The sequence below is a fragment of the Acinetobacter sp. 1124_18A genome (assembly GCF_052824995.1).
Map to the genome: position 1 here is coordinate 1 of NZ_VTDF01000007.1, position 57671 is coordinate 57671.

Annotated in this window: 55 protein-coding genes (1 of these 55 running past the window's edge); 29 read left to right on the forward strand and 26 right to left on the reverse strand. The window is 38.2% G+C overall.

All coding sequences use genetic code 11. The annotated features are described in order from the left end of the window. Positions 1 to 126: 126 nt before the first annotated feature. Positions 127 to 438: an ankyrin repeat domain-containing protein gene (locus FY048_RS14175; protein ID WP_446091559.1), complete on the forward strand. Its 312-nt coding sequence runs from the start codon at positions 127 to 129 to the stop codon at positions 436 to 438. Positions 439 to 482: 44 nt separating this feature from the next. Here FY048_RS14175 and FY048_RS14180 read toward each other — a convergent pair whose 3' ends face one another. From FY048_RS14180 to ribF, 5 genes are all read right to left on the reverse strand, one after another. Beyond that, positions 483 to 1025 carry an NADPH-dependent FMN reductase gene (locus tag FY048_RS14180; protein ID WP_446091560.1) on the reverse strand — a complete coding sequence of 181 codons (543 nt, stop codon included), beginning with the start codon at positions 1023 to 1025 and terminating at the stop codon, positions 483 to 485. 136 nt (positions 1026 to 1161) lie between these two features. Further along, positions 1162 to 1644 carry an FKBP-type peptidyl-prolyl cis-trans isomerase gene (locus FY048_RS14185; RefSeq protein WP_446091561.1) on the reverse strand — a complete coding sequence of 161 codons (483 nt, stop codon included), beginning with the start codon at positions 1642 to 1644 and terminating at the stop codon, positions 1162 to 1164. Position 1645: 1 nt separating this feature from the next. Beyond that, a complete protein-coding gene (lspA, locus tag FY048_RS14190; RefSeq protein WP_446091562.1) occupies positions 1646 to 2176 on the reverse strand; it encodes a signal peptidase II in 531 nt (176 codons plus the stop codon). After that, the gene (gene ileS, locus FY048_RS14195) at positions 2169 to 5006 is read right to left on the reverse strand and encodes an isoleucine--tRNA ligase (RefSeq protein ID WP_446091563.1); all 2838 of its coding nucleotides are present in this window, start codon (positions 5004 to 5006) and stop codon (positions 2169 to 2171) included. Before ileS ends, lspA begins: the two co-directional genes overlap by 8 nt. Positions 5007 to 5067: 61 nt before the next feature. Next, positions 5068 to 6069 (reverse strand): bifunctional riboflavin kinase/FAD synthetase, encoded by a 1002-nt coding sequence (gene ribF / locus FY048_RS14200; RefSeq protein WP_446091564.1) that lies wholly within the window; start codon positions 6067 to 6069, stop codon positions 5068 to 5070. A 207-nt stretch (positions 6070 to 6276) separates the two neighbouring features. Here ribF and FY048_RS14205 point away from each other — a divergent pair, with 207 nt between their 5' ends. Continuing rightward, positions 6277 to 7410 carry a TDT family transporter gene (locus FY048_RS14205; RefSeq protein WP_446091565.1) on the forward strand — a complete coding sequence of 378 codons (1134 nt, stop codon included), beginning with the start codon at positions 6277 to 6279 and terminating at the stop codon, positions 7408 to 7410. Between the two features lie 80 nt (positions 7411 to 7490). Beyond that, complete coding sequence (locus FY048_RS14210; RefSeq protein WP_446091566.1) at positions 7491 to 8057, forward strand: 5'-methylthioadenosine/S-adenosylhomocysteine nucleosidase family protein; 567 nt, start codon at positions 7491 to 7493, stop codon at positions 8055 to 8057. Positions 8058 to 8093: 36 nt separating this feature from the next. On the opposite strand, the gene FY048_RS14215 is transcribed toward FY048_RS14210, so the two are convergent. From FY048_RS14215 to ubiG, 12 genes are all read right to left on the reverse strand, one after another. Continuing rightward, positions 8094 to 8714, reverse strand: coding sequence for a TetR family transcriptional regulator C-terminal domain-containing protein (locus FY048_RS14215; RefSeq protein WP_016139695.1), 621 nt, complete (start codon positions 8712 to 8714; stop codon positions 8094 to 8096). A 259-nt stretch (positions 8715 to 8973) separates the two neighbouring features. Beyond that, positions 8974 to 9774, reverse strand: coding sequence for an ABC transporter ATP-binding protein (locus FY048_RS14220; RefSeq protein ID WP_016139694.1), 801 nt, complete (start codon positions 9772 to 9774; stop codon positions 8974 to 8976). Positions 9775 to 9787: 13 nt separating this feature from the next. Further along, complete coding sequence (ssuC, locus tag FY048_RS14225; protein WP_016139693.1) at positions 9788 to 10585, reverse strand: aliphatic sulfonate ABC transporter permease SsuC; 798 nt, start codon at positions 10583 to 10585, stop codon at positions 9788 to 9790. Continuing rightward, positions 10582 to 11757: an FMNH2-dependent alkanesulfonate monooxygenase gene (ssuD, locus tag FY048_RS14230; RefSeq protein WP_446091567.1), complete on the reverse strand. Its 1176-nt coding sequence runs from the start codon at positions 11755 to 11757 to the stop codon at positions 10582 to 10584. The genes ssuC and ssuD overlap by 4 nt, the downstream gene beginning before the upstream one ends. 26 nt (positions 11758 to 11783) lie before the next feature. Then, positions 11784 to 12767, reverse strand: a complete 984-nt coding sequence (locus tag FY048_RS14235; RefSeq protein ID WP_446091568.1) for a sulfonate ABC transporter substrate-binding protein — start codon at positions 12765 to 12767, stop codon at positions 11784 to 11786. 72 nt (positions 12768 to 12839) lie between these two features. Then, positions 12840 to 13808 (reverse strand): sulfonate ABC transporter substrate-binding protein, encoded by a 969-nt coding sequence (locus FY048_RS14240; protein WP_446091569.1) that lies wholly within the window; start codon positions 13806 to 13808, stop codon positions 12840 to 12842. A 334-nt stretch (positions 13809 to 14142) separates the two neighbouring features. Further along, positions 14143 to 15498 carry an amino-acid N-acetyltransferase gene (gene argA / locus FY048_RS14245; RefSeq protein WP_446091570.1) on the reverse strand — a complete coding sequence of 452 codons (1356 nt, stop codon included), beginning with the start codon at positions 15496 to 15498 and terminating at the stop codon, positions 14143 to 14145. Between the two features lie 120 nt (positions 15499 to 15618). Further along, entirely contained in the window at positions 15619 to 15948 is a 330-nt protein-coding gene (locus FY048_RS14250) for an RcnB family protein (RefSeq protein WP_446091571.1), read from the reverse strand. Between the two features lie 240 nt (positions 15949 to 16188). Beyond that, on the reverse strand, positions 16189 to 16602 hold the full coding sequence (locus tag FY048_RS14255) for an RcnB family protein (RefSeq protein ID WP_004795500.1): 414 nt from the start codon (positions 16600 to 16602) through the stop codon (positions 16189 to 16191). Positions 16603 to 16819: 217 nt separating this feature from the next. After that, the gene (locus FY048_RS14260; RefSeq protein WP_004795498.1) at positions 16820 to 17566 is read right to left on the reverse strand and encodes a YciK family oxidoreductase; all 747 of its coding nucleotides are present in this window, start codon (positions 17564 to 17566) and stop codon (positions 16820 to 16822) included. A 68-nt stretch (positions 17567 to 17634) separates the two neighbouring features. Further along, a complete protein-coding gene (locus tag FY048_RS14265; RefSeq protein ID WP_446091572.1) occupies positions 17635 to 18336 on the reverse strand; it encodes an HAD family hydrolase in 702 nt (233 codons plus the stop codon). Next, the gene (gene ubiG / locus FY048_RS14270) at positions 18333 to 19046 is read right to left on the reverse strand and encodes a bifunctional 2-polyprenyl-6-hydroxyphenol methylase/3-demethylubiquinol 3-O-methyltransferase UbiG (protein ID WP_003655787.1); all 714 of its coding nucleotides are present in this window, start codon (positions 19044 to 19046) and stop codon (positions 18333 to 18335) included. Before ubiG ends, FY048_RS14265 begins: the two co-directional genes overlap by 4 nt. Positions 19047 to 19226: 180 nt before the next feature. On the opposite strand from ubiG, the gene FY048_RS14275 reads away from it, so the two are divergent. Further along, a complete protein-coding gene (locus tag FY048_RS14275; RefSeq protein ID WP_016139684.1) occupies positions 19227 to 19844 on the forward strand; it encodes a thiol:disulfide interchange protein DsbA/DsbL in 618 nt (205 codons plus the stop codon). Between the two features lie 108 nt (positions 19845 to 19952). On the opposite strand, the gene FY048_RS14280 is transcribed toward FY048_RS14275, so the two are convergent. Together FY048_RS14280 and FY048_RS14285 are read right to left on the reverse strand one after the other, a co-directional pair. Continuing rightward, positions 19953 to 20600: a TetR/AcrR family transcriptional regulator gene (locus FY048_RS14280; protein WP_016139683.1), complete on the reverse strand. Its 648-nt coding sequence runs from the start codon at positions 20598 to 20600 to the stop codon at positions 19953 to 19955. 137 nt (positions 20601 to 20737) lie between these two features. Beyond that, positions 20738 to 21376: a TetR family transcriptional regulator gene (locus FY048_RS14285; RefSeq protein ID WP_003655781.1), complete on the reverse strand. Its 639-nt coding sequence runs from the start codon at positions 21374 to 21376 to the stop codon at positions 20738 to 20740. Between the two features lie 173 nt (positions 21377 to 21549). On the opposite strand from FY048_RS14285, the gene FY048_RS14290 reads away from it, so the two are divergent. From FY048_RS14290 to FY048_RS14315, 6 genes are all read left to right on the forward strand, one after another. Beyond that, positions 21550 to 22575, forward strand: coding sequence for a ferredoxin reductase (locus FY048_RS14290; RefSeq protein ID WP_446091573.1), 1026 nt, complete (start codon positions 21550 to 21552; stop codon positions 22573 to 22575). 33 nt (positions 22576 to 22608) lie between these two features. After that, a complete protein-coding gene (locus FY048_RS14295; RefSeq protein ID WP_446091574.1) occupies positions 22609 to 23772 on the forward strand; it encodes a fatty acid desaturase family protein in 1164 nt (387 codons plus the stop codon). Between the two features lie 174 nt (positions 23773 to 23946). Further along, positions 23947 to 24663: a ribonuclease PH gene (rph, locus tag FY048_RS14300; RefSeq protein ID WP_005037670.1), complete on the forward strand. Its 717-nt coding sequence runs from the start codon at positions 23947 to 23949 to the stop codon at positions 24661 to 24663. A gap of 134 nt (positions 24664 to 24797) precedes the next feature. Then, positions 24798 to 24932: a hypothetical protein gene (locus tag FY048_RS14305; RefSeq protein ID WP_262409250.1), complete on the forward strand. Its 135-nt coding sequence runs from the start codon at positions 24798 to 24800 to the stop codon at positions 24930 to 24932. Between the two features lie 21 nt (positions 24933 to 24953). After that, positions 24954 to 27122, forward strand: coding sequence for a phosphocholine-specific phospholipase C (locus FY048_RS14310; RefSeq protein ID WP_446091575.1), 2169 nt, complete (start codon positions 24954 to 24956; stop codon positions 27120 to 27122). A 446-nt stretch (positions 27123 to 27568) separates the two neighbouring features. Then, positions 27569 to 27736, forward strand: a complete 168-nt coding sequence (locus FY048_RS14315; protein WP_000938939.1) for an ABZJ_00068 family colistin stress protein — start codon at positions 27569 to 27571, stop codon at positions 27734 to 27736. Here FY048_RS14315 and nadC read toward each other — a convergent pair. Then, positions 27733 to 28578, reverse strand: coding sequence for a carboxylating nicotinate-nucleotide diphosphorylase (gene nadC, locus FY048_RS14320; protein ID WP_016139677.1), 846 nt, complete (start codon positions 28576 to 28578; stop codon positions 27733 to 27735). The two genes, FY048_RS14315 and nadC, sit on opposite strands and share 4 nt — an antisense overlap. A gap of 171 nt (positions 28579 to 28749) precedes the next feature. Here nadC and ampD point away from each other — a divergent pair, with 171 nt between their 5' ends. Beyond that, a complete protein-coding gene (gene ampD / locus FY048_RS14325; protein ID WP_446091576.1) occupies positions 28750 to 29319 on the forward strand; it encodes a 1,6-anhydro-N-acetylmuramyl-L-alanine amidase AmpD in 570 nt (189 codons plus the stop codon). Positions 29320 to 29391: 72 nt separating this feature from the next. Further along, positions 29392 to 30942 (forward strand): murein biosynthesis integral membrane protein MurJ, encoded by a 1551-nt coding sequence (murJ, locus tag FY048_RS14330; protein WP_446091577.1) that lies wholly within the window; start codon positions 29392 to 29394, stop codon positions 30940 to 30942. Between the two features lie 48 nt (positions 30943 to 30990). Here the strand turns inward: murJ and FY048_RS14335 are convergent, their stop codons facing one another. The 5 genes from FY048_RS14335 to FY048_RS14355 all read right to left on the reverse strand — a co-directional run bounded on the left by FY048_RS14335 (position 30991) and on the right by FY048_RS14355 (position 36387). Beyond that, positions 30991 to 31686, reverse strand: coding sequence for an FKBP-type peptidyl-prolyl cis-trans isomerase (locus FY048_RS14335; RefSeq protein WP_016139674.1), 696 nt, complete (start codon positions 31684 to 31686; stop codon positions 30991 to 30993). 49 nt (positions 31687 to 31735) lie between these two features. Further along, entirely contained in the window at positions 31736 to 32461 is a 726-nt protein-coding gene (locus FY048_RS14340; protein ID WP_049838324.1) for an FKBP-type peptidyl-prolyl cis-trans isomerase, read from the reverse strand. Between the two features lie 190 nt (positions 32462 to 32651). Further along, the gene (locus FY048_RS14345) at positions 32652 to 34835 is read right to left on the reverse strand and encodes a polysaccharide biosynthesis tyrosine autokinase (RefSeq protein ID WP_446091578.1); all 2184 of its coding nucleotides are present in this window, start codon (positions 34833 to 34835) and stop codon (positions 32652 to 32654) included. 18 nt (positions 34836 to 34853) lie between these two features. Then, a complete protein-coding gene (locus FY048_RS14350; RefSeq protein WP_446091579.1) occupies positions 34854 to 35282 on the reverse strand; it encodes a low molecular weight protein-tyrosine-phosphatase in 429 nt (142 codons plus the stop codon). A gap of 4 nt (positions 35283 to 35286) precedes the next feature. Continuing rightward, positions 35287 to 36387 (reverse strand): polysaccharide biosynthesis/export family protein, encoded by a 1101-nt coding sequence (locus FY048_RS14355; protein ID WP_446091580.1) that lies wholly within the window; start codon positions 36385 to 36387, stop codon positions 35287 to 35289. 360 nt (positions 36388 to 36747) lie between these two features. Here FY048_RS14355 and tviB point away from each other — a divergent pair, with 360 nt between their 5' ends. The 14 genes from tviB to galE all read left to right on the forward strand — a co-directional run bounded on the left by tviB (position 36748) and on the right by galE (position 53059). After that, positions 36748 to 38022, forward strand: a complete 1275-nt coding sequence (gene tviB / locus FY048_RS14360; RefSeq protein WP_446091581.1) for a Vi polysaccharide biosynthesis UDP-N-acetylglucosamine C-6 dehydrogenase TviB — start codon at positions 36748 to 36750, stop codon at positions 38020 to 38022. Between the two features lie 18 nt (positions 38023 to 38040). Continuing rightward, positions 38041 to 39063: an NAD-dependent epimerase/dehydratase family protein gene (locus tag FY048_RS14365; RefSeq protein ID WP_446091582.1), complete on the forward strand. Its 1023-nt coding sequence runs from the start codon at positions 38041 to 38043 to the stop codon at positions 39061 to 39063. A 5-nt stretch (positions 39064 to 39068) separates the two neighbouring features. Further along, the gene (locus FY048_RS14370; protein WP_446091583.1) at positions 39069 to 40289 is read left to right on the forward strand and encodes a polysaccharide biosynthesis C-terminal domain-containing protein; all 1221 of its coding nucleotides are present in this window, start codon (positions 39069 to 39071) and stop codon (positions 40287 to 40289) included. After that, entirely contained in the window at positions 40282 to 41370 is a 1089-nt protein-coding gene (locus tag FY048_RS14375; protein ID WP_446091584.1) for a glycosyltransferase, read from the forward strand. The genes FY048_RS14370 and FY048_RS14375 overlap by 8 nt, the downstream gene beginning before the upstream one ends. Positions 41371 to 41547: 177 nt before the next feature. Beyond that, positions 41548 to 42474 carry an acyltransferase family protein gene (locus FY048_RS14380; RefSeq protein ID WP_446091585.1) on the forward strand — a complete coding sequence of 309 codons (927 nt, stop codon included), beginning with the start codon at positions 41548 to 41550 and terminating at the stop codon, positions 42472 to 42474. 17 nt (positions 42475 to 42491) lie between these two features. Continuing rightward, positions 42492 to 43634 carry a glycosyltransferase family 4 protein gene (locus tag FY048_RS14385; protein WP_446091662.1) on the forward strand — a complete coding sequence of 381 codons (1143 nt, stop codon included), beginning with the start codon at positions 42492 to 42494 and terminating at the stop codon, positions 43632 to 43634. Continuing rightward, a complete protein-coding gene (locus FY048_RS14390) occupies positions 43635 to 44243 on the forward strand; it encodes a sugar transferase (protein ID WP_446091586.1) in 609 nt (202 codons plus the stop codon). Further along, positions 44240 to 44899 (forward strand): acetyltransferase, encoded by a 660-nt coding sequence (locus FY048_RS14395; RefSeq protein ID WP_446091587.1) that lies wholly within the window; start codon positions 44240 to 44242, stop codon positions 44897 to 44899. Before FY048_RS14390 ends, FY048_RS14395 begins: the two co-directional genes overlap by 4 nt. A gap of 26 nt (positions 44900 to 44925) precedes the next feature. Next, the gene (locus FY048_RS14400; RefSeq protein ID WP_446091588.1) at positions 44926 to 46101 is read left to right on the forward strand and encodes a DegT/DnrJ/EryC1/StrS family aminotransferase; all 1176 of its coding nucleotides are present in this window, start codon (positions 44926 to 44928) and stop codon (positions 46099 to 46101) included. 141 nt (positions 46102 to 46242) lie between these two features. Further along, the gene (locus FY048_RS14405) at positions 46243 to 48117 is read left to right on the forward strand and encodes a polysaccharide biosynthesis protein (protein WP_446091589.1); all 1875 of its coding nucleotides are present in this window, start codon (positions 46243 to 46245) and stop codon (positions 48115 to 48117) included. A gap of 11 nt (positions 48118 to 48128) precedes the next feature. Beyond that, on the forward strand, positions 48129 to 49004 hold the full coding sequence (galU, locus tag FY048_RS14410; protein WP_111856301.1) for a UTP--glucose-1-phosphate uridylyltransferase GalU: 876 nt from the start codon (positions 48129 to 48131) through the stop codon (positions 49002 to 49004). 116 nt (positions 49005 to 49120) lie between these two features. Then, entirely contained in the window at positions 49121 to 50383 is a 1263-nt protein-coding gene (locus FY048_RS14415) for a nucleotide sugar dehydrogenase (protein ID WP_004795442.1), read from the forward strand. Beyond that, positions 50380 to 52050, forward strand: coding sequence for a glucose-6-phosphate isomerase (gene pgi, locus FY048_RS14420; RefSeq protein WP_446091590.1), 1671 nt, complete (start codon positions 50380 to 50382; stop codon positions 52048 to 52050). The genes FY048_RS14415 and pgi overlap by 4 nt, the downstream gene beginning before the upstream one ends. Continuing rightward, complete coding sequence (gene galE / locus FY048_RS14425; protein ID WP_446091591.1) at positions 52043 to 53059, forward strand: UDP-glucose 4-epimerase GalE; 1017 nt, start codon at positions 52043 to 52045, stop codon at positions 53057 to 53059. Before pgi ends, galE begins: the two co-directional genes overlap by 8 nt. 43 nt (positions 53060 to 53102) lie before the next feature. Here galE and FY048_RS14430 read toward each other — a convergent pair whose 3' ends face one another. Then, entirely contained in the window at positions 53103 to 54473 is a 1371-nt protein-coding gene (locus tag FY048_RS14430; RefSeq protein WP_446091592.1) for a phosphomannomutase CpsG, read from the reverse strand. 376 nt (positions 54474 to 54849) lie between these two features. Here FY048_RS14430 and lldP point away from each other — a divergent pair, with 376 nt between their 5' ends. The 3 genes in view from lldP to lldD are tightly spaced (at most 19 nt apart) and all read left to right on the forward strand, a layout consistent with a single transcriptional unit that may run on beyond the window. Further along, positions 54850 to 56517: an L-lactate permease gene (lldP, locus tag FY048_RS14435; RefSeq protein WP_446091593.1), complete on the forward strand. Its 1668-nt coding sequence runs from the start codon at positions 54850 to 54852 to the stop codon at positions 56515 to 56517. A gap of 19 nt (positions 56518 to 56536) precedes the next feature. After that, the gene (gene lldR / locus FY048_RS14440) at positions 56537 to 57289 is read left to right on the forward strand and encodes a transcriptional regulator LldR (RefSeq protein WP_446091594.1); all 753 of its coding nucleotides are present in this window, start codon (positions 56537 to 56539) and stop codon (positions 57287 to 57289) included. Beyond that, positions 57286 to 57671, forward strand: partial view of an FMN-dependent L-lactate dehydrogenase LldD gene (lldD, locus tag FY048_RS14445; protein WP_446091595.1) — the start only. The gene runs 760 nt beyond the window's last position; only the first 386 of its 1146 coding nucleotides appear in the window; it begins with the start codon at positions 57286 to 57288; its stop codon lies beyond the right edge, outside the window. Before lldR ends, lldD begins: the two co-directional genes overlap by 4 nt.

Here is a 57671-nt window from a genome sequence, read left to right on the forward strand (position 1 = left end):
GGCCCAAGACCTAAATAAGCAACAGCGACAACAGAAGACAATGAAATTATAGGTCCAAAATCAGATTTGCATACTAGCCGTGTTCTATGAATATAATGATGAAGCTTCTTATTTTTAGGTGTTTACGTGAAAATTAATTCCTTCTCTTCAATACCAGAAGATGATGAAGAACTCTTTCTTCCTGAATTGGTTTATTGGGCTTCTTTAGGTGATCTAAATAAAGTAGAGCAATTACTTTTAGAAGGACAAGATCCTAATGAGGCAGATGATGAAGGTTATAGTGCTTTGCAAGCAGCCGCTGAAAATGATTATTTAGAGATAGTTAAACTCTTGGTAGGAAAAGGTGCTCAAGTCGCTTATAAAAGCGAATATACAGCGCTACAGCTTGCAGAAATGGCTGGTAATATAGACGTAGTAAATTATTTAAAAAGTTTATAAAAATAAAAGGCCTCTTATTTTGTTTATAGAGGCCCTTTTAAAGTTTAAGGTAAATAATATTTCTGTAGTTTCTCAACAATTGATTGAAGCCCTTTTACTTCAAATTCATTAGCTTCGAATTTTTCCTCTTTATTGCGTTTAAAGATATCTCTTATTTCTATTACAGCATTGGGATCAATGATACTTAAACTTGAGGTGACTTGACGTATTTGGCTAATAGAGCGAGAACCATTCGTTGAACCATAACCAATAAATGCAGCGGGTTTATTGCTCCATTCTTTACCAACATAGTCTAGAGCATTTTTTAAGGCTGGACTGTAACCATGGTTGTATTCTGGGCTAATAAAGATAAAAGCATCTGCTTGAGCAATTTTGTCTGCCCATTCTTGTTGTTTAGGTTGATCATAAATTCCGGTAGCGGGTGGGTGAGAGCCTGAAAATAGAGGTAAATCCCATTCTTTTAAATCGACTACTTCGGTTTGGAAATCATTTAGACCCAATGTTGGAATTGTTGATTCTAGCCAATTGGCAATTTTAATTGCTGTACGTCCTTCACGAACACTTCCTACGACAATATAGACCAGCATGTATTTTTCCTAAGGATTTTTATACTTATAACTTAATTCATTATATGGGTAGCTGAGAATATAGAATTTGTAAGGATTCTTATGTTATCAATAAAAAATTCAATAAAAAAAAGCCCTCATTCAGAGGGCTTTTTATTTACATGAGTTTAACGCCTTGTTGGCCTTCGGGAGTTACCTTGAATATTTCTACTTCAAAGGTAATGTTCTTCCCAGCTAAAGGGTGATTAAAATCAATCTCTGTAATGTCATCATTAACCGACTTCACTACACCAAATAACGTAGTTTTTGCCTTATCTTCAAATTCGATCATGTGACCAGGAATCGGGCGTTGTTCAAACTTAACTGTATCGAAAGTTTGAATATTTTCCGGATTCCATGGACCAAATGCATCTTCTGGCGGAAGATGTACTGTACGACGGTCACCAGCACGTAAACCAAATAATGCTTTTTCAAAGCCTGGTAAAAGATTTCCGTCACCAATAGTCAAGGTAACAGGTTCTTCACGGTTACGTGTATTATCGATTTCTACACCATTTTCAATAGCGACGGAAAAGTGTAGATCGACTTTAGAGCCGTCTGTAATACGAATTTCTTCGTTAGGTTGGATAATTTCGGTCATATTATGCATCCGAATTTTGGTTGCGTTGCTTCTCAAGGAAGAATGTATCAATGAGTAGCAAGATGGTACCTAAGGTAATAGCACTGTCCGCAATATTAAAAGCTGGAAAGTGATGATTTTGATAATAAACATGAATAAAATCGACCACATAACCTAGGGTAATACGGTCAATTAAATTGCCTAAAGCTCCACCTAAAATTAAAGCGATGGCTACAGGTAGCACCACCATCTTTTTAGGCATACGAAGCAACCAAAATACAAAAAGGATTGAAACTAAGCCTGCTAAAGATGTGAAGAAATAGCGTTGCCATCCTCCCGCATCAGATAAAAAGCTAAAGGCTGCACCATAGTTATGTAATAGTGTCCAGTTTAAAAATGGAAGCACAGGCACCGGATCTGCGTAGTTCAGATGTGTACTTGCAATCCATTTTGTCCATTGATCCAACACAATGGCAAGGATAGAAAGTCCAAGCCAAATTAAGTTGTGTGGATAAAACTGGAATAAGCCTTTTTTAGCTTGTGAATTAGGCATATTTTCTCACTTCGCCACGACCAGTGACGTTCACAATACAACGACCACATAAACCTGGATGATCGGCATGTGTATTTACATCTGGAAGGACATGCCAGCAACGTGCGCATTTTTCACCTTCAGCTGCAGATATTTGTACACGTAAGCCTTCCATTTCAGTTGCTTCACCTTGCTCAGCAAATGCATGTACTATTACTTCTGAAGTAATAAGAACAAAACGGAGTTCATCAGCCAGTTGGTTTAAAACTGTTTGTAATGATTCATTTGCCCAAAGTTCAACTTTGGCTGAAAGATTACTGCCGACAAGTTTAGCGTTACGAGCTGCTTCAATCTGTTTATTTACTGCAGATTTTACGCTAATCAATGTTTGCCAATCTTCTTCAGAAAGCAGGTTTGCTTTTGATGAAACAGGTAAGTCATACCATTCTGAAGTAAATACATACTTTTCAGTTTGTTCTGGAATGAGTGGCCAAGCTTCTTGAGCGGTAAAGCTTAAGATTGGGCTCATCCAACGGATAAACGCTTGAACAATATGGTAAAGCGCTGTTTGTGCAGAACGACGTGCCTGAGAGTCCGCTTTAGTGGTGTACTGACGGTCTTTGATAATGTCTAGGTAGAAACCACCTAAGTCATTAATACAGAAGCTTGTTAACGCACTACATACCACATGGAAGTTCATTTCTTCATAGGCAGTGATAATCGTTTGTTGTACTTCATTTGCACGCTGCAAGATGTATTGATCTAGAGCAATTAAGTCATCGATAGCTAAAGCATCTGTGCTCGGTTTGAAACCATTTAGGTTAGCAAGCAAGAAACGTAATGTATTACGAATACGACGGTAGCTATCACTTACACGGCTAAAGATTTCTTTAGATGCTGCAATTTCATAGCGATAGTCACTAGAAGCTACATATAAACGTAAACCATCAGCACCAAGCTGTTTGATGATTTCTTCAAGCGGAATGTAGTTGCCTAAAGATTTCGATAACTTACGACCATTTTCATCCACTGTAAAACCATGGGTTAACAAGGCTTTATATGGTGCACGATTGTGAATCGCCATAGACGTTAATAAAGAAGACTGGAACCAACCACGATGTTGGTCTGAACCTTCTAAATATAAATCTGCAGGACTTTCTAATTCTTCACGTTGCTCAAGTACAGCATAATGCGTTGTACCAGAGTCGAACCATACATCAAGCGTATCGCGGATAGCGTTATATTGTGCAGCATCTTCACCAATGAAGTCTTTTGCTTCACGTTTGAACCATGCTTCGATACCTTCTAGTTCGATCAGTTGAGCAACTTCTTCGATAAGTTCAGGTGTACGAGGGTGTAATTCGTTCGTATCTTTATGAACAAAGAAAGGAATTGGAACACCCCAAGTACGTTGACGTGAGATACACCAGTCCGGACGACCTTCAATCATTGACTCAATACGGTTTTTACCCCAGTTCGGTACAAACTCGATATCATTTTCAATCGCGTTAAGCGCACCTTCACGTAAACCTTTTTGATCCATGTTAATGAACCATTGTGGGGTTGCACGGAAGATAATAGGAGTTTTGTGACGCCAGCAGTGTGGGTAGCTGTGTTTGATTGGTTGATGCGCCCATAAACGGCCTACAGCGCCCAAAGCTTCGATAATCTTTGGATTGGCTTTATAGATGTGCTCACCAGCATAGATTGGAGCAGTTGGTAAATAAACACCGTTACCACCCACTGGATTATCTACTGTAAGGTTGTATTGAAGACCTACTTTATAGTCGTCTGCACCATGGCCAGGCGCTGTATGTACTGCACCTGTACCGCTTGTTGCGATAACGTGTTCACCTAAAATCACTGGAACTTGTCGATCAGTGAGTAGTGGGTGTTGTAATGTAAGGTTTTCAAGTTTGTTACCAGTAAAGTCTGCTAAAACTACTGGATTTTCAAGTTTATAACGTTCAATTGCTGAAGCGACTAAGTCTTTAGCAAGAATGAAGTTTTGCTTACCGCGCTCAGTAGTTACTTGTACCAATTGATATTCAATTTCGGCATGCAATGCAACCGCTTGGTTAGCTGGTAATGTCCACGGTGTAGTCGTCCAGATCACGATATCTGTTGGGTCTTGAACTTCTACGTTTAAACGGGCACTTAAATCTTTTAGATCTACAACACCAAAACCAACGTCAATTGCGTCAGATTTTTTATCTTCGTATTCAACTTCAGCTTCAGCAAGTGCTGAACCACAGTCCATACACCAGTTCACTGGCTTTAAGCCCGGCTGGATATGACCATTTTTCTGGATTAAACCTAAAGTACGAACAATATCGGCTTCTTGTTTATAGTTCATGGTGAGATAAGGATTATCCCAATCACCTAAAATACCAAGACGTTTAAAGTCAGTACGCTGTAAATCAATTTGTTTTAGAGCATATTCACGGCAGAGTTTACGGAAAGTCGCTGCGTCAACTTTTTCGCCAACTTTACCTACTTTTTCTTCAACTTTTAGCTCGATTGGTAAGCCATGACAGTCCCAACCTGGAACATAAGGTGCATCGAAACCAGCCAAAGTACGGCTTTTTACAATCACGTCTTTGAGTACTTTATTGACTGCGTGACCTAAATGAATTGTACCGTTCGCATATGGAGGGCCATCGTGCAAAATATATTTTTTCTTGCCAATACGCGATGCACGAATCTGCTGATAAATGTTGTCGGTATACCACTCTTCTAACCATTTCACTTCACGTACTGCCAAATTTGCTTTCATTGCAAATTGAGTATCTGGCAGGTTTAGCGTGGCTTTGTAGTCCACTGCATTCTCAGGAGTTTGCTTATCGCTCATGCAAGTTTTCATCCAGTTTAATCAGCTTGGGAGCCGACATGTTTTACAATCAAAATTCGAATTAAAAAGGAAATTGTGTCGTGTCGTTACGGTATTGTCGTAACTGCTGCACGTCATTATCAATTCCTGCCTTAAGTGCTTCAAGCGAAGGGTAGTTCAATTCACCATGAAGATAGTGAAGGAAAGTCACCCGCATAAATAAGCCATACAGATTAGCAGAAACATCAGGGAAATGTACTTCTAATCTCCACTCTGGATGTTCTTGCTGAATGGCTGGACGTGTACCGACATGCCCCGCGCCATATAGGCTATTTTCATAATATCCGGCAATTCCCGGTTTTTCAGGTGTATCTTGACGCACTTTTTGAGTGAGTGAAGTTGTTTCACAAATGACTTCAACACCATAAATCCCATTTAAACAGGGCTTGTGGCGGTTGAGACGAACGTTAATGGTTGGAAAATCGAGAGTTCGGCCAATCTGGTCGCCATATTGGACACGTCCGGTAATACTGTAAGGACGACCTAATAATTTAGCAGCTAAGGCAAGATTTCCTACCTGAAGCACTTGGCGGATACGAGTTGAACTTACGCGTTCACCTTCAAGTTCAATCGTATGTAGATTTGTGACCCCAAATCCGTAATCTTTTAAAAACTCGCTGTTGCCTTGACGGTCTTTACCGAAATGAAAGTCATCTCCTAAAACCAAAGTTTGCGCGTTTAATTTATCTTTTAATAAGTTTGCAAAGGCTGACGCGCTCAGGCTACGGAAATGCTCATCAAATTTAGCAACTGCAATGTAATCAACCCCAAGCTCAGCTAGGTATTCAACTTTTTCTCGTAGTGAATTAATACGAGGAGGGGCATCGTAGCCTTTAAAGAATTCAAGAGGTTGTGGCTCAAAAATCATAACCAATGTTTTTAAGCCTTGTGCTGCAGCAATTTTTTTGAGTTGAGCAATCATCGCTTGGTGACCTAAATGGACACCATCAAAATTACCAATAGTTACCGCTGTTTGAGGTAACTGAAAATTGGGCGATAACGCATTAAGACGAAGCAGTTTCATGAACTTAAAATATGGCTATTTTTGCAAGGGCTATATATTGCCATAATCTCACAGATTCGTCTTGTTGTTGTGTTTTTACTCAGTTATTTTTCAATATGAATATTTACATATCTAAAATATTGATGAATTAAATAAAAATAAATCAATTTTTCTTATTAATGGTTTGCTCTACTATATCTTTATCCACTCTTTGATTAGAGAACTAAGATGAAAAAACCTTTTTACCAATTAAATCATAGCAAAGATGTTATACGACATTTTACTCCAAATTGGTTTACAGCGACTATGGGTACTGGTGTGGTCAGTATGATTTTAATTCAGCTTCCATTCGCTCAATCATTTTTATTCACGCTAGCAACTTTGTTATGGCAATTTAATATTGTTTTATTCAGCGTTTTTTCTGCTCTCTATTTATTGCGGTGGTTTCTTTTCTCCCATGAAGCGAAGCAAATATTTAACCATCCCAATATGAGCTTGTTTTTAGGGGCTATTCCGATGGGATTGGCTACAATATTGAATGGCTTTTTAAGCTTCGGTGTCGGGCTTTACGGTGAAGTTGCGATACATATTGCTCAAGCTTTATGGTACGTCGATGTCTTTTTAGCACTATCAATTGCGTGGATCGTGCCGTTTTGTATGTTTAGCCGTCAGAATCATCAGCTACATACCATGACCGCAATCTGGCTATTACCTGTGGTTGCCTGTGAAGTAGCAGCAAGTTCTGCTGGCATGTTAGTCGCTCATTTACCAGCAGATTTACATAGCTTTCATTTATTAATGGCTGGCTACGTACTTTGGGGAATTTCTGTTTTACCAGCGTTTGCTATTTTGACAATTCTAATGTTGCGTATGGCTTTGCATCAATTACCTGAAAAGGAAGTCGCAATTTCTAGCTGGCTTTCTTTAGGCCCGATTGGTACTGGTGCATTAGGTTTATTGTTACTAGGTGAGCAAGCCCAAAGAGTGGCGCCAAATGTAGGATTTCACCAATTTGCGAATGTCTTTCAAGCTTTAGGAATTGTGGGCAGTCTCGTGCTTTTAGGCTTCGGGTTATGGTGGTTGGGTCTTGCGATTTTAACAACGCTTCGCCATGCAAAGACAGGTATTCCATTTAACTTAGGTTGGTGGGGCTTAACCTTTCCATTAGGCGTATTTATTTTGGCGCTATTTAATTTAGGGCATCAGGTCGAAATTGTCTTTTTACAATACGTTGCGGTGGCATTGAGTCTTTTATTATTGACGATGTGGGGTGTGGTAATGAAGAAAACGCTAGCAGGCGCATATAGTGGCCAACTGTTCTTTTCTCCGTGTTTAATCGCCTTACAACAAAAAATGCAGTAGTGGTGAAAAGGTGCAAAAAGCTTTTGCACCTGATTTATACTTATTTGCTAATTTATTTAATTTTGATTTGAGCTTTTTGAATGAACACTGATATTGCTTTAATTATGGCACTTCCTAATGAATCTAAAGGTTTGTTTGAACAAGCAGGTGTTGAAGTCCATTACAGTGGTATTGGTAAGATTAATGCTGCCTTTAAAGCATTTGAGGTTATTCAAAAAACTGGATGTAAAACTTTAATTAATCTAGGTACAGCTGGAAGCTCTGCATTTAATCGACATGATTTAGTCGAAGTAAAGACTTTTGTCCAACGTGATATGGATGTTTCACCTTTAGGGTTTGAAGTTGGTGTAACGCCATTAGATGATCACTTGGCGGCAGAGATTCATCTTCCCCCCCATTTTGTTGATTTGCCAAAAGCAGTTTGCGGAACTGGCGATTCATTTGAAACGGGACAGCCAAAAGTAGCTTGTGATGTGGTGGATATGGAAGGCTATGCCTTAGCCAAAGTCTGCCATAAGCTAGGCGTACGCCTGATTTCGGTGAAGTATATTACTGATGGGGCGGATGACACTGCACATGTGGATTGGGAAGAAAATTTATTATTAGGTGCCCAAAAACTTTTGGCGCTTTATCAAAATCATTTCTAAAAAAAGATCGGCAAATTTGCCGATCTTTTTTTTGTTTTAGCGAGGCAATACGCCGTAGAGCATCAGGTGGACTGTATGCTCAATTGAGCGTTGGAACATGCTTCGGTTACGAAGTGTTTTTCCAGTCACCATTTCCATTTGGGTTGCAAAATCTGCATAGTTTTGCGTAAGGCCCCAAATGTTTAAGATTAATAATTCTGGGTCGATATCTGGTGAAATCTTCCCTTCTTCTTGCCAAGTCTGAATGACTTTAGCTTTGCGCTTAAATAGTTTTTTTAATGGCCCTTTGAGTATAGGTAAAATATGCGGAGCGCCTTGAATTATTTCTAATGCAAACAATCTAGATGCTTTCGGTTGGCTACGAGACAGTTCGATTTTTTGTATTAAATAGTGAGTTAAGGCTTCGGCTGGTTCTAATTCAGACTCTAAAGTTTGTAAGGGAGCCAACCATTTTTGTAAAACAGTTGTGAGCACTTCTACGTATAAAGACTCTTTATTTTCGTAGTAATAGAAAATATTCGACTTATGCATGTCGGCGAGTTGGGCAATTTCATCCAGACTTGCGCCAGTGAACCCATAGACTGAAAATACGTCAAGGGCGGCAGCAAGAAGCTGATTGCGCTTTTGGGTACTCTTTTTTTGTTCCATCTGCTGCATAATTAAAAAAATAGTATTCCCATTGTAAGGTAAATTGTTTGATTTGTGCACAGGTGTCTTGCTTTTTTAATCAAAAAACGGCTAGTTAATTGCGTAATAGATATACTATTGTGCAAAAAATAGAGAGATTCACTAGTTTATTGTTATTCTTAAAAATATTTTTTAAATTTTGCTCTAAAAAAGAGCAATAAAACAGCAGTTTTATTGCTCGTAAATTGGGCATTTTTCGGTTGAACAGTTCTCATTCTTTATCGCAACCTTAAGTTGCCAGAACTGCATCGAGTACTTGTTGCTCAAGTTGGGAAAAACTAATACTTTTTTTACGGGGACGTGGCAAATTAACGTGGAAACTTTGAGCGATTTGACCCTTATCTAATAAGATAATACGGTCGGCCAATTGCACTGCTTCACTTACATCGTGTGTCACTAGAATGGCAGTAAAACCTTGTTCTTTCCACAAGCGCTCAATCAAGCTTTGCATCTCAAGCCGAGTTAGAGCATCTAATGCACCTAAAGGCTCATCAAGCAATAAAATGCGTGGCGTATGCGATAGTGCACGTGCTAAGGCTGTACGCTGACGTTGGCCACCTGAGAGTTGAGAAGGCCATTGTCCAGATTTCTCTTTTAAACCCACTTTTTCTAGTAATTCTTCTGCTAAAGCATGTTGAGCTTTAGGCAAACCCAGTTGAACGTTTTGAAGAATATTTCTCCAAGGAAGCAAGCGTGGGTCTTGGAACATTACTCGAATATCATCGTTAGTAATGCCTTCACGCAAATGTCGAGCAGATTTGAATTTGATTTCCCCAAAACTGGCTTTTTCAAGTTGGGCAATTAAACGTAGTAACGTACTTTTGCCACAGCCACTTCGACCAACAATTGCTAAAAACTCACCCGGCTGGATGTGTAGGTCAAGATCTTCAAGGACCTTTACCTCGCCATAGAATTTATAAAGTTGCTCAATCAGAATCTCTGCACCTAATGTCGGTTCTTGTGATTCTGCTGGACTTTCAGGAATGAGCTGCACTTCATTTTGATTAATATTTAAATTCAGATTTGTCATGTTCTAAGCTCCCTTATTTCTGATATCCAGAGTGCCAACGTAGTAAATAGCGTTCTAAAAGCTGTGCTAAAACATCTGCCAGTTTACCTAGTAAGGCGTAAAGAAGAATACCGACCAGAACGACATCTGTTTGTAAAAACTCACGTGCATTCATAGTCATATAACCAATACCTGCTTGAGCCGAAATGGTTTCAGCGACAATGAGCAATACCCAAACCAAACCTAAAGCAAAGCGTAGACCTACTAAAATAGAAGGCATAGCACCCGGAAGAATAATTTCTTTGTAAAGCTGCCAGCGAGAAAGGCCATAACTTTTACCCATTTCGATCAATTGAGGGTCAACTGATCGAATACCGTGATAGGTATTAATATAAATCGGGAAGAAAACGCCTACTGCGACCAAGAATAATTTCGCTGTTTCATCAATACCGAACCACAAGATTACAAGTGGAATAAGTGCTAATGCAGGGATGTTACGAATCATTTGCAAGGTCGTGTCGAGCAGGGTAGAGGCGAAGCGTGAAGAGCCATTAAGTAAACCTAAGAGCAAACCTAAACCGCCACCAACCAAAAGTCCAAGCAAAGCACGACCAGCACTCACCTTAACGTGATGCCATAATTCCCCGCTAACGAGCAAGTGCCAAAAAGCGGAAACAACGGCAGTGGGTGCTGGCAAAATGCGGCTTTCTAAAAGACCTGAACTTGAAGCAATTTGCCAAACAACCAAGAGAACAATGGGGAAAACCCAAGGCAGCAAATGCTGCCCGATTTGTTTTGTTCCACGTGAAACAATACTTTTATCTTTACTCATGCAGGCTCCTTGACGGAATCATTTTGCTTCTTCTCGTCTGGAACATAGTTGTTGGCAATAATTTCACCGAATGGACCGGTTAAATTTGGCTGAGCAAGTTTGGCGCGAGTTTCGATTGGCAATAACGGGAATACTAATTCTGCAAAACGGATTGACTCTTCAAGATGTGGATAGCCCGAGAAAATAAAAGTATCAATACCTAAGTCAGCATATTCTTGAATGCGGGCAGCGACTGTTTCTGGGTCACCTACAAGTGCTGTCCCAGCGCCACCACGGACTAAACCAATACCTGCCCAAAGGTTTGGAGATACTTCAAGCTTGTCACGGTTGCCGCCGTGGAGAGCTGCCATACGCTGTTGACCTACAGAGTCCATCTGCGCAAATTTTTTCTGTGCCGCAGCAATAGTTGCATCATCAAGATATTGGATAAGCTCGTTCGCTGCTGCCCAAGCTTGTTCGTTGGTTTCGCGAACAATCACATGTAAGCGAATGCCATAAGTTAATTTACGACCTTTAGCCTCAGCTTTGGCACGAACATGTTCGACCTTTTGTTTAACTGCTTCTGGTGGTTCACCCCATGTGAGGTAAGTATCGACTTGCTCAGCTGCAAGATCGACAGCGACTTCTGAAGAGCCGCCAAACCAAAGTGGTGGATAAGGCTTTTGCATAGGTGGGTAAAGTAGTTTTGCATCATCTACTTGTAAGCGTTCACCGTGGAATGTAAAAGCTTCACCTGTATGTGAACGCGTCAAAATTTCACGCCAAATTTTTACATATTCATTGGCAGTTTGATAACGCGTTGAGTGATCTTCATATAAACCATCGCCGCGTAGTTCGGCCTCATCACCACCAGTCACTAGGTTGAGTAACACGCGACCATTCGACAAGCGGTCAAATGTTGCAGCCATACGAGCTGCTAATGCTGGTGTTGTTACACCGGGACGTAACGCAACTAAGAATTTAAGGTGTTGAGTTGCATCAATCAGGCTAGCCGCCGTAATCCAAGGATCTTCACATGAACGACCTGTTGGAATAAGTACACCTTCATAACCCAAATTATCTACTGCCACAGCAATTTGCTTCATATAGGCATGGTCAACCTGACGAGCGCCTTTACTTGTACCTAAATAGCGACTATCACCGTGGGTAGGAATAAACCAGAAAATTTTCATGTGCATTACCTATATGTCTATTGAAATTACTTGGCAATCCAAACAGCTTGTTTGATGCTGATTGGTTTTGGAATGATGCCTTGTTGAGTAAAGATGTCTGCGAGTTGCTGCTGCTCAGCAATCACTTTGCTGTTCAGCGGAGTGGCTGATGAAGGACGAGGACGGCGTTTAATAAATAAGTCACTGGTTGCAGGCTTCAGTCCTGTGCTTTGGCCAATGGCTGTCGCCGTTTCTGCTTGATGGCTTTGAACCCATTTGTCAGCTTGATTGATTTGTTTGATGAGCCCAGAAACAGCTTTCGGATGTTGTTTAACAAAGTCCGGAGCGGCTAAATAAAATGTATAGTTCGGGCTTAAGCCTTTACCTGATGCAAGAACACGAGCTTGATCTTCTAGTTGTGCTGAAGCGAAGTAAGGGTCCCAAATTGCCCATGCATCAACGGCACCTTTTTGAAATGCTGCGCGAGCATCGGCAGGTGTAAGCCAGATCGGAGTAATGTCGCTCCAGTTTAGGCCTGCTTTACGTACAGCTTGCACAAGTAAGTAATGTGAACTCGAACCTTTTTGCAGCGCAATACGTTTACCTTTAAGGTCTTTAAGTTGTTTGAGCTGCGAGTTTTTAGGAACTAAAATTGCTGATGCTAGTGGTTTAGCTGCTTCATAGGCAATGTAATATAAAGGCTTTCCAGCTGCTTGTGCGTAGACTGGAGGAGTGTCCCCAGTAACTCCGACATCAAGGGAACCGACAGCTAAAGCTTCTAAAATTTGTGGTCCTGCAGGGAACTCATTCCAAGTAACTTTGGCATTTGGAAATTCTTGTTCAAATAGTTTTTGCTGTTTGGCAATCGCAAAGTTAATTGAACTTTTTTGGAAACCAATACGAAGTTCTTTTACAGTTGGATCAATTGCCCAAGCGGGTGCTGCGATTGTTAAACCTAATACAGTGACTGCACTGATGCGTTTAACTAATTGTGCCCACTGACTCTTATTAAATAATGACTGATGTTGCATATTGATATCCTTGTTCCCCTTGAGGTCCGGCACAGCATTTATATCGTTATTTAAGCCGTGCCCAAGCTGGGTTTATTTCAGTTTTAAAATGGCTTCTTGAATAGTGAGCTTGTTAGGAATGAGCTTTTGCGCATAAAAGGCATCAGCTACTTGTTGTTGTTCTTGTGCCACCTTGTCAGAGATTGGCTGAACTCCAAAACCCATACGTGAAATGGACGTTTTGAGTACATCAAACTCAAGTGCTGTAGGTTTTTCGAGTAGCTTGGCAGCTTCATCCTGATGTGAACTCACCCATTCAGTGGTCTGGTTAAGGGTTTGCACAACTGTATTGAGAACTTTCGGATTATTTTCTGCAAATTTACGGTCAGCTAGATAGAACTGATGATTGCTTACTAAATCTTCACCTGTTGCCAAAACTCGAGCTTGAATTTGATGTTCAGCTGCTGCAAAGAACGGATCCCAAATGACCCATGCATCTACTGCACCTTTTTCAAAGGCAGCACGAGCGTCTGATGGTGGTAAATAAACTGGTTGAATATCGCTTAAGCTTAAGTTGTTGGCTTCTAGAACTTTTAATAATAGGTAATGAACATTCGAACCCTTATTAAGAGCAACACGTTTGCCTTTTAAATCTTTAATAGAGTGAATTGGGGAGTCTTTTTGTACCAATAATGCTTCGGCTTTTGGCGCAGCAGGTTGGTTTGCGACATAGACTAAATTTGGATTGGCCGCCTGAGCAAAGATGGGTGGTGCTTCACCTGCTTCACCGAGTGAAACGCTCCCTACATTTAAGCCTTCAAGCAATTGAGGGCCAGCAGGAAACTCAACCCATTTTACTTGCACGCCTTGTTCTTTTAGTACTTTTTCTAGGTCACCACGAGCCTTTAAGATAGGAAGAATGCCATATTTTTGATAGCCAATATTTAAAGTTGTGGTGGCCTGTTCCTCTTTTTTGGCACAACCACTTAACATCATCACTCCTGCAAGGCTGGCTGCGATGACTGAATATTTTGCCCATGAAGTGGTATTGAAAAGTGCCATGAGATTTCGTGCTCCCCGAAAGAGAAAAAGAAAAAATAATTGGATGAGCAGCTACCCTAAAGGGATTTTTATTTCAGAAAAAATAAGTATTCGGTCTTTATTTATGCAAAAAAAAGCTAAAAACAATAGGCTATAAACTTATGCAAAAAAGTGATTTATCTAAGAGGAATATATTTAATGAATTATGAGTAAGTTGATGTAAATAAAATAAAAAATATTAAAACATTAAAAAATAGAGATTTTAAAAAAGTACAACCATAAATTAATAGCGTTTATGGATGTACTTTTTTAACTAAGCTTATCTGAAATAAGAATATCTTAAAAACAGCAAAGGCTAGGGAAGCAGTTTCTTAAAGACTAGAGAATTCCTTTGATAGTTATAAAGTGCCTGACGGGCATTAGGTAACTCATCAACACTGACCTGATGGAAACCATGTTCTAAAAACCAGTGAGCGGTACGCGTTGTTAAAACGAATAATTGACGAATACCTTGTTCTTTGGCCTTTTCTTCAAGGAATTGCAGAATTTGGCTGCCACGGTTTGATTTACGATAACTTGGATGTACTGCAACGCAGGCAATTTCTGCAGAACGAGTTTCGTTAAACTCGGTTGGAATTGGATAAAGCGCAGCACACGCTAAAATCATACCGTCGCGTTCAATAACAGCGAACTGGCTGATTTCTTGCTCCAGACGTTCACGTGAACGATAAACCAAAATGCCTTCTTCTTCTAAAGGACGCAATAAATTCATTAAACCGCCCACATCTTTAATATGAGCTGTACGAACTTCTTCATAATGCGCATCGGTAATCATGGTGCCTATACCATCTCGAGTAAATAACTCTTCGAGAAGGGCGCCATCATAGGCATAGGAAATGAGATGAACGCGGTGTACACCTGATAAAGACGCTTTTTTTGCTTGCTGCAAATGTAGGGTCAGCGTTGGACTAATGGTTTGGTATTGTTGAATATAGTAGTCCAATTGATGTGGGCTTAATTCACGTAATATTTGTTCATCTTCATTCAGAAGACCTTGTTGCTCTCCAAGAAAAATCAGTTTATCTGCTTTTAAATAAGTTGCAGTTTTGGTCGCAACTTCTTCTGCCCGCAAGTTAAATACTTCGCCTGTAGTGGAATAACCTGTTGGCCCCAGTAAAACAATATTATGATTATCAAGGTGTCGTTCAATTGCATCGGTGTCTATTGAACGAACTTCACCTGTAAGCTGGAAATCCATGCCATCACGAATGCCATAAGGTTTAGCAGTCACAAAATTACCCGATATCACATCTATTCGAGCGCCGTACATGGGTGAGTTCGCTAAGCCCATAGAGAGCAATGCTTCAATTTCTAGGCGAATTGAACCTACTGCACTCATGACACAGCTTAAAGATTCACGTGTCGTAATGCGGCTGTTGTCATAAAAAGGGGTTTCAATTCCTTTTTCTTGAAGATTCTGATTAATTTGCGGACGTGCGCCGTGCACAAGAATTAAGCGAATACCAAGAGAATGAAGTAACGCAATATCGTGAATGATATGTTCGAAATTAGGATGACGGACTGCTTCACCACCAAACATCAATACGAATGTTTTATCGCGGTGAGCATTAATGTAGGGCGCTGAGTGTCGAAACCAGTGTACATAATGCTGGGTGTTATTATGCGACTTTTCTAAAGACTTGCTTGGCATACCGATCTCGAATCAACAGCAAAAAGATATAAAGATGATTCTAAACAAAAAAGATTAAAGCCGCATGTTTTAGATAAAAAAACACCCAAATCTAAGTTTGGGTGTTTAAATTTTTTAAAATTAGTGAACCACTCGGATGATTTTATGGCTTTGTTCATTCACCAGTACATAATTTCCGTTCACTTTGTACCATTTTTGGTAGCGGCCTGGCTTAGTTAATTTTTGATGTTGACGGTAGTCAATCACATAACGTGAGTGTTGATATTCATGTGGAACCACCTGACCTGCTCGCCACACATTGCGATGGTCATCCTTTTTAATCACTGTAACGGTTTTTACTTCATGGTTTTGGTAGTTGCCATGGTAGTTATGATCATTAGGTGCTGCCATTGCCGTTGTTGCAACTAAACCACTGAGTGAAAGAACAATCGCTGTTGTTAGTTTTTTCATTGTAAACCTCTAATGATGAATTAAATTTCAATAACTAAAGACTAGTGAACAATTACAGATAAATCGTGGAGGCTACGAAGAATAAATGTGAAAACTAACGATGAAATAAGAAGAAATTAAGAAAATATGAAATGTAAGAATATAAAAAAACTTTTTATTTTTAAAATATATAAGTAATAAAAAAGGATAAAACCATGAGGCTTTATCCTTCTTGTTTAGCGATAGCGAGGTTCTATCGCTTTAAAAACCACGAATACTAACAATGCTATTAGAATCAGTATCGACTAAAATATAGTCATTATTGATTTTGTACCATTGTTGGTTCCGGTCTGGTTTCGGCAAGTTACTGTCTTTATAGTCGACTTTGTAGCCATTCCCACGGTAGTGCTGTGGCATGACATAGCCAGGCTGCCAGCGATGCTGTTTCAACCGTTCAAAACCACGTTCTTCGCGCATACGACGCTCGTCACGGACACGATCTTCATCATGATCACGTCCAAATCCTGGCCCACGATCATTCCATTCACCGCGTGGTCCTCCACCTTTAGGACCTTTGGGGCCATGGCCTCGGTCAAAAGGAGGATCAGCAAAGCTCGCCATACTTGTGGTTAATACGGCTATGGAAAGGGTTAAGATTGTGAACAACTTTTTCATGATGCATCCTCGTTTACATCTGATGTCTCTCATGTTGAATACTCTACGCGTAAAATGCAGAGAAACTGTGAAGATCATTTAATGGTTCAATTAAAATTACGGATAGATCAAGAGTTTTTTATCAATAATAAAAAAGGCTTGGATATATCTTTTCAGGTATAGGCAAGCCAGATTTGATGATCGGCTGTAATTTTCTTTAGCTTTTCATCTTTAATTTTTAATCCTGTGCATCGATACTTTGACCATTGAGTGCCAAGCTGTCTTCACCCATTAAATAGAGATAAGCAGGCAAGATCGACTCTGGTGTAGGTAGTGTTTTCGGATCTTCTTGTGGGTAGGCTTTCGCACGCATTGCGGTACGCGTCGCACCTGGATTAATGCAGTTAAAGCGGATATTTGGATAAGTATGTTCCGCTGCAAAAATTTTGCTCACCGCTTCAATTGCAATTTTTGAAACAGAATATGCTCCCCATAAAGCACGTGCTTCACGGCCTACACCCGAACTGGTAAATACAACAGAGGCATTTTCTGATTTTTGCAAAAGTGGTAATAATGCTTGAGTCAAAGCAAAAGGCGCACGCAAGTTAACCGCCATGACATCATCCCAAGTTTCAGTTGGATAATGTGCAAGTTCAACACGTTCACCTAAAATACCTGCATTATGCAAAATACCGTCTAGGCGTCCAAACTGCTTTTCGAGGGTATCGACTAAAAAGTCATAATCACGGTCAGAAGCACTCGAAAGTTGTAATGGTAAAATCGCTGGTTGCGGTGCACCCAGACTTTCAATTTCATCATAAATCACTTCAAGTTTATTTAAGGTTCTACCATGCAGTACAACGGTTGCACCATGTAGGGCATAAGTCAGAGCGGCAGCTCGCCCAATTCCATCACCAGCGCCAGTAATTAAAATAATTCGATCTTTGAGTAGATCCGGACGAGGTTGGTATTCTGAATATTTCATTGGTAAACCTCCTTCTTTTTATATTGATAAAACGAATAACTGTTAAAAAAGCCTATAAAACTCTTATGTTAACTTATCATACGCTGATTTTCCTGTAGAGCAGGAAGCTTTTGACGTAACATATCGTGTAATTCTGTCACCGTATTTACAATCGAATCGGCCTGCCATGCAGCGAGATCATCACGATGTTCGATTGGTAAATAGCCATATGCAGCCAAAATAGTATACATATTGGCATTGCGACCAGCATCAATATCACGTGGGTGGTCGCCCACATAAATAATTTCATTTGCTGGAATATTTAACTGTTTAGCAGCTAGATACATCGGTTCAGGGTCTGGTTTAGTTTTACTAACATCTTCAGGACACACTAAAACAGCACAGCGTTCAGTCAGATTTAACTTTTCTAAGAGAGACTCGCTTAAACCACGAGGTTTATTGGTCACAATACCCCACGGAATTTCTTTAGCTTCTAACGCTTCTAGAAGCGGATACATGCCTTCAAACAGGTCTGTATCGACCACAATGTTATTGCCGTAAATGTCTAAAAAGTTTTGGCGATGCGCCAAGAAAATTGGATTGGTTACATCCAGCTCTGGATAGACCAATTTAACCATCGCACGCGCGCCCTCAGAAACCTGAGTACGAATTAGGTCTCCATCAACGACTGGGCGTCTTGCATCACGACACATTTGCTGAATAATACGAATGAAGTCGGCAGCTGTATCGATAAGAGTACCGTCTAAATCAAATAAAACAGCTTTCATCATGCACCTGTATTTATCGTGTGAACCATATAATTAACGTCAACATTTGGCGCTAACCAGTAATGCTTGGTAAGCGGGTTGTAGTGCAGTCCTGTCATTTCTTTTAGAGTAAGACCTGCATTACGAATGTCATGTGCCATTTCAGATGGTCGAATAAATTTATGATAATCATGTGTACCTTTTGGCAACATGCGTAGTACGTATTCTGCACCAATAATGGCAAATAAATAAGATTTTGGGTTACGGTTAATGGTTGAGAAAAACACATGACCGCCCGGTTTAACCAAAGCCTGACAAGCTCTTACAATAGATGCTGGATCTGGAACGTGTTCCATCATTTCCATGCAAGTGACCACATCGTATTGACCTGCTTGTTCTTGTGCTAATTCTTCTACAGGAATTTGGCGATATTCAATATTTTGAACATTGTCTTGCTGAGCATGCAAACGGCCAACAGCTAGCGGTGCTTCACCCATATCAATACCAAGTACATCTGCTCCACGACGTGCCATGCTCTCTGCCAAAATACCGCCACCACAACCGACATCAAGTACTTTTTTACCAGCAAGGCCGCCTACACGCTCATCAATCCAGTTTAAACGTAGTGGATTGATTTGATGAAGTGGGCGAAATTCAGAATGTTGATCCCACCATTTGGCAGCAAGTGCTTCAAACTTTGCGATTTCTTGTAAATCAACATTCAATTGCGACATGGTGCTACCTCTAAACTTGAGTTATCTTTTTGGATATAGTTCGCCGTTAGTGTAGCGATTATTGGGAAAAAAGCGATAAACCCAATAAAAAACTTCACAGAAGCAAAACGAATTTAGCATATTTGTTTTATATTTAGGGCATAAGCTAATGCATAACAACTTAGAGGAAAAGCTGTAGCAATGAAAAAATTGGTTTTGGGTGGTTTAAGCGCAGCAATTATGGCCGTATCGGGTGGTGCAATGGCAGCAGATTTTGTTGCTGGTAAAGACTACACCGTGATTGCCAATCCAGGCAAAGTGGAAGTTCCGGGGAAAATCGAAGTTCGAGAGTTCTTTTGGTATGGATGTCCACACTGTTTTAAACTTGAACCGCATATGCAAACGTGGTTAAAACAGATTCCTAACGATGTGCGTTTTGTACGTACACCAGCTGCAATGAATAAAATGTGGGAACAAGGGGCGCGTACCTATTATACATCTGAGGCATTAGGTGTACGTAAACGCACGCATTTACCATTGTTTCATGCGATTCAGGTGAATGGTCAGCAAATTTTTGATCAGGCTTCTGCTGCGAAGTTCTTTACTCGTTATGGCGTGCCTGAACAGAAATTTAATAGCACTTACAATTCATTTGCTGTGACTGCAAAAGTTGCTGAGTCAAATAAACTTGCTCAACAGTACCAATTAACAGGTGTTCCTGCGGTTGTCGTTAATGGTAAATATGTTGTACAGGGTGAAGATGGTAAAGTTACTCAAGTTCTTAATTATTTAATTGAGAAAGAACGTAAAGCAAAATAAGTTGTTTAGGCTTTACTTCAAAAATGGGCTTCAAATGAAGCCCATTTTTATTTAATTAAAATTTATATCGATGTTCAATTTTTTGTTAATTATCACGAAATCTTTCAATTAATTTTGCTTATTTTCATCTTCAATTTGAAAATTTAAAACATCAAAATTAACAGTTTGAGTTGGCAGCGATAATGCCTGATTAATATATAAATTAATTAATTTTTGGCGAGAACCAATAGAGCGCTGGTAATAGGTAGAATTTAAAAGCAGTGATGCGCCATAAGTCAGTGACCAGATATAAGACAAATAATCACGAATCGACATGTCGTAATTTAGTGATTTTAAATAATTTTCTGTAATATCTTTAATAGCTAAAATACGCTGTTGGCGGATTTCATAAAGTTCTTCGAAAAGATGCTTCAACTTAGATTCTGTCATTGTCAGACTTTCTTCAAGTTGATGCAATAAAATGGTTTTTCCTGGCGTAAGCAAATGATGAAGCATGTAATGAGGGGCATACTCTTTGAAATCTGTATTATATTTTTTAGAAATTTCTAAAATTTGTTTTTCATTTTGAATAATGAGCTCAAGTAGAAGCTCATTTTTGCTTCTAAAATGCTTATAAAGTGTGCCTTTAGCAATATCTAGCTCGGCCACTAACTCATCTAGAGTAATTTCCTGATTGTTTTCTAGTAACAACTTTTCTGCCACGCTTAGAATTTTTTCTTTGCGCATCAAAAACTGTGTATGACGATCAAGATTCATAGGTATTCCCACACCAGTTTGGCCTAACTAATAATTTACTTCTTGTAAAAAGAAAAAGACTTTTCTCGAAATTTTTAGCCTTTTTCTTTCTCTCTTTACGTATTACCACATAACCTGTTTTTTGTCATTTGCCGCTTTTACCGTTCCCAGTTTGCAATCCCTCTAAAGAGTAAGCGAACTTGTGTAGAGGCATTTTCGATAAAGGCGGTTTGTTGCTGTTTGAGCTGCTCGTCTTGATATTGTTTAGATAGGTTGAGCCACGTCATTGCCCATGTAAATGACATGTTGGTCAAAATGGTGGATAAGACATTTAAGTCTTGAGGTTGTTGAATATGTTTGAAATTTTCGAGTTTGGTGAGATCTGTAGTCAAATCTTCAATCAGAAATTCGATTTCTCGGGCAATTGCTGCACGAACCGTTTCTGAACCGCCCCAACGTTCGGAAATCATAAATTGCCACTGCTTAGGGCTATGATTTACCGCCTGAACAAATAGCTCAATGCTGGTCTGAGTTTTGGTCGATTTATGTTGTAAATAACTTTGACCGAGTTGATGCAAAACACTTTTTAAGTGTAGTGCGACTTGGTCAACCAATTCCTTACCAAGTTCATCCATGTCTTGAAAATGACGATAGAACGCTGTCGGCACCAAACCAACTTCACGTGCAACTTCACGCAAACTGATACTACTGAACGAACGCCCAGACGTGCTCAGATGCAAGGCTGCATCGAGGAGTGCCTGACGACTTTGCTGTTTTCGTTCATCCCGTATCGACATTAAAAGAACCTATTTAAACCGTGAGCCAGAGTCTAACAAAAAAGAGCAAACTTTCATAAAAAAAATAGTGAACAAGTGTTGACTGAGTGAACGGTTATAAATATAGTGTACATATGTTCACTATACGAACATGTGTTCACTCAAATAAATAGCCAGATACAAAAGAGGAACGTATGAACGCAACACTTAGTTATCAGCCACATTTGGTTCGAGAAGATTTCGTTGATTTTGTTTTGCAGAAAATTAACGTGACTTGGGCTTGGAAACGCGTACTTGCCAAAGTTACCGCAGTTCAGTCTCTACATACCGATATGGTGCTTATCAAGCTAAAACCGAATCGTAATTTTAAATTCGATCAGGTATGTGCTGGACAAAGTATTTTATTGACCCTACTTATAGATGGGGTTTACCACCAGCGTAGTTATTCAATTATTGAAGTAACAAATGAAGGTGAAATCTCTTTAGGTATTAAAGTACAGGGCTTAGTGTCTAGTGCAGCTCAACTCTTACATGTTGGAGAGTGCATTGAGATTTCACAGCCACAAGGTGAATTCACACTACATTCAGGTCAACAGCCAGCTATTTTAATTGCGTCAGGTAGTGGCATTACTGCAATTTATTCACTTTTGCAGCAAGCTTTGAAACAGCAGCTTGAACAGATTCATGTCATTTACTTTAATCGTGCAGAAATTTTTCATGCTGAATTAAAAGCGTTGGCAGAAAAGCATCCAGAGCTTCAATATCATTTTTTTAATACCACTGAGCAAAAGCAGCATTTAGATGCGAAATTGTTGACGAAACTGGTCCCGAACTTTAAAGACCTACAAATGTATGCATGTGGTCATCACGGCATGATGCGTCAGGCACAAGATATTTATAAGCAACATGATGTGTTGGAAAACTTCCATCAAGAGTTTTTCATGCCTGTTCAAATCGAACAGTCTAATGAAGCACAACCAATCATATTTCGTCGTTCGCAACAAAACTTTCTTGCCACGACAACGTTATTAAGCAGTGCAGAGCAAGCTGGCTTACGTCCACAGCATGGTTGTCGTATGGGTGTATGCAACCAATGTACGTGTACCAAAGTCAGTGGTGTCACCCAGAATATATTAACAGGTGAAATTGACGATCAACCAAATCGTGCAATTAAGTTATGCGTGAACCAAGCCCTTAGCCCAGTCACGATTGATCTATAAAAACAAACATAAAAGAGATTTGAGGATACCCTTATGAATATGGCAGTGGAAATTAAAGCAACATCAAAATCGGCACATTTAACCCCAGAGCAAACAGAAGCTTTTGGTCGTCGTATTGAAGAAATTCGTCTTGAAGTGATGAAAGATCTCGGGAAAGAAGATTCAAAATATATTTACAAAGTACGTAATTTTGTACGCTACACCGAAATTGCATCACGTGGCATGTTGATGTTTGGTGGTTGGATTCCACCAGTATGGTTGTTGGGTACGGCTATGCTAGGCGTATCTAAAATCGTTGAAAACATGGAACTCGGTCATAATGTGATGCATGGTCAGTTTGACTGGTTAAATGATCCAACGCTTAACGGTGCAACCTATGACTGGGATACAGTGTGTACGGGTGAAGACTGGAAATATACCCATAACTATAAGCATCATACCTATACCAATGTGTTTGGTATGGATCATGATATTAGCGGTTATGGTGTGATGCGCATGAGCCGTGAGCAAAAGTGGGAACCTCGTTTTTTATTCAACGTGCCAATGGGTTTTGTATTGTCAACGGGTTTTGAATGGCTACTGGCTTTGCAACGTCTAGAGATGGAAAAAGTGTTGTTTGATGGCACCAAAACTTGGAAAGAAGTGTATGTAGAATCTAAAAATCTACGTAAAAAAATGGTACGTCAGTTTGGTAAAGATTATGTGTTGTTCCCACTCATTGCAGGACCAATGTTCTTGCCAGTATTGGCTGGTAACTTTTTTGCTAACTTGATCCGTAACTACTGGGCATCGACCGTGATTTATTGTGGTCATTTCACAGAAGATTCTGAAATTATCACTGACAATATTGATAATGAAACTAAAGCAGAGTGGTACTTGCGTCAGATCCGTGGTTCAGCAAACTTTACTGGCGGTAAAATCATGCATTTCTTGAGTGGTAACTTGAGTCATCAAATCGAACATCACTTGTTTCCTGATGTACCTGCCAACCGCTATCAAGAGATGGCACCTAAAGTACGTGAAGTTTGTGCAGAGTTCGGTCAACAGTACAATACCGCGCCCTTTGGATCTCAAATTTTGAGTGTGTATAAACGTCTGGCTGTTCACTCTTTGCCTGACAATGTGGTTGATCATTTAGTGGCGACCAAGCGGACCTTTGTTGAGGCGGTAAAAGGCATGTTTGGCAAAACTGCTTAATAAAGATAGAGCATTGTTTAAGGTATTCCAAATAGCTCCTTTTAAGGGGCTATTTTTATTTTTGAGTCATTAAAAGTGCAGACTTACATTTGAAAGTAGGGAATAAACTCAACCTGTCAAAATCCTTTGCTATACTATGCCCAGATTTGTATTTAAGAGAAGTTAGGAAGGATTATGCGTATTGACCAACGTGAATTAGACCAGTTACGTGAAGTAAAAATCACACGTAACTATACCCGTTACGCAGAAGGTTCAGTTCTGGTTGAGTTTGGTCACACCAAAGTCCTTTGTACTGCAAGTATCGATAATTCGGTTCCACGGTTTTTAAAAGGAAAAGGACAGGGCTGGGTCACTGCTGAATATGGCATGTTACCGCGCTCAACACACTCACGTTGTGACCGTGAAGCAGCGCGTGGTAAACAGTCGGGCCGGACACAGGAAATCCAACGTCTGATTGGTCGTAGCTTACGTGCTATGGTCGATTTGAAAAAGCTTGGCGAAAACACGATTACCATCGACTGTGATGTGATTCAGGCAGATGGTGGTACGCGTACTGCTTCAATTACTGGTGCGGCTGTAGCATTGGTTGATGCTATGAATGTTTTATTGTCTCAAAAGAAAATTAAGCATGATCCGCTTAAAGGATTGGTTGCTGCAATTTCTGTGGGTATGTATCAAGACGAAGTATTGCTTGATCTTTGCTATGAAGAAGATTCAAACTGTCAAACTGACTTAAATGTAGTAATGACACAAGCAGGTGAATTTATTGAAATTCAAGGTACTGCTGAAGACAAACCGTTTACTCGCGCACAAAGCAATGCCATGTTAGAAATGGCTGAAAAAGGAATTGCCGAGCTCGTTAAAAAGCAACAAGAAGCTTTAGGCTGGTAATTTTAAACTTTCTAAAAAAACGCATCTTCGGATGCGTTTTTTTATGCCTTCATCAAATCGACATAAAAACATCACTTGCCTGTCACTTTTACGCTTTATTAGTAGTTCGCATTTAAACCGTTTGGAAAAAACCAATGCGAAAACTTTCACTTTTATTAATTACATCTTTAGCACTTTTGCTCAGTGCTTGTAACGATGATAACGACTCAGATAATTCATCGCCAACAACACCGCCGACCAGTAATTGCAAAATGCACTGTGCACCATAATAAGAACTCAGGATAGAACTAATGAATCGTCGCGAATTTCTTTTAAATTCTACAAAAACCATGTTTGGAACAGCTGCTTTAGCGAGTTTTCCGCTTAGTATTCAAAAAGCCTTAGCTATTGATGCCAAAGTTGAAAGTGGAACTATTGAAGATGTTAAACACATCGTGATTTTGACTCAAGAAAACCGCTCTTTTGATAATTATTTTGGAACACTAAAAGGTGTGCGTGGTTTTGGAGATCGCTTTACCATTCCAATGACCGAAGGCCGAAAGGTTTGGGAACAATATGATGCTAAGAAAAATAAAATATTGCCTTACCATTTGGATAGCCGCTTAGGAAATGCACAGCGCGTTTCAGGTACGCCTCATTCATGGTCGGATGGTCAAGCCGCTTGGGACAATGGTCGTATGAGCGATTGGGTGGCGCATAAAAAGCCGCAATCGATGGGTTACTACAAAAAACAGGAAGTGGAATATCAGTTTGCATTAGCCAATGCTTTTACCATTTGTGATGCTTACCATTGTGCGATGCATGCTGGTACCAATCCAAACCGTAAGTTTATCTGGACCGGAACGAATGGCCCTACAGGTGCAGGTATTGCCAGTGTTGTAAATGAGTTTGATGGTATTGGTCCTTCAAATGAGGGTTATGAATGGACGACTTATCCTGAGCGCTTACAACAGGCTGGCGTTAGCTGGAAAATCTATCAAAATATGCCGGATAACTTTACCGACAATCCTCTAGCCGGTTTCAAACAGTATCGCCGTGCGAATGAGCAGTCAGGGCAACCTGTAAGTAATGATGTTCTCGTTTGCCCTGCATACGATGAAAAGATTGATGCAACACAGCCGCTTTATAAGGGTATTGCTAACACTATGCCAGACGGTGGTTTTTTAGGGAGTTTTAAAGCAGATATTGCTCAAGGTAAATTACCGCAAGTAAGCTGGTTGGTCGCTCCTGCAACTTACAGTGAACATCCAGGGCCATCTAGTCCTGTACAGGGTGCTTGGTATATTCAGGAAGTATTAAATGCTTTAACTGAAAACCCTCAAGTTTGGAGTCAGACGGTTTTATTAGTGAACTTTGATGAGAATGATGGTTTCTTTGACCATATTCCTTCACCAAGTGCACCTTCTAAAGATGAAAAAGGTGTAGTTCAGGGGAAAACGACTTTAAGTGATCAACAAGTGTCTTATGAGTACTTTAATCATCCAGCAGTCGCTACAGCAAAATCTCAACCCGCAACAGATGGACGTGTTTATGGACCGGGTGTACGCGTTCCAATGTATGTGATTTCACCGTGGAGTCGTGGGGGATGGGTGAATTCACAAGTCTTTGACCATACTTCTATTTTACAGTTCTTAGAAAAGCGTTTTGGTGTGCAAGAACCAAATATTAGTCCATACCGTCGTGCCGTGTGTGGCGATTTAACGACAGCTTTTGATTTTAAAACACCGAACCTTTTGCCTGTAAATGAGTTAGTAGGTAAGAAAACAAAAGCAGAAGCCGATGCTATTCGTGTTGCTCAGGCTTTATTGCCACAAGTTCCGGTTCCAAGCCAGCAACAATTTGCACAGCAGGAAATGGGCATTAGACCTTCACGTGCTTTGCCTTATATTTTGCATACCAGTGCTAAAGTTGATGCAGCACAAAAGACAGTCAAGTTGATGTTTTCAAATACAGGCAAACAAGCAGCCGTTTTTCATGTGTATAACCGATTAGATCTTACGGTAGCTCCTCGTCGTTATATGGTTGAGGCGGGTAAACAGCTTGATGACGTGTGGAATACTATAAATGGACAGTACGATTTATGGGTACTCGGTCCAAATGGTTTCCACCGCGCGTTTAAAGGTAATTTGATCCAAGCCAATCAAACTCAAGCATTACCAGAAATTAGAGTCTGTGTGGAGGAGTGTGATGCGAATTTGTATTTAAAAGTTCGTCATGATGGTAGTAAGTCAGTCAAGCTGACAGTCAAAGCAAATGCTTATCTTGCAAATAAGACATGGACTATAGAAACCGACCATTCTGAAAAAGAACTGGTTTGGGATATGTCTGAATTTGGTGGCTGGTATGACTTCACTGTGACATTAGCTGATGATGCTACTTTTAGCCGTCGCTTTGCTGGCCGTATTGAAACTCAAGAAGATTCAATTTCTGACCCATATATGGGTTATTTAGAGTCTTAAGTTGGTAAGTTATTTTCCTTAATGAGGGTATTGGAATTTATTCCTCATTAGCTGGTGCTAAAAGTCATCTGCAACCTGTCTATAATCTATAAGGATCTTATTTTTGCAACAAAATAGGATAGAGGATGAAAGTGGGCAGGTTTTGCAGATGACAATGCCTTTGGTTACTTTGGGCAAAACCAAAGTAACAGAACTAGCTGTTGGCAAAAAATTCTAGACGGTAAGACTCCGTCGCGTAGGTTGATAGAGAGAAACAAGATATCCCTGTCTCAATAGTAAATACAGGGTTTAGGCTGTTGATATAAAATTGTATTTGGGGGGAGAGACTGTTGTACAGATGAATAATAAAAATAAAGACTTACCTTTTGTAACAGAATCTCCTAAGCCTCGTCATATTTATCTTTTACTTTGGAACCCTGAATTTTTTAAAGTAATGGGGAAAATTTATGCTACAAGGTTTTATTGTATTATTAGCAGTAGTTACATTTGTTTTAATGGCTGCCGACCCACGAGATAGTGGGGCACAAGCGACTCAGTCAGCATGGCAAAAAACACAAGCAGCAGACATGACCAAGTCGCAAAAAAATACGAATAACGACGCAGATTTTATTTAAGCATTAAAACGCATTGATAAATCAACAGCTCTAACGTCTTTAGTCAGCACGCCCATAGAAATGTAGTCAACACCAGTAGTGGCAACTTCGCGTAAGTTTTCAATGGTGATATTGCCAGAAGCTTCGAGTTTACAACGGCCTGCAACATGTTTTACGGCATCAATCATTTGTTGTTGACTGAAGTTGTCGAGCATAACAATGTCTGCACCAGCTTCAAGCGCTTGATTTAGCTCATCCCAAGTTTCAACTTCGACTTCAACAGGTTTACCCGGTGCAATTTGATGTGCTTTTTCAATTGCCTGAGCAATACCACCCGCCGCCATAATGTGATTTTCTTTAATTAAGAACGCATCAAATAAACCGAGACGATGGTTCTGTCCGCCACCAATAGCCACAGCATATTTCTGTGCAATACGTAAGCCTGGTAAGGTTTTACGCGTATCGAGAAGTTTTGTATTTAAACCTTCAAGATGTTGAACATATTCAGCAGTTTTTGTTGCAACTGCAGATAAAGTTTGAATAAAGTTTAAAGCAGGGCGCTCTACAGTAAGTAAGCTACGTGCAGAGCCTGCAAGTTTTAAAAAGGCTTCATTTGCGGCAACACGGTCGCCTTCTTGTTTTAACCAAGTTACCTGTACAGTATTGTCATAAGCTGAGATGAGTGCATTCACCCAAGGCTGGCCAGCTAAAACCATATCTTCGCGGCTAATAATGGTCGCGGTTGCCTGCTCATCTTCAGGCGTGAGCATAGCGGTAATATCACCGTCCCCAATATCTTCTTGTAATGCTTGTTGAATATTGATTTGAATTGATTGTTCAAGCAAAGACTGAGGTATGCTCATACGGTTTCCATTTTGTAGATGACCCTAAAACTTGCGATATATTAGCACCGTCGACTTTAAAAATAAGCTGTTTTATGAGATTAATCGCGATAAACAATCGCATTTACTAGTTTGAAAAGTAGATAACTGCTTTAAACTAAAACAATTGGCAAGCAATTTATTGGCATCTCAATGAAGCAAATCAAACCGTATGAAGTTATAAATGGACAATTAAAAGGGGCGAGACAAATCCCTTCTCCAAATTTTAACCAGCGTCCGACTGGTACCGAAATTCAAATGATTGTGGTTCATAATATTAGCTTGCCGCCGTCTCAATTTGGAGGCGGGTATATTGAGCAATTTTTTCAAAATAAGTTGGATTGGTCAGTCCATCCCTATTTCCAGACCATTGAAGGTATGCAGGTTTCTACGCATTTGCTGATTTTACGTAGTGGGGAAGTCCTGCAGTTTGTTAATTTTAACGAAAGAGCATGGCATGCAGGACGTTCGAGCTATTTAGCCAAAGTAGAATGCAATGACTATTCAATTGGTATAGAGCTTGAAGGAAGTGATGATTTACCTTTTGAAGAAGTACAATACGAAGTATTAACCGATGTGGTTAAGGTTATTCGTCAGGCTTATCCTGAAATTAAAAACCATATAGCAGGACATTCAGACGTTGCACCTGGCCGAAAAACTGATCCAGGACCTTATTTTAAATGGCAGTATTTTAGACAATTACTTGCTCAGAAAAAAAGTTGAGTTCATTCATCATTTCACAACGAAAAGATTTTCTAGTTTCATTACAATAGCGTCTTTCGAATATAGCTGTAGGTGAGTACGATGGCATTGTGGCGATCGACTTTTATTGTCAGTGCAATGACGATGTTGTCACGAGTGTTAGGTTTAGTGCGTGATGTCGTATTGCTCAACGTGTTTGGTGCGGGTAAAGATTTTGATACCTTCGTCGTCGCTTTTCGTATTCCCAATTTCTTTCGACGATTGTTTGCCGAAGGTGCCTTTTCTCAGGCCTTTATTCCAGTATTAACTGAATATAAAACAGGCCGGGCACACGCTGAAGTGCAGATCTTGATTAGTCGGGTATTTGGTTGTTTGTTAACAGTCATGACCCTACTTACTTTTGTGGCTATGGTTTTAGCGCCTGCAATCATTTATATGTATGCACCGGGTTTCCATAGCGATCCTGAAAAGTTCGATTTAGCAGTCAGCATGTTCCGTCTGACCATCCCATATTTATTATTTATGTCACTCACTGCCTTCGCTAGCAGTATTTTAAATAGTTATGGTTCATTTGCTTCACCAGCTTTTTCACCAGTGTTGCTGAATGTCGCGATGATCGCAGGTGCATGGTGGCTTACGCCGTATATGGCTGAACCGATCAAAGCATTAGGCTGGTCAGTGGTAGCAGCAGGAGTGTTGCAGTTAGCTTTGCAGATTCCAGAATTATGGCGTAAAAACCTGCTGATTCCCCCTAAAGTTGATTTTAAACATGAAGGTGTAGAGCGTATTTTAAAATTAATGCTTCCAGCATTATTTGGGGTATCTGTTACTCAGATTAACCTGTTATTAAATACGATTTGGGCTTCTTTCATGCAAGATGGTTCAGTATCTTGGCTCTACAGTGCAGAGCGTATGACTGAATTGCCGTTAGGTTTAATTGGCGTTGCGATTGGTACAGTAATTTTACCTTCTCTTTCTGCACGTCATGCAGAACAAGATCAAGCCAAGTTCCGTGGTATGATCGACTGGGCTGCAAAAATTATTGTATTAGTTGGCTTACCAGCAAGTATTGCCTTATTTATGCTTTCTACTCCAATTATTCAGGCATTATTCCAACGTGGCGAGTTTGACCTGCGTGATACACAAATGACAGCTCTAGCACTGCAATGTATGAGTGCCGGTGTGATTTCGTTTATGCTGATTAAAGTCTTTGCACCTGGTTTCTATGCACAGCAAGATACTAAAACCCCTGTACGTGTTGGTTTAATGTCGGTCGCAGCCAATGCTATTTTGAACGTTGTATTTATTGGTTTCTTTAAGCTGATCGATTGGCATGCAGAGCATATGGCACTTGCATTGGCATCTTCTGGCTCGGCTTTAGTAAATGCGGGTCTACTCTACTTCTATTTACATAAACGTAATATTTTCCGATTTGATTCGCATTGGAAAAAATTAGGGCTTCAATATGGTTTGGCTAACCTTACCATGATTGCAGCGCTCTGGTTTGCGTTAAATTGGTATAACGGTGAGCTTTCACAGTGGTTACGCATTGCCGAAGTGGTTGGATTGTGTGTAGTGGGCGTAGTCGCTTATCTGGTGGCTCTAGTTGTTACAGGTTTTCGTCCCAGAGACTTAAAACACTAAAAAATAAAAAAGCGATCTTAAATGATCGCTTTTTTATATCTCATGAATTTATTTTGGTAAAACTTGCAATAATTCAATATCAAAAATTAAAGTACTATTTGGACCAATCGTGTCACCAGCACCGACTTCGCCATAAGCAAGATTCGCAGGTATAAAGAAACGGGTTTTTCCGCCTTCTTTCATGGTTTGTAGACCTTCTGTCCAGCCTGCAATGACTTGGCTGAGCTGAAACTCAACTGGATGATTACGAGCAATAGAACTATCAAATACGGTCCCGTCTAGTAAACGTCCTTCATAATTCACTTTAACGCGAGAGGTAGCTTTCGGTTTTTGTCCATTACCTTCTTTTAACACTTGGTATTGGAGACCAGATTTAGTCGTTATCACACCAGATTTTTTTGCATTGTCAGCAAGAAATGCCGCACCTGCTTGAGCGTTTAGTTGACCTGTTTTTTGAAATTCGACGAGTTGTTTGGCTTCTAATGTTTTCTTATAGTCATTAATCGCTTTCGCCATTTCTTCATCAGTTAAGCGTGCTGTTTTACTTTGAGCACCTTCTTGGAGACCTTGGTAAAAAATATCAAGATTCAGATCTGTTAGCGCATCCGTATTATTACGACCCATTAAATAGCCATAACTATAACTAAATTGTTCTTTTGCTGGGCTTTTATTCGTTATAGGAGTTGCAGCAAAAACAGATAAACTCATGGTTGATGCTGCAATAATTAAACCGATTTTTTTCATGCCGTTTTCCAAAAAAAAGGAGAGTAGTGTTCTACTCTCCTGAATGTTTTTATTTCACTGAAATAAGTTCTACATCAAAAATCAGTGTACTGTTTGCTGGAATGCCAGGAACTTCCTGAGGACCATAGGCAAGATTTGATGGAATGAAGAACGTCGCTTTACCACCTTCTTTCATTAATTGAAGTCCCTCAGTCCAACCTGGAATAACCTGATTGAGTGGGAACTCAACTGGCTCACCGCGTTTATAAGAACTATCAAAAACCTGACCGTTAATTAAACGACCTTCATAATGTACTTTAACAACTGACTGAGCTGTTGGCTGTTTGCCAGTACCTTCTTTAGTAATGATATATTGCAAACCAGAAGCTGTTGTTTTTACGCCAGCTTTTGATTTATTTTCTGCAAGGAACTGCGCATCTGCAGATTCAGGAGTAGCACCAGCAGCTTGCTCCGGTTTATTTTGTTGTTGCATTTTTTGCTGCAATTCTTTTTCATAAGCGGTTACAGCAGCTTTTAACTCTTCTTGAGTATAAGCACTTGGCTGCTTACTACGAGCATCATGAATACCTTTCACAAATGCTTTTGTATCTAGTTCAGGTGGAGTTTGCTGAGCAACTTCATACCCAAGAACATAACTGATTTTTTCAATTGGAGAGGCATTTTTATTTGCCTTGCTTCCGACTTCTGTGGTCGGATGTTGGCTTGCATAATATACTGGTACAAGTGCAGCACCGCCTAAAACTACAGCGACAGCAATGGGTAAGGCTTTACTCATAAAAAGTTCCAAAAATAATCATTTGAGTCTAAAAGGCTGCTTTTGATCTTAGCATGCTTAAGCATAGAATGTTTAAGAAAAAAAACGAGTGGTTTTTTATATATTTTAGTTAGTTTTAGTAGGGATATACTTAAAAAATCTTAAATAAAAAAACCGGATCATTTGATCCGGTTTTTTTATCACTTTACACTTAATCTTCTTTTTGTGCTTTATAAGCATAGGCGTAGTTATAGCCGTAACCATAACCAGCACTAGCACGTTGAATGTCATTGAGAATAAAGCCGTTGACTTTAACACCCGCTTGTTCAAAGCGATTAAGTGTTAATTCAAGCTCTTTCATTTGTGACTTAGCATAACGAGCAACAATTAAGTTCACACCAGTGTATTGCGAAATAATAATACCATCAGTTACTGCAAGTACTGGTGGAGTATCAATAATGATGTGGTCATATTGAGTTTGTAGCTGTTCAAGTAATTCTTTAAATTGGTTTGAACTTAAAATTTCTGAAGGATTTGTTGGACTCTTACCACGCGTAATCACATCAAGGTTTGCGACAGGAGTCTTATGCAAAACTTTTTGTAGATCAGCTTGTCCACTCAATAATTCAGAAAGACCTGGCTTGACATCAACATCGAAATATTTGTGCATATAACCGCGACGCATATCGGCATCAATGAGTAATACACGTTTATCACCTTGCGCGAAAATCGTTGCGAGGTTGGTCGAAATAAATGATTTACCCACTTCTGGAGAAGGGCCTGCAATCATAATGATATTATTTTTCGCACTCGCCAATGCAAAGTGAATCGCAGTACGGATACTACGTAAGCTTTCAATTGCAATATCATCACTATTTTTAACAGCAAGAATAGGAATACTCTTCTTCTTCTTTAAAATCTTAATGCGACTTTCTTGAATTGGAGATCGGGGAACTGTTGCATAAACTGGTAAATCCAGTTCATTTTCAATTTGTCCAGAATCTTTAATTCCTGTACGTAACATATTACGTAATAAGGCAATTAATGTTCCAATAAATCCACCTAAAAATAAAGATAAGATAAGGACCAGTAATTTTTGGGGTTTAATTGGTTCGACTGGCTCAACGGCAGTATCAACTATGCGTACATTTCCGATCTCGCCTGCTTTTGCGATACGGAGTTGCTGGTAAGAGTTGAGTAGTGCTGTATAAAGCTGAGTTTTAACTTCAACTTCGCGATACAACTGTAAATATTGGCGTTGTACATCTGGTAACTGTTTCAAAGTACTATTGAGTTCACCAATTTGTTTACTGACGGCTGTAAGTTGACCATTAATTTCACGCATTGCAGGGTGTTCAGCTGTATATTTTGCCGCCATTTCTGCTTGTTTTTGTTCGAGCTCGGCTTTCTTTGTTTCTAACGTAATACTTTGGGTTAAATAAAGTTCTGATTCTTTTGTTACATCGACAGTGTTGTACTGTTGACGGAATTTGTTAAATTGACGTTCTGCATCATCTAATTGCTTTTTAAGGTCAGGGAGTTGTTCATCCAAAAACTTTAAAGTTTGAGCAGATTCAGCGGAACGACGCTCAACATTTTGGGCGCCGTAGGTTACTAAAATCGCATTTAAGACTTGAGTAATATGTTCTTTGTCATGCCCTTGGTAATTTAAACCAAGAATACCCGTTAATTTACCGCGTTCTGCTACAGAATAATTTGAACTTATATTGTCTACCGCTGCTGGAATAGATAGTTTCTTAATATTATATTTTGAACTTAATAGATCTTTAGTAAAGATCGCGACCTTCCATACACCATGGGCTCCTGTAATTTGATTATTTTGATTGATTGGAGCTGTGAGTACAACTTCATCGGTCTCAGGATCTACTAATTTAAAAGCTTTTTGATCAAAGCTTAATACAAGCTGTTTATCTAAATAATATGGAGGTATTTCAAAGCGTTGTATATCAAAATTTTTAGTGCCATCTTTAAATAAGACTGAATTTTTAGTGTATTCAACTTTATATTCAGTGTCACTTAATAAACGATGAGTTAGTGTATTTTCTGTACTGGAAATATGAATATCTAGATGTAATTCTTTAATAACCGAGCCTAAAACTAACCGAGACTTTAGAATTTCAATTTCAGCTTGAGCAGGAGACTTTTGCTCAATCATCTGTGATAAATCACCTAAGAGTGCAGCAGAAGCCCCTTTGCTGTCTTCAACTTGAACTAATGCATCAACCGAGTAAGTATCTGGTGTTACACGTAAATAGAGTAGTGCACATACAAGGCTTAAAATAATGCAGAGGGCAATAAGTTTCCACTGAGCAATCAGTGAAAAAAATAATTCCTTTAGATCAATTGTATCTTCGGTATTAGTATTTTGGTTCATAAGCTTAAAATCTAAATGTTAAATATAAGGTTTCCAGTCATCAACACATTGTTGTATGAGTTGGCAAGTTTCATCAAAAATAGTTTGATCATGCTGATAAGGATCTGGCACATTTTTGTTTTGCCAATGGCCTAAGCGATAGGTTTTTCCCTTTGCAAAAGGCCAGGTTTGCTCAATATGTTTTTGCTGGTTGTGACTCATGACTAAAATCAGGTCAGCTCTTTTAACATGCTCCGCATTGAGTTTACGCGCAACATGCGGTTGCATATCAATGCCTAATCTTTGCATGCAAAGTCGAGCTTTTTCATCAGCTTGATGACCAATAAGCCCCGAAATACCGGCAGACTCAATATTTAACTGGGGATATTGCTGTTTTAAAAAATATTCTGCCATTGGGCTACGGCAGATATTTCCAATACAGACAACTAAAATATTTTTAAACTCCATGAAATTATTGTCCCAATCGATCTATATTATATAACGCGCTTGAGAAAGGAATAATTTGATTGACAACACGTTGCCAACGAGTCAAGCCAGTCGCATCAACATAGACTATATCATTACTACGTAGTCTAAATTGATTGGCTAACCCAAAGTCACCAATACTCATTAAGTTTAAATGATAGAGTTCGGTAGTTCGGTCATTTGGATTGGTACGTAACACATAAATTCGACTCGCACTAGCAGATAAAGGGTTTAAGCCTAAACTTTCACCTAATGCATCACTTAAAGTCATACCTTGGTCACGCATTGCCAATGCTTGGTTTTTACCAGACTCACCCATAACGTATATCTTTTGATTTTCGCGAGTGCTGACATAAATAGTATCGTTTGGTTGAACTAATAACTTATGTAATGAATAACCTGCTTTCTCTAAATCTATAGTATTTAGATTATAGGTTTGACCATTTCGAATAAGTTGAATATAAGTATTATCACCCTTATCACTTACACCACCAGCAAGACCTAGAGCTGCATAGACACTAACAGGTTGATCACTTAAGTAGAACTGACCACCCTTTATGACGCTGCCCTGAACAGAAAAGCGCTGACCCTCATAAGATAAGACACGTACTATCACATCTGGATTCTTTAGAAAGCGTGCTAATTGACTATGTAACTCACGATTCACTTGAGCAAGGGTTTTACCCGCTGCTTTATAGCGGCCAACTAAAGGAAACTGAATGTAGCCAGTTTGGTCGATTGGATAACCACTTGCCTGAATTGATTGCTCATTATTTATATTGTTTACTGGTGGAGTAATTTCAGGATACGCCCAAAGTTGGATTGAAAGAACATCACCTGAGCTTAAGCGGTATATAGGTTGTTGATTTTTAAATAAAGACTGGTAATTTTTTCGATAATCAGTTTGCGCAGGTTGAATTGCAGGTAACGTTTCTTGAGAGATTTTAACAACATTAACTGTGGTTCCGAGATCGGTTCTATATACACCCTCATCTGGAATATCATAAGTTTGTAAACCAGAAGTGACAGCACAACTAGCGACACTTAAACTCAAGGCAAGAACAGAAAAAAACTGACAATATTTCACACGAAACCCTTTGTGTATTTATCTTTAATTGATATCAGTTGATATCGTTAATCGTTTAGCACTAAGTGCTTATCTTAGATATAGACGTTTGTGATTCTAGCCGAAAAAAAATTAAAAAACACAGAAAAATCGTACAGCTTTGTATGATTAATTTATTTGTATAGTTTAGAATTTCTAAGAGAAGGGCGGTTAGTTTCTTAAGAATTACTCAAATATAAGCAGTGAAAAAGCTTGTAAACACTTTTATACAATTGCTTTATAGTTGTTGAAAAAAAACTGATATAGTTACGCACGACGATCTTTAGTCACGATGTATCATTGTTTATATATACAAATTTGTAAGGAATAAGGCTAACTTTTATGCAACTTGCCGAATTAAGAATAGCGATTATAGGTTTAGGTTATGTAGGCTTGCCATTGGCAGTTGAGTTTGGCAAAAAAGTGCCAGTTGTAGGTTTTGATATTTATCAAAAACGTATCAGTGAATTAAAAAACGGTCAAGATCATACGTTAGAGGTTTCCCCAGAAGAATTACAACAAGCAACCCAATTAAGCTATACCGCAAGTTTAGAAGATTTAAAAGATTGTAATTTTTTTATAGTAACCGTACCAACTCCGATTGATGACTATAAGCAACCAGATTTAACGCCTCTAGTTAAAGCCTCTACTAGTATTGGTAAAGTTCTGAAAAAAGGTGATATTGTCGTATACGAATCTACAGTTTATCCGGGTGCTACAGAAGAGGTTTGTATTCCAGTACTCGAAGAAATTTCAGGTTTGACTTTTAATGAAGATTTCTTCGCTGGTTATAGCCCAGAACGTATTAACCCAGGCGATAAACTCCATCGCGTTACTAATATTTTAAAAATTACTTCGGGTTCTACTTCTGAAGTTGCTGATTATATAGATGAAGTTTACAATTTAATTATTGAAGCAGGAACACATAAAGCACCTAGTATAAAAGTTGCTGAAGCTGCAAAAGTTATTGAAAACACTCAACGCGATGTCAATATTGCTCTTATTAATGAATTAGCACTTATTTTTAATAAATTAGGCATTGATACAGAAGAAGTACTTAAAGCTGCGGGTACAAAATGGAACTTCTTACCATTTCGTCCAGGCTTAGTAGGCGGACATTGTATTGGAGTCGATCCATATTATTTAACTCATAAAGCGCAAGCGATTGGATATCATCCAGAAATTATTTTAGCAGGGCGCCGATTAAATGATTCAATGGGAGCATATGTTGTTACTCAACTTGTAAAAGGAATGATAAAAAAGAAAATTCAAGTTGAAGGTGCTAAGGTTTTAGTATTAGGTTTAAGCTTTAAAGAAAACTGCCCAGATATTCGTAATACGAAAGTTATCGATATTGTAAAAGAATTACAAGAATACTATATGGATGTCGATGTATACGATCCGTGGATTGATAGTGAGGAAACTCAACACGAATATGGTATTACTCCAGTTAATCAGCCTACTGCAGGTCAATATGATGCTGTAATACTAGCAGTTGCCCATAACGAATTTAAAGAAATGGGTATTGAAGCAATACGCTCTTTAGGTAAAACTTCGCATGTTCTTTATGATCTGAAATATGTTTTAGCTCAATCTGAGTCAGATATCCGTTTATAATATTTGTTGAGAAAAAATATGAATCAATATGAACAAGTATTGGAACAGCTTAAGAACACACCTAAAATATGGTTAATAACAGGCGTTGCTGGTTTTATCGGATCAAACCTGTTAGAAACTTTATTAAAGTTAAATCAAAAAGTAATTGGTTTAGACAACTTTGCTACAGGTCATCAATATAATCTGGATGAGGTAGAGGGTTTAGTTACCAGTGAACAATGGAAGAATTTCACTTTCTATAATGGTGACATTCGAAACTTAGAAGATTGTCAAAAGGCATGTGCAAACGTTGACTACGTTTTACATCAAGCCGCTCTAGGTTCTGTTCCGCGCTCAATTGCTGATCCAATATTGACAAATAGTGCCAATATTACGGGGTTTTTAAATATGCTCGTTGCAGCAAGAGATGCGCAGGTCAAAAGCTTTACGTATGCTGCGAGTAGCTCTACATATGGTGATCATCCGGCATTACCAAAAGTAGAAGAAAATATTGGTAATCCATTATCTCCTTATGCGGTAACTAAATATGTAAATGAGCTTTATGCGGAAGTTTTTGCTCGTACATATGGTTTTAAAGCAGTAGGTTTACGTTATTTTAATGTATTCGGTAAACGTCAAGATCCTAATGGAGCTTATGCAGCAGTTATTCCAAAATGGACGGCAGCTATGATTCAAGGAGACGATGTATTTATCAATGGCGATGGTGAGACCAGCCGTGATTTTTGTTATATCGAAAATACAGTACAAGCCAATATTTTAGCGGCCGTCGCAAATGATGAAGCTAAAAATCAAGTCTATAATGTAGCAGTAGGGGATAGAACTACCCTAAATGATTTATTTAAGGCTATTAAATCTGCTTTAAACGAAAATGCAATCTCTTGTGATAAAGAACCTGTTTATCGTGAATTTAGAACGGGTGATGTAAGGCATTCTCAAGCAGATGTAACTAAAATCAAAACATTACTCGGATATGATCCAAAATTTAGAATTTTTGAAGGTATCTCACAAGCAATGGTTTGGTATAAGAATTTCTTAAATTAAATCATATGCTATCACTATTAAATAAAGCAAAATTCCTCCTAAGTGGGAATATTTTATTTGCTTTTTCTCAATGGCTAATATTAATTTTTATTAGCCATTTTTCTGATAATCAGGCTGTAGGTGCGTATACATATGCATTGGCATTAGTGACACCTGTTTTTATGCTCACTAACTTACAGCTTCGTCCAATTGTTGTAGCTGAGTTTAATCTCAATTCAAATTTTAACTATAAGTCTTATTTTGCTTTGAGATTTTATAGTATATTTTTGGCTATATTATTTTCCTTTTTGCTATCTTTTTTATCTAGTAGTAATATTTGGAAAGTAGTTTTATTACTGGGATGTATTAAAGCCTTAGAGGCAATCTCAGATATTATTTATGCATATTATAATGCTCAAGGAAAAACGAAATTAATTAGCTTATCTCTTACGGTAAAGTCTTTAGCTTTAATCCTGATTTTTGGAAGTTTGCTATATTTTTATAATTTATTGAATATTGGTTTGATAGGTATAATATTAATTTATGTATTAACTTTACTGCTGATAGATTTTCGCAATATTGGTTTAAATAAGAAATATTTTTATTTAAATGTAGTGGATTTTAAAAATATTATTATTTTAGCATTACCTTTAGGGATATCTGTAATGCTAGTTGCTTTACAAAGCAATATACCTCGCTTTTTTTTAGAGAAATTTTTTAACTTAGAGTATGTTGGTGTTTTTTCAGTTTTTTATTATTTTATTATCGTGGGTGGAATCGTAATAAATTCAATATGCCAATTTATTAGCCCACGATTTTCTATTCTTTTTAAAGAAAATAAAATGCATGAGTTAAGTAAATTAACTATGCAGGCGTGGGGTATGGCAGCTTTTTTAGGAGTAAGTGGTTTAATAGTTTCGATTACTTTAGGTGATTTTTTCGTTAATATTCTTTATGGTTCACATTATTTGGTTTGGATAGATATACTAAATATTGTTATGTTTGCGGGGTTATTTACTTACTTGTCAGTAGTAAATGGATATTTGATGACAAGCTTAGGCCTAATCAAAATACAACTTCCATTATTTCTATTTCTAACTATTTTTACCTTAGTCTTATGTTGGATTTTAATACCAGCTTATGGTTTGTTAGGTGCAGCTTGGGCTACGGTTGCATCTTCTGCTGCTCAGTTTATTTTGAGTACATTAATTTTATATATTAATATGGTGAGAAAAGTAGATGCGTAAAAAAGTATTGCATGTAATTACTAACTTTTCAGCACTTGGCGGTGCAGAAATGATGTTGCAAAAGCTTATTCTTGCCCAACCAGAATATGATCACTACCTTATTTCACTTATTAGCCTTTCAGACATTTATGAAGAAAGTTTAAAGCAAGTTAAACTGTCAAAAGCTTTGAATTGGAAAATTACGAATACAGCAAAAACAATATCTAGACTAGCTAAAGAAATTGATAGTATTCAACCAGACATAATTCAAAGTTGGATGTATCATGCCAATTTCATGGTAACTATTGCTAACTCTTTTTGTAGACAGAGCTATCCAATATATTGGGGTATACATCATTCTTTAAATTCAATTTCAGATGAGTCTTTGAGTACAAAAGTTGCGATATATTTGAATAAATACCTATCAAAGAAAGCTACAGGTATTGTTTATTGTGCTCAATCCTCATTAAAGCAACATAAGCAATTTGGTTTTAAAAATAAAAATCAGGTTTTTATTCCAAATGGAATTGATTTGGAAAAATTTAGATTTTTTGAAAGAGACTTTAGTAATCCTATTACAATTGGCTTTGTTGGTAGAAATCATAAAGCAAAAGGAATTCCTTATTTATTTGAGGTGATGTCCGCTTTTAAAGATGACCCTAGAATAGAATTCAGAGTTGCTGGTAAAGGTCTATCTTTGAAAGATAAAGAGATTGAAGACTTATCCAAAAAAATTGTAATTGGAAATAATGTAACTTTGCTTGATGCCGTTAAAGAAATGGAAGCTTTTTACCATGATATTGATGTCTTATTAATGACTTCAATTACAGAGGGTTTTCCAAATGTTTTAATTGAGGCTATGGCAACTGGTGCTATTTGTATCTCTACAGATGTGGGAGATGCTAGATATATTATTAATGATAATGACTATATTGCTAATGTATTAAATACTAGTAATTTAATTGATTGTATTAATAGTTATCTTAATTTATCAGTGGTTGAAAAAAAGCAGAAAATGAATGAGGCATTTAACTTAACTATTAATAGATTTAATATAAATATAGTCACTAATAAATATAAAAGTTTTTGGAATATTAGATAAGGTTGATGACATATGATTTATATAATTATTACAATATTATTCTTATTTTTCTTAATAGCAACTATTTATGAATTTAAGAAAAATGGTTTTACTGTAGTATTTATGTCTTTGGTTTGGATGTTTGTTTATAAATTTAAAAACAAAAAATCTTAATTAACTTGAAAGTAAGGTGTTTTAATGTCTAGAAATATATCTTTGGATATACTGAAATTATTTTTAGCTTTAGCTATTATAGCTTTGCATGGAAAAATTTTTTTAGACTTAAATAATTTACTTTATTTTTTTACTGTTAATGGTATATTTAGAATAGGAGTTCCTATTTTTTTATTAATAACTGGATACTATTTATTTTTGTTAAAAGATTTTAAGAGGTGGTTTTTAAGATTATTTTTTTTATATGTTTTTTGGATGTTTTTTTATAGTGTGTTTTATGTGAGTTATTTGAACTCCTTAGGAAATATTTTTGAAATATTTTTTTTAGGTTATCATCATTTGTGGTATCTAGCGGGCACAATTGGGGGAGGGGTTTTACTATATTTTACAAAAGGATTAAATACTGTAATACAAATAGTATTGGCATTTTTTTTATTTATACTAGGTTGCCTTTTTCAATATATAGGTAATTTTCATTTACTTCCAAAAAAAATTGATTTCTTATTTAACTATTATTCTTTTTATAGAAATTCTTTTACAGTATGTTATCCTTTCTTGATGTTCGGCTTTCTTATTCATAAATTTAATTTAACTGCTAAATATAAAAAAATTGCTCCATTTCTTGTATTAATATCTTTAATCCTTTTATATATCGAAGTTTATATTAATTACTTCTTTATAAGTAAAACAGATCCATTAGATCTAATGTTTTCCTTAATGTTGTTATGTCCTTTCATCTTTATATTTGTTTTTAATTTAAATATTAAAAGTGAAGGTAAGACGTTGGCTCTCTTTTCAACAGCTTTGTATCTGATACATCCTTTATTTCAAAATTTACTTAAATCTTTTAATATCAATTCAATTGAATTGTTTCTCGTAACAGTTGTTCTTAGTTGTTTAGCTTCTATGATGTTGATCATGTTAAACAAAAAAATTAGGGTTATTTTGTGAGTGAAGTTGAAAACAAAATGAAATTTTTAATGATTAGTAGTTTTTTACCTTCAGTTTTAAATTTTCGTGGAAAATTACTAGAGGCTATTCACCATCAAGGCCATGAGATTCATATCATTGCCCCCGATCTTGAGCTGTTTCAGCCTGAACTAGACCAACTAAAATCTCTTGGTTACTCGGTTTACTCTGTTAACATGCAAAGAACCGGAACTAATCCTATTACAGATATAAAAACACTAGTTGAAATCTATAAAATTACAAAGAAGATTCAGCCAGACTATGTCTTGTCATATACGATTAAACCTGTGATCTACGGCACGCTTGCTACTTATTTGGCAAAAGTGCCAAATCGTTTTTCACTCATCACAGGGTTGGGATATGCTTTTCAGAATGTAGACGGTACAAGTAAAAGAAGCACGTTTCAAAAGATCGTACATTGGCTTTATAAACAAGCATTAATAAGATCGTCCAAAGTTTTTTTCCAGAACCCGGATGATCTTGCTTTATTCCAACAATTAAATTTATTAAGTAATAAGGTTCCAGCAGTAGTTGTCAACGGATCCGGTGTTAATGTGACTGATTTTGAAGTTGTAAGTTTGCCTCGTGCTATGAATGGTGAAGTTAAGGTTTCTTTTTTATTAATTGCTCGATTATTAGAAGATAAAGGTATAAGAGAGTATGTAGAAGCAGCCAAATTAATTAAAAAAGAATATCCTCAGATTGAATTTAATTTAGTGGGTTGGATAGATGAAAATCCAACCGCGATAAAACAGCAAGAATTAGATTCATGGATAGATGAAAAAATTATTAAATACTGGGGGAAGCTTTCTGATGTTCGTCCCGCTATTGCTGAAAGTTCAATTTATGTATTACCTTCTTATAGAGAAGGCACACCTCGTACTGTCTTAGAAGCAATGTCTATGGGACGAGCTATTATTACAACAGATGCTCCTGGATGTAGAGAAACTGTAGAGCACGATGGAAATGGTTATTTAGTTGAAGTAAAGTCTGTCACTAGCTTAGAGATGGCAATGAAAAAGTTCATTCAGAATCCTGAATTGGCTGGAATTATGGGAACACGTTCTAGAGAAATTGCATTACACAAATATGATGTACATCAAGTGAATCATCATATGATGACAGAAATGGGAATTAAATAAGTGTTAAAACGTTTACTTGATATCATTATTGCTTCTGTAGCATTAATTCTACTTTCACCTTTATATTTTTATGTTGCATATAAAGTGAAAAAAAACTTAGGTTCGCCAGTATTGTTCCGCCAAGTTCGCCCAGGGTTACATGGGAAGCCGTTTGAAATGATTAAGTTTCGAACAATGAAAGACGCAACCGATGCACAGGGTAATCCTTTACCTGATAGTGAGCGTCTAACACCATTTGGTAAAATGCTTCGTTCAAGCAGTTTGGATGAAATGCCTGAGCTTTGGAACGTGATTAAAGGTGATATGAGTATTGTAGGTCCAAGACCTTTACTGATGGAATACTTGCCGCTTTATAATAAAGAACAGGCGAAGCGTCATGATGTACGTCCAGGAATGACTGGTCATGCTCAGGTTAATGGGCGTAATGCAATTGGCTGGGATGAAAAATTTAAGCTTGATACATGGTACGTGGAAAACAGATCGCTTTGGTTAGATTTTAAAATTATGCTACAAACTGTTAAAAAAGTAATCGCTAAAGACGATATTAATGAGGCGGGTGAGGCCACGATGACCAAGTTTACAGGTTCAAAGTCGGAATTGGATAAATGAGTAATTCGATTTATGCTATTTACGGTGCTTCAGGCTGTGGCCGTAGTTTGATGCCTGTTGCAAGACAACAGCTTCAACGTCAGGGTATTTTAGCTGAAATTTATTTTATTGATGATAGTTTACAAGAAGAAAAGATAGTAAACGGACATCCAGCTTTAAACTATCAAACATTTAAATCAATAGATTGCTCTGATAAATATGTATTAATTGCTATTGCGAATAGTCAGATCCGTGAAAAAATTGCAAATCAATTGGTTGCTGATGGTATTAAACTTTGGTCCATACAAGCTGATAACACAGTAATCATGGATAATGTTGAAATAAGCGAAGGTGCAGCCTTAAGCCCTTTCGTTTCAATTACATCAAACATAAAAATTGGTAAATGTTTTCATGCTAATTTATACAGCTATGTTGAGCATGACTGTGTGATTGGCGACTATGTAACTTTTGCACCGGGTGTTAAGTGCAATGGCAACATTCATATTGAAGATCATGCGTACATTGGTGCTGGAGCATTCATAAAACAAGGTACACCTGACAGGCCTTTAGTAATTGGTAAAGGTGCTATTGTTGGAATGGGTGCTGTAGTAACTAAAAGTGTCCCAGCTGGCTTAACAGTTGTCGGCAACCCTGCCAGAATTTTAGAAAGAAAGTAAGAAGTATTTTTTATTAGGAAATCATAATGTTAAACACTGCATTTGAACCATGGCCAAGTTTTACTACAGAAGAAGCTGACGCAGTCAAAAATGTATTACTATCAAATAAGGTAAATTATTGGACTGGTCAAGAATGTAGAATTTTTGAAAAAGAATTTGCCGAGTTTTCTGGTACAAAATATGCAGTAGCTTTGGCCAATGGAACTGTGGCACTTGATGTTGCATTAAAGGCTTTAGATATCGGTGCAGGTGATGATGTTATTGTGACATCCCGTACTTTTCTTGCTTCAGCGAGTTCTATTGTAACAGCGGGTGCTAATCCTGTTTTTGCAGATGTAGAATTAGATTCTCAAAACATTTCACGACGTATGATTGAAGCTGTCATTACACCAAATACGAAAGCGATTATTTGTGTACATTTGGCTGGTTGGATGTGCGATATGGATCCGATAATGCAATTTGCTGCTGAGCGTGGCATTTATGTTATTGAAGATTGCGCACAGGCTCATGGTGCAAAATATAAAGGTAAAGCTGCAGGGTCAATCGGTCATATTTCTGCTTGGTCTTTTTGCCAAGATAAAATTATGACAACTGGTGGTGAGGGCGGTATGGTCACCACAAATGATGAGACACTTTGGAAAAAAATGTGGTCATATAAAGACCATGGTAAAAGCTACGATAGTATTTATAATAAACAACATCCTCCAGGTTTCCGTTGGCTGCATGACTCATTTGGTACTAATTGGCGCATGATGGAAATGCAAGCAGTTATTGGTCGAATTCAGTTAACACGTATGGCTGAATGGACACAAAAGCGTACTGAAAATGCAGAAAAGATTTTAGAAGCGTTTGAAAATTCTCTTTACTTTAACGTTCATATCCCTTCAAATGATTATGTTCATGCATATTATAAATGTTATGTTCAAGTGAATTTAGAGACGTTACCAGAAGGTTGGTCACGTGATCGTATTATGCAAGAAATTAATGCTCACGATATACCTTGCTTTAGTGGCTCTTGTTCAGAAGTTTATTTAGAGCATGCTTTTGATGGAACCCCATGGCGCCCAGAAAAACGGTTGGAAAATGCGCAGAAACTAGGTGAAACAAGCTTAATGTTCTTGGTACATCCGACTTTAAGCCAAGATAGTATAGAAAAAACAATTAGTGCAATTAATGCTGTTAGTAGAGCTATACAATCATAAAAATGTGAAGCTATTAGCATAGCTTTCTTTTGAATTATTATCTGATTTAAAGTTATGTAACCGCTGCGTAAATTTTATTTCTAGTTATATAAGAAATGAGTATAAATACCGCACGGTTACTACAACGATTAGAAGAGTATTGTGAAAAAGATTATTTATCAGTTTGCGTCTGTCCCAAGACTCGCCAAACAATGTTTTTTGGTTCTTGTAGACCTTTTTGCGTTTCCTGTTATTTTGTGGTTATGTTATGCCATTCGACTATTTGATTTAGGTGCTGATGTTATCCCAGGTATTAACTATGGAGTCGCCATCGTTACTATCGTTGCTATTTTAAGTTTAATGCTAGCAGGCGTATATCGTTTTATTGTTCGTACTTTTAACGAAGCCTTTATTGCAAAATTAGCGTTTGCTGTTGCCCTGATGGTGGTTGTTTTATATAGCCTAAATGCATTCTCAGCAGCTTTTGTTCCGACGTCAATTCCATTGATGTTTGGTTTTTTAATGTTTAGTTGGGTTTGGTGCAGTCGTGCATTTATCCGATTTATTGTAAAGTCTGCATTACTCACAGGTGAAGAAAGAAAGCGTATCGCGATTTATGGTGCTGGTGATGCTGGTCAGCAAATTGCAGCTGTGCTTTATCGTTCTGGCAATCATTTACCTGTTTTCTTCATCGATGATAATAGTTCTTTGCAAGACCATATGGTTGGCGGCTTAAAAGTACTATCTTTAGAAAAAGCTTTACAGCGGTTTGAAAAATATAAAACTGATGAAATTTTATTAGCATTACCTTCAGTGGGTCGTGTACGTAAAAGTGAAATTATTCAACAGTTAAAACCTGCACATCTTAAAATTACGGAACTTCCTGGCCTTACTCAGCTAGTCGATGGTGAACTAAAAGTTGCTGATATTCGTGAAGTAGACATTATTGACTTACTGGGACGTGACCCAGTACCCCCTGTAGATCATTTACTTGCAAAAAATATTCATAATAAAATCGTGATGGTAACAGGTGCGGGCGGCTCTATTGGCTCGGAGTTATGTCGACAAATTATTAAAAATCAACCTAAAATGTTGATTATTTATGAAATTACAGAATTTGCTCTTTATAGTATAGATAGAGAATTACGTCTAAATGCTCAATGTGAAATTGTCCCAATTTTAGGTACTGTTCAGGATCAACAAAAATTAGAACGTATTATTGAGCAATATAGTGTACAGACTGTTTATCATGCCGCCGCTTATAAACATGTACCTTTAGTAGAATGTAATCCAATTGCAGGATTAAAGAACAATGCGATTGGAACAGCGAATAGTTTAAATGCAGCTGTGAAAAAGGGTGTGGAGACATTTGTTCTCATCTCGACTGATAAAGCCGTACGTCCAACCAATGTTATGGGCGCTTCAAAACGCATGGCTGAACTTTATTGTCAGGCAATGGCTGAAGCTCAAAAGCAAACTCAAATTAGTATTGTACGTTTTGGTAATGTACTAGGTTCTTCAGGTTCTGTAGTGCCATTATTTAAAAATCAGATTGCAAAAGGTGGTCCTATTACTGTGACTCATCCAGATGTAACACGCTACTTCATGACCATTCCTGAAGCATCACAGTTGGTTATTCAAGCTGGTGCTTTAGGTAAAGGTGGAGATGTCTTTTTACTTGATATGGGTGAGCCTGTTCGTATTCAGGATTTAGCTCGACAAATGATTTCTTTAAGTGGTTTAACTGTGCGTGAAAAAGACTCAGTTCAAGGGGATATCGAAATTCGCTATAGTGGATTACGCCCAGGAGAAAAACTTTACGAAGAATTATTAATTGATCAAGAAAATACTGAATATACCGAGCACAGTAGAATTCTTCGATCATTTGAAAAGTTCTATCCACTTACTGAAATTCAAGAAGTTTTTGATCGAGTTAATAATATGACTGCTGTTCAAAAAGATATTGATTGGGCTCTTTGTCAACTTGAACACTATGTTGATGGTTATAAACGTAGTAAAGATATTATGGTTAATTAGAGAGTGAATGTGTGATTAAAAAGGCAGTTTTACCGGTAGCTGGATTAGGTACACGTTTTTTACCAGCAAGTAAGTCAATTCCCAAAGAAATGGTTACAGTGGTTGATCGTCCTGCAATTGAATATGTAGTGCGTGAAGCTGTAGAAGCTGGAATTGAGCAAATTATTTTGGTAACTCATTCATCTAAGGCATCAATTGAAAATTATTTTGATCGAAACTTTGAACTAGAAACGACTCTAGAGCAAAAGAAAAAGTTCGATTTACTTGAAGAAATTACGCAGATTATTCCATCTCATGTAAGTGTGGTAAGTGTAAGACAACCCCAACCTTTGGGTTTGGGGCATGCTGTTTTATGTGCAAAAAGTATTGTTGGGCAAGATGATTTTGCTGTGTTATTGCCAGATGTATTGGTGCAAGACAACTCAGGAAAAAATGATTTATCGCGTATGATTTCACGCTATGAATCAAGTCAAGCTGCTCAAATCATGGTTGAGGCAGTACCAGACCATCTTGTAGATCAGTATGGAATTGTTGATGTAAAGCAGAGCCCGAATGAGGGTGAAAGTATTGCTATGCAGGGAATTATCGAAAAGCCTGCTATAGGTTCTGCACCTTCTAATTTATCCGTGGTGGGGCGTTATATTTTACCTGCTAAGATTATGCAGCTTTTGGAAAATACTCCGAAAGGCGCGGGCAATGAAATTCAGTTAACTGATGCAATTGCGATGCTTCAAGAAACTGATACCGTTGAAGCTTATCGTATGCAAGGCCAAACTTTTGACTGTGGCAGCAAGCTGGGTTATTTGAAAGCTGTACTACACTATGGTGTTGCACACCCTAAGTTGGGATTGGAATTTAAACAGCTGATTCAAGAACTTAAATTATAAAGTTTTGTAGTTCTGCTTAAGCATTTGTAAAAACTACTGAATATAGTAGCTGAGCAGTATATTCTCTTCCTGTATAGGGAAGAGAAATCTATAAAATACGAAAAATCAGGTGTGCAATGAAAATCGCAGTATTTGGAACAACGTTACATGCCGGCGTGATGGCAGCGTTATTAGCTGAATATGGTAATCAAATTTACTGGTGTACAAGTGTCACCTGTGAAGAAAATATTTCTGTACTTTCGTATCAAGACCAAGACGTAAATAATTATTTAAATAAGCAGCGAAAAGCGGGTTTCTTAAAAGAGAGCCCTTTTTCTGAGATTCCTTTAGATATTGAAGTTTATTTATTTTGTTTTAGCCCAACACAAATTGAACTTGCATTAAAAACAGTAGAGAAACTGAGTGAACGACCTATTGTTCATCCGCGATTAATGATTAATGGTTCTACTTTTGGTTTGCATGGTACAGAGAAATTAAAACAGCATTTGCCAAAAGATGAGTGGGTTTATTTTCCTGATGTGATTCAGGAAGGTAATGCCATCAATAGTGTATTGAATGTAAAACATGTCATTGTTGGTGTGGAATCTAGAGATGCAAGTGAAACCATGCAAGAGTTATTGCGTCCTTTTTTCCAATTTAGTTATCAATATTTATTTATGCCGATTTTAGATGCTGAGTTCACCAAACTGAGTATTTCAGGCATGTTGGCTACCCGCATTAGTTATATGAATGATTTGGCTATGGTGGCTGAAAAGTTAGGTATTGATATTGCGAACGTAAAACATGGTATAGCTGCTGACACACGTATTGGTGCTGCATATTTATCGCCGGGTGTAGGATTTGGTGGTGAGAACTTTTCGCATGATATTTTAACACTTTCGAGCACTGTCTCTGAAACTGGAACAAAAAGTCGACTTTTGGAACAGGTTTGGGCGATTAATGAGCAGCAGAAAGAAATTTTATTTCGGAAGTTATGGAATTATTATCACTGTAGTCTAAATGGCAAAACAGTTGCGATTTGGGGTGCTTCTTTTAAAGAAAATACTTCGAATATACATAATTCACCAATTCATATTTTATTAGCTGCATTATGGGCACAGGGTGTAATAGTACGTCTGCATGACCCTCAAGCTTTAGATGAAATAGCTGCAACCTATGGGCATCGTGAAGATTTAATTTTATGTACTGATCAATATGAGGCGGTACGAGATGCTCATGCATTATGTCTAGTCACGGCGTGGAAGCAATATTGGAGTCCTGACTTTAAGCAACTACAACAGTTAATGAAGCATCCTTTAATTTTAGATGGACGTAATATTTATGATCCTGCGTATGTAAAGGCGAAAGGTTTTGCTTATGAAGGAGTAGGTCGCTTATGAGTAAATCAATTGAGCAATTTCCAAAGGAATTAATCTCACCTTTAGCTCATCTTCAAAATTTAGGTGAAAAAAACTCAAAATTACATATAAAAGAGTTGTTTGCTTTAGAGCCAGATCGTTTTCAAAATTATTCTGTAAAATTTGATCAATTATTTTTTGATTATAGTAAGCACCGCTTAACCAAAGATATTTTGGGACAATTAGTAGCTCTTGCGAATACTAAAAGCTTAACTGAATGGATTAATCGCCTTTTTTCACAAAATAAAATTAACTGTACTGAGCAACGTGAAGCAATGCACTGGGCCTTGCGTTTACCGGCTGATTATTCAAAGTTCCCAGATTTAACAGAACAAGTTCATAGCCAGTTACAACGTATGTATACCTTAGTGGAAAAAATCCATGCAGGGCAATATCGTGGTTCAACTGGTGAGGTGATTCAAGACGTTGTTAATATTGGGGTGGGTGGTTCTGATTTAGGACCGCAAATGGTTACTCATGCTTTATCTGATTTTAAGGTAAAAACGGCTAAACCTTTAAATATTCACTTTGTATCTACGATGGATGGTAGTCAGTTATCTGAGTTACTCCATCAACTTCGTCCTGAAACAACTTTGTTTATTATTTCATCTAAATCTTTTGGTACGATTGATACCTTATCAAATGCACAAACAGTTCGACAGTGGCTTGAAAAAGCGTTAGGAACTCATGCTCGTGTATTAAAAAGTCACTTTATTGGTATATCTACAAAAGCTGACAAAATGTCAGAATGGGGAATCGCGCCTGAAAACCAGTTACTACTGTGGGACTGGGTAGGCGGGCGTTATTCTCTATGGTCCTGTATCGGTTTACCTATAGCATTGACGATCGGTGTGGAAGGCTTCCAGCAACTTTTAGCAGGGGCTCATGCCGTCGATGAGCATTTTCAAAATACGAGTTTTGATCAAAATATTCCAGTTTTGATGGCATTATTAGGAATCTGGAATAATAATTTTTTAAATATTCAGACCCATGCAGTATTACCCTATGATGGACGATTAAAGTATTTTGCGGCTTATCTGCAACAGTTAGAAATGGAATCCAATGGGAAGTCAGTACAGCGCAATGGCTTAAAAGTTGAGCTTGATACTTGCCCTATTATATGGGGTGAGGTTGGACCAAATGCTCAGCATGCCTTCTATCAATTGTTACATCAAGGTTCTCAAGCCGTAAGCTGTGATTTTATTGCGCCAATTCAACGTTATAACGCAGATCATTTTACCTATGTTGAAAATGCAGAAGCTCTAGTCGAGCAACATCATCTGGCACTTTCAAACTGTTTAGCACAATCAAGATTATTAGCTTTTGGTAATGAAGCATTAGACTCAACTGAATTAGAGAATTTACCAATTTATAAGCAATATGAAGGCAATCAACCAAGTTCTACATTATTATTGAGAGAATTAAACCCCTATAGTTTAGGGATGTTGATTGCTTTATACGAGCATAAAGTCTTTGTGCAGTCTGTGATCTGGAATATTAATCCATTTGATCAGTGGGGAGTTGAGAAAGGTAAGCAGATTGCTGATCAGCTACTTCCGATTTTAAACGGTGTGCAAAATGACCTTTCAACACTTGATGCTTCAACGCGTGGATTAATTAAAATATTGTTAGGAAAAGTAGATGGCTAAAATTCTAGTCACTGGTGGCGCAGGTTATATTGGTTCACACACATGTGTTGAGCTTTTACAGGCTGGTCATGAAGTTATCGTTTTTGATAATCTTTCGAATAGTTCAGAAGAATCTTTAAATAGAGTTCAAGATATCGCCCAAAAAAGTTTAACTTTTGTGCAGGGTGATATTCGTAATGCGGATGAACTTGATCGTGTTTTCGAAAATCATTCAATTGATGCTGTTATTCATTTCGCAGGTTTAAAAGCGGTGGGTGAAAGCCAAGAAGAACCGCTCATTTATTTTGATAATAATATTGCAGGTAGCATTCAACTGGTTAACTCGATGGAAAAGGCTGGTGTTTACACACTTGTATTTAGTTCCTCTGCAACAGTGTATGACGAAGGCAATATATCGCCATTAAACGAAGACATGCCAACAGGTATGCCAAGTAATAACTATGGTTATACTAAATTGATTGTTGAGCAATTATTGCAAAAGTTGTCGGTGTCTAATCCAGAATGGTCAATCGCATTGCTTCGTTATTTTAACCCTGTAGGTGCACATAAGAGTGGGCGTATTGGTGAAGATCCGCAAGGTATTCCAAATAATTTAATGCCGTATGTGACTCAAGTTGCTGTTGGTCGCCGTGAAAAATTATCTATTTATGGCAATGACTATGACACAGTAGATGGCACTGGTGTACGTGACTATATTCATGTAGTTGACTTAGCGAATGCACATTTGTGTGCTTTGAATAACCGTTTACAGTCGAAAGGTTGTCGAGCATGGAATATCGGTACAGGCAATGGTTCATCTGTTTTGCAAGTTAAAGACACCTTTGAACAAGTTAATGGCATACCTGTAGCTTTTGAGTTTGTCGAACGTCGAGCTGGCGATGTTGCGACTTCTTTTGCAGACAATAGCCGTGCAGTTGCTGAGTTGGGTTGGCAACCGCAATATAGTTTAGAGGATATGCTCAAGGATAGTTGGAACTGGCAAAAGCAGAATCCTAATGGATATAATTAAATAGCAATAAAAAAGGAGCTTATAGCTCCTTTTTTATTATGAATTAGTTCTGAATTAAACCAGTCAACTCATCTACATAATGTTGCATTGGCTGTGCTTGTCGGTCTGCACGGCTTTCAATGTTGAGGCGTAGCAAAGGTTCAGTGTTTGAAGCACGGATATTAAAGCGCCATGCACCAAAGTCTAGACTTACACCATCGGTACGGTCAATTTGTGGATTTTGCTCAGCATAAAAATCGAAAATCTTTTGAATGGTGATTTGTGTGTCAGCCACTTCAAAGTTGATTTCACCGCTACAAGGGAACTTGGTAATCATATTTTCAACCAGTGTTGAAAGAGATTTTCCTGTTTCAGAAAGTAGGGCAATAGTAAGTAACCACGGAATCATACCGCTGTCACAGTAAGCAAAGTCACGGAAATAATGATGAGCACTCATTTCGCCGCCATATACAGCATTGTGTTCACGCATCACGTCTTTAATGAATGCATGACCAGATTTTGACTGTACAGCAACACCTTTATATTCATCTACGATATCAAATGTGTTCCACACTAATCGTGGATCGTGAACAATTTTTTCGCCAGGTTGTTTAATCAAGAAAGCTTGAGCTAAGAGGCCAACAATATAGTAGCCTTCAATGAACTGACCTTTTTCATCAAATAAGAAACAGCGGTCAAAGTCGCCATCCCATGCGATCCCCATATCTGCTTTATGCTCAATTACAGCATTTCGGGTGCTGTCACGGTTTTCAATTAAAATTGGATTAGGAATACCATTTGGGAAAGTACCATCTGCTTCATGGTGAATTTTAATAAATTCAACTGGTACGTTAAGGGCTTTAAATTTTTCTTCAATGGCATCAATCACATGACCCGCAGCTCCATTACCAGCATTTACCACTAACTTAAGTGGGCGGATTTTTGCAGGTTCAATATAGGTGATTAGGTGATCAACGAACTCAGGCAAAATGTTATAACTTTGAGTTGTACCTTTTTGGCTAACTTCTTCAAAGTTATTGGTTGCTGCTAAAGTCTGAATTTCTTTTAAACCGGTATCAGCACTAATTGGACGAGCATTTTCTCGAACTAATTTCATGCCGTTATAATCCATTGGATTATGGCTAGCAGTAACTTCGATACCACCTTGCACATCTAAATGGAAAGCGGCGAAGTAAACTTCTTCGGTACCCGTCATGCCCAAATCAAGAACATTCACACCCGCATCATTTAGACCTCGAATGGTCGCTTGTTTTAGAGCTTCACTGCTTAGACGAATATCACAACCTACAACTACAGTCTTTGGTTTATAGATCTGTCCGTAAGCACGACCAATTTTATAGGCAATTTCTTCATTCAATTCGGTGCCGAGTTTGCCCCGGATATCATAGGCTTTAAAACACGTTAAAGTAGTCATTATTCAGTTCAATACAAATGATTTGAGTTTTGAGCATTATTATACATTTATCAATTAATGGTTATGTTTATAGTTTTTATATTCAATTTTTACGCTTCATTTCTGTAGCTCAGATTTAAATTTATAAGAATACTTTTTTACGACTTTAGTCTAATAAATAAAACCAAAAGCTCGAAATGGCTTGATTTTACTTAGTACTATTAGTCTTACCAATTATTATGGTTATTTAATGATTGATCTTGCCAATATCTGCATTTATGATGCTTCCTGTGGTTTAAGGAACAACATTTGCACTTAATTTTAAATTGGTAAGACCAATTGTGCTAAATGTTTAAAATTTTAAGGTACAAAAAATTCGCCCCGGCATTTCAAGGAGATGACAATGCTCAATATGTGGCAACAACTTTATGACCCTTTAAATAATATTTGGCTTTCCAGTGCAGTTGCATTAATCCCGATTATTTTCTTCTTTTTAGCTTTGGCTGTTTTCCGTCTAAAAGGCAGTATCGCGGGTACAGGCACAGTCATTATTGCGCTGTTGATAGCATTATTTTTCTATCAAATGCCGGGTCAAATGGCCTTTGCTTCTATCATTTATGGTTTTTTCTACGGTCTATGGCCAATTTCATGGATTATTATTGGGGCAGTTTTTCTATATAAAATTTCGGTAAAAACAGGCCAGTTTGAGGTCATTCGTTCAAGTATTTTGTCAATTACCGAAGACCAGCGCCTACAAATGTTATTGGTTGGTTTTGCCTTTGGTACTTTCCTTGAAGGGGCTGCGGGTTTTGGTGCTCCTGTGGCAATTACCGCTGCACTCCTTGTTGGTTTAGGGTTTAAGCCACTTTACGCAGCTGGTTTATGTTTGATTGTAAATACAGCGCCAGTTGCGTTTGGTGCAATGGGTATTCCAATTATTGTGGCAGGGCAGGTTTCTGGTGTAGATACCATGGAAATTAGCCAGATGGTTGGGCGTCAGTTGCCGTTTTTAACGCTGATTGTGTTGTTCTGGATCATGGCGATTATGGACGGCTGGCGTGGTGTTAAAGAAACTTGGCCTGCTATATTGGTGGGTGGTGGCGCTTTTGCGATTGCCCAATATCTTACATCTAACTTTATTGGTCCTGAATTACCGGATATTACCGCAGCAATTGCTTCATTGGTCAGCCTGACTGTGTTGTTCCGTTTCTGGAAACCAAAACATATTTTCCGTTTTGAACCTGAAGCTGGTCAAACTTTGGTTCAGCAGCCTACAACGGTTCAACGTTACAGTATTGGAAAAATTGCTAAGGCGTGGTCTCCATTTGCCATCTTAACAGTCATGGTGACCATCTGGAGTGTTAAGCCGTTTAAAGCATTGTTTGCAAAAGATGGGGCTCTGGAACATTTAATTTTCAAAATTGAAGTGCCTTACTTGCATAAATTGGTCGAGAAAATGCCGCCAATTGTGTCAGAGATGAAACCATACGAAGCGATTTATAAGTTTGACTGGTTCTCTGCAACTGGTACGGCAATTTTTATTGCTGCAATCATCACTGCTATTTTCTTAAAAATGAAAGCAAGTGAAGCAGTAACGACTTTTGGTGAAACACTCAATGAGTTGAAAACACCGATTTACTCGATTGGTATGGTGTTGGCGTTTGCTTTTATTGCGAACTATTCAGGTTTATCTGCAACTTTAGCTTTGGCTCTATCGCATACAGGTCATGCGTTTACTTTCTTCTCACCATTTTTGGGTTGGCTTGGTGTATTCCTGACGGGTTCAGATACATCTTCAAATGCTTTGTTCTCGGCACTACAGGCAACTACAGCGCAGCAAATTGGTATTCCGGAAGTATTACTTGTAGCAGCGAATACCAGCGGTGGCGTGACGGGTAAGATGATTTCTCCACAATCGATTGCGATTGCTTGTGCCGCGGTAGGTTTAGTTGGAAAAGAATCTGACTTGTTCCGTTTCACGGTAAAACATAGCATCATATTCACTATCTTTGTTGGCATCATTATTACGGTTCAGGCTTATCTGGTTCCGTGGATGATTCCATAACTCCAGTGAAGGAAACGTGATGAGAATCTCCGATCAAGTGGTCATGAAATTGCAGGCATTAATTGAAGAGCGTCACATGAAAAAAGGTGACCGTTTGCCTGCCGAACGCCAGCTTGCAACAAGCTTAGGAGTTTCTCGTCCATCTTTACGTGAAGCGATTCAACAGCTCAATAGTCAAGGTGTACTCAGTAGCCGCCGTGGCGATGGGACTTATATTCAGCAGTTACCTGAACAGTGGCCACAGCAACTGATTGTGAACCCAATTAGTAACTTGATTGAAGAAGATCCGCTGTACCGTTTTGATGTGCAAGAAGCGCGGTTATTACTTGAAGGTGGCACGGCATGGTATGCCGCATTGCGCTCAACACCTGAAGATCGCGCCAAAATCCGTCATTATTTTAATGAGATTAGTCGTCATCAAAATGCGGGTGACTCAGCACAGGCCGCGGTGGCAGATGCTGAGTTTCACTTAGCAATTGCAGAAGCATCTCACAATGTTGTGCTGATTCAGATGATGCGTAGCCTGTTTGATTTACTGCAATACAACGTCTTGTTGGGACGTAAAAAAGTTTATAACGATCCAATAAATAGTGACTTGCTGAGTGAGCAGCATTTTCAGGTCATGGATGCGATCGATCGTAAAGATCCCGAGGCCGCGCGCCAAGCTGTCTGCGGTCATATTGAGTTTGTGATTAATCATGTACGTTCTCTGAATGAAGACGAAGCTCGTCAGAAACGTGCGAACCGTTTAAATAGAGTTGATTCAAAATGATTATTTCTTCTGGCAATGATTATCGTGCTGCGGCACAACGTCGCTTACCTCCATTTTTATTTCACTACATTGATGGTGGCGCGTATTCGGAACATACCTTAAAGCGTAACGTACAAGATTTGTCAGAAATTGAATTGCGTCAACGTGTGCTCAATGACATGTCAGCTTTAAGCCTTGAGACAAAACTGTTTAACGAAACCTTGTCGATGCCAGTTGCATTAGCTCCTGTAGGTTTAACAGGCATGTATGCGCGTCGCGGCGAAGTTCAAGCTGCGATGGCAGCTGACAAAAAGGGCATTCCATTTACGCTTTCAACGGTTTCGGTATGTCCGATTGAAGAAGTTGCGCCTGCAATTAATCGTCCTATGTGGTTCCAGCTTTA

What these genes read in the sequence shown, in the direction of transcription:
- FY048_RS14315 (WP_000938939.1), top strand. Translation starts at nt 27,569, where the DNA reads ATGCTACAAGGTTTTATTGTATTATTAGCAGTAGTTACATTTGTTTTA.
- FY048_RS14235 (WP_446091568.1), bottom strand. Translation starts at nt 12,767, where the DNA reads ATGCAACATCAGTCATTATTTAATAAGAGTCAGTGGGCACAATTAGTT.
- FY048_RS14400 (WP_446091588.1), top strand. Translation starts at nt 44,926, where the DNA reads ATGTTAAACACTGCATTTGAACCATGGCCAAGTTTTACTACAGAAGAA.
- nadC (WP_016139677.1), bottom strand. Translation starts at nt 28,578, where the DNA reads ATGAGCATACCTCAGTCTTTGCTTGAACAATCAATTCAAATCAATATT.
- FY048_RS14265 (WP_446091572.1), bottom strand. Translation starts at nt 18,336, where the DNA reads ATGATGAAAGCTGTTTTATTTGATTTAGACGGTACTCTTATCGATACA.
- ribF (WP_446091564.1), bottom strand. Translation starts at nt 6,069, where the DNA reads ATGAAACTGCTTCGTCTTAATGCGTTATCGCCCAATTTTCAGTTACCT.
- ileS (WP_446091563.1), bottom strand. Translation starts at nt 5,006, where the DNA reads ATGAGCGATAAGCAAACTCCTGAGAATGCAGTGGACTACAAAGCCACG.
- galE (WP_446091591.1), top strand. Translation starts at nt 52,043, where the DNA reads ATGGCTAAAATTCTAGTCACTGGTGGCGCAGGTTATATTGGTTCACAC.
- FY048_RS14210 (WP_446091566.1), top strand. Translation starts at nt 7,491, where the DNA reads ATGAACACTGATATTGCTTTAATTATGGCACTTCCTAATGAATCTAAA.
- ampD (WP_446091576.1), top strand. Translation starts at nt 28,750, where the DNA reads ATGAAGCAAATCAAACCGTATGAAGTTATAAATGGACAATTAAAAGGG.
- FY048_RS14340 (WP_049838324.1), bottom strand. Translation starts at nt 32,461, where the DNA reads ATGAGTAAAGCCTTACCCATTGCTGTCGCTGTAGTTTTAGGCGGTGCT.
- rph (WP_005037670.1), top strand. Translation starts at nt 23,947, where the DNA reads ATGCGTATTGACCAACGTGAATTAGACCAGTTACGTGAAGTAAAAATC.
- FY048_RS14430 (WP_446091592.1), bottom strand. Translation starts at nt 54,473, where the DNA reads ATGACTACTTTAACGTGTTTTAAAGCCTATGATATCCGGGGCAAACTC.
- FY048_RS14365 (WP_446091582.1), top strand. Translation starts at nt 38,041, where the DNA reads ATGAATCAATATGAACAAGTATTGGAACAGCTTAAGAACACACCTAAA.
- lldR (WP_446091594.1), top strand. Translation starts at nt 56,537, where the DNA reads ATGAGAATCTCCGATCAAGTGGTCATGAAATTGCAGGCATTAATTGAA.
- FY048_RS14310 (WP_446091575.1), top strand. Translation starts at nt 24,954, where the DNA reads ATGAATCGTCGCGAATTTCTTTTAAATTCTACAAAAACCATGTTTGGA.
- lldP (WP_446091593.1), top strand. Translation starts at nt 54,850, where the DNA reads ATGACAATGCTCAATATGTGGCAACAACTTTATGACCCTTTAAATAAT.
- FY048_RS14295 (WP_446091574.1), top strand. Translation starts at nt 22,609, where the DNA reads ATGAATATGGCAGTGGAAATTAAAGCAACATCAAAATCGGCACATTTA.
- tviB (WP_446091581.1), top strand. Translation starts at nt 36,748, where the DNA reads ATGCAACTTGCCGAATTAAGAATAGCGATTATAGGTTTAGGTTATGTA.
- FY048_RS14240 (WP_446091569.1), bottom strand. Translation starts at nt 13,808, where the DNA reads ATGGCACTTTTCAATACCACTTCATGGGCAAAATATTCAGTCATCGCA.
- FY048_RS14285 (WP_003655781.1), bottom strand. Translation starts at nt 21,376, where the DNA reads ATGTCGATACGGGATGAACGAAAACAGCAAAGTCGTCAGGCACTCCTC.
- FY048_RS14345 (WP_446091578.1), bottom strand. Translation starts at nt 34,835, where the DNA reads ATGAACCAAAATACTAATACCGAAGATACAATTGATCTAAAGGAATTA.
- FY048_RS14275 (WP_016139684.1), top strand. Translation starts at nt 19,227, where the DNA reads ATGAAAAAATTGGTTTTGGGTGGTTTAAGCGCAGCAATTATGGCCGTA.
- FY048_RS14250 (WP_446091571.1), bottom strand. Translation starts at nt 15,948, where the DNA reads ATGAAAAAACTAACAACAGCGATTGTTCTTTCACTCAGTGGTTTAGTT.
- FY048_RS14380 (WP_446091585.1), top strand. Translation starts at nt 41,548, where the DNA reads ATGTCTAGAAATATATCTTTGGATATACTGAAATTATTTTTAGCTTTA.
- argA (WP_446091570.1), bottom strand. Translation starts at nt 15,498, where the DNA reads ATGCCAAGCAAGTCTTTAGAAAAGTCGCATAATAACACCCAGCATTAT.
- FY048_RS14205 (WP_446091565.1), top strand. Translation starts at nt 6,277, where the DNA reads ATGAAAAAACCTTTTTACCAATTAAATCATAGCAAAGATGTTATACGA.
- FY048_RS14370 (WP_446091583.1), top strand. Translation starts at nt 39,069, where the DNA reads ATGCTATCACTATTAAATAAAGCAAAATTCCTCCTAAGTGGGAATATT.
- FY048_RS14220 (WP_016139694.1), bottom strand. Translation starts at nt 9,774, where the DNA reads ATGACAAATCTGAATTTAAATATTAATCAAAATGAAGTGCAGCTCATT.
- ubiG (WP_003655787.1), bottom strand. Translation starts at nt 19,046, where the DNA reads ATGTCGCAATTGAATGTTGATTTACAAGAAATCGCAAAGTTTGAAGCA.
- FY048_RS14185 (WP_446091561.1), bottom strand. Translation starts at nt 1,644, where the DNA reads ATGACCGAAATTATCCAACCTAACGAAGAAATTCGTATTACAGACGGC.
- FY048_RS14290 (WP_446091573.1), top strand. Translation starts at nt 21,550, where the DNA reads ATGAACGCAACACTTAGTTATCAGCCACATTTGGTTCGAGAAGATTTC.
- ssuD (WP_446091567.1), bottom strand. Translation starts at nt 11,757, where the DNA reads ATGAAAATTTTCTGGTTTATTCCTACCCACGGTGATAGTCGCTATTTA.
- FY048_RS14280 (WP_016139683.1), bottom strand. Translation starts at nt 20,600, where the DNA reads ATGAATCTTGATCGTCATACACAGTTTTTGATGCGCAAAGAAAAAATT.
- pgi (WP_446091590.1), top strand. Translation starts at nt 50,380, where the DNA reads ATGAGTAAATCAATTGAGCAATTTCCAAAGGAATTAATCTCACCTTTA.
- FY048_RS14350 (WP_446091579.1), bottom strand. Translation starts at nt 35,282, where the DNA reads ATGGAGTTTAAAAATATTTTAGTTGTCTGTATTGGAAATATCTGCCGT.
- FY048_RS14180 (WP_446091560.1), bottom strand. Translation starts at nt 1,025, where the DNA reads ATGCTGGTCTATATTGTCGTAGGAAGTGTTCGTGAAGGACGTACAGCA.
- FY048_RS14215 (WP_016139695.1), bottom strand. Translation starts at nt 8,714, where the DNA reads ATGCAGCAGATGGAACAAAAAAAGAGTACCCAAAAGCGCAATCAGCTT.
- FY048_RS14395 (WP_446091587.1), top strand. Translation starts at nt 44,240, where the DNA reads ATGAGTAATTCGATTTATGCTATTTACGGTGCTTCAGGCTGTGGCCGT.
- FY048_RS14385 (WP_446091662.1), top strand. Translation starts at nt 42,492, where the DNA reads ATGAAATTTTTAATGATTAGTAGTTTTTTACCTTCAGTTTTAAATTTT.
- lspA (WP_446091562.1), bottom strand. Translation starts at nt 2,176, where the DNA reads ATGCCTAATTCACAAGCTAAAAAAGGCTTATTCCAGTTTTATCCACAC.
- FY048_RS14260 (WP_004795498.1), bottom strand. Translation starts at nt 17,566, where the DNA reads ATGAAATATTCAGAATACCAACCTCGTCCGGATCTACTCAAAGATCGA.
- FY048_RS14255 (WP_004795500.1), bottom strand. Translation starts at nt 16,602, where the DNA reads ATGAAAAAGTTGTTCACAATCTTAACCCTTTCCATAGCCGTATTAACC.
- ssuC (WP_016139693.1), bottom strand. Translation starts at nt 10,585, where the DNA reads ATGAGTAAAGATAAAAGTATTGTTTCACGTGGAACAAAACAAATCGGG.
- FY048_RS14415 (WP_004795442.1), top strand. Translation starts at nt 49,121, where the DNA reads ATGAAAATCGCAGTATTTGGAACAACGTTACATGCCGGCGTGATGGCA.
- FY048_RS14335 (WP_016139674.1), bottom strand. Translation starts at nt 31,686, where the DNA reads ATGAAAAAAATCGGTTTAATTATTGCAGCATCAACCATGAGTTTATCT.
- FY048_RS14375 (WP_446091584.1), top strand. Translation starts at nt 40,282, where the DNA reads ATGCGTAAAAAAGTATTGCATGTAATTACTAACTTTTCAGCACTTGGC.
- FY048_RS14305 (WP_262409250.1), top strand. Translation starts at nt 24,798, where the DNA reads ATGCGAAAACTTTCACTTTTATTAATTACATCTTTAGCACTTTTGCTC.